Source organism: Streptomyces sp. NPDC030991, from assembly GCF_055571235.1.
In genome coordinates this window covers 1-43,190 of the sequence record NZ_JBVIFR010000038.1, presented here as the reverse complement: position 1 = coordinate 43,190, position 43,190 = coordinate 1, and the positions used below count along the sequence as shown (strand labels likewise).

General features: G+C 70.7%; 35 protein-coding genes and 1 pseudogene. 22 read left to right on the top strand and 14 right to left on the bottom strand.

Going from position 1 to position 43,190, the window contains the following annotated elements; genetic code table 11:
• Nucleotides 1–240: 240 nt before the first annotated feature.
• The 4 genes from ACZ45E_RS38355 to ACZ45E_RS38340 all read left to right on the top strand — a co-directional run bounded on the left by ACZ45E_RS38355 (nucleotide 241) and on the right by ACZ45E_RS38340 (nucleotide 6,022).
• On the top strand, nucleotides 241–1,713 hold the full coding sequence (locus ACZ45E_RS38355; RefSeq protein WP_468230734.1) for an aldehyde dehydrogenase family protein: 1,473 nt from the start codon (nucleotides 241–243) through the stop codon (nucleotides 1,711–1,713).
• Between the two features lie 41 nt (nucleotides 1,714–1,754).
• Nucleotides 1,755–3,323: a GMC family oxidoreductase gene (locus ACZ45E_RS38350; RefSeq protein ID WP_468230731.1), complete on the top strand. Its 1,569-nt coding sequence runs from the start codon at nucleotides 1,755–1,757 to the stop codon at nucleotides 3,321–3,323.
• Nucleotides 3,320–4,768, top strand: a complete 1,449-nt coding sequence (locus ACZ45E_RS38345) for an APC family permease (protein ID WP_468230729.1) — start codon at nucleotides 3,320–3,322, stop codon at nucleotides 4,766–4,768. The genes ACZ45E_RS38350 and ACZ45E_RS38345 overlap by 4 nt, the downstream gene beginning before the upstream one ends.
• Before the next feature lie 138 nt (nucleotides 4,769–4,906).
• Nucleotides 4,907–6,022 carry an acetate/propionate family kinase gene (locus ACZ45E_RS38340; protein ID WP_468230727.1) on the top strand — a complete coding sequence of 372 codons (1,116 nt, stop codon included), beginning with the start codon at nucleotides 4,907–4,909 and terminating at the stop codon, nucleotides 6,020–6,022.
• Between the two features lie 144 nt (nucleotides 6,023–6,166).
• Here ACZ45E_RS38340 and ACZ45E_RS38335 read toward each other — a convergent pair whose 3' ends face one another.
• Nucleotides 6,167–8,818 carry an alpha-L-rhamnosidase-related protein gene (locus tag ACZ45E_RS38335; RefSeq protein WP_468230725.1) on the bottom strand — a complete coding sequence of 884 codons (2,652 nt, stop codon included), beginning with the start codon at nucleotides 8,816–8,818 and terminating at the stop codon, nucleotides 6,167–6,169.
• 346 nt (nucleotides 8,819–9,164) lie between these two features.
• Here ACZ45E_RS38335 and ACZ45E_RS38330 point away from each other — a divergent pair, with 346 nt between their 5' ends.
• Together ACZ45E_RS38330 and ACZ45E_RS38325 are read left to right on the top strand one after the other, a co-directional pair.
• Nucleotides 9,165–10,223: a DUF998 domain-containing protein gene (locus ACZ45E_RS38330; RefSeq protein WP_468230723.1), complete on the top strand. Its 1,059-nt coding sequence runs from the start codon at nucleotides 9,165–9,167 to the stop codon at nucleotides 10,221–10,223.
• A gap of 85 nt (nucleotides 10,224–10,308) precedes the next feature.
• Nucleotides 10,309–11,082 (top strand): trypsin-like serine peptidase, encoded by a 774-nt coding sequence (locus ACZ45E_RS38325; RefSeq protein ID WP_468230721.1) that lies wholly within the window; start codon nucleotides 10,309–10,311, stop codon nucleotides 11,080–11,082.
• A gap of 110 nt (nucleotides 11,083–11,192) precedes the next feature.
• On the opposite strand, the gene recA is transcribed toward ACZ45E_RS38325, so the two are convergent.
• Nucleotides 11,193–12,269, bottom strand: a complete 1,077-nt coding sequence (gene recA, locus ACZ45E_RS38320) for a recombinase RecA (RefSeq protein ID WP_468230718.1) — start codon at nucleotides 12,267–12,269, stop codon at nucleotides 11,193–11,195.
• Between the two features lie 464 nt (nucleotides 12,270–12,733).
• Between recA and ACZ45E_RS38315 the strand changes: the two genes are divergently transcribed.
• The 3 genes from ACZ45E_RS38315 (at nucleotide 12,734) to ACZ45E_RS38305 (ending at nucleotide 14,443) form a co-directional block, all read left to right on the top strand.
• Complete coding sequence (locus ACZ45E_RS38315; RefSeq protein WP_468230716.1) at nucleotides 12,734–13,141, top strand: NUDIX hydrolase; 408 nt, start codon at nucleotides 12,734–12,736, stop codon at nucleotides 13,139–13,141.
• Nucleotides 13,142–13,314: 173 nt separating this feature from the next.
• The gene (locus tag ACZ45E_RS38310; protein WP_468230712.1) at nucleotides 13,315–13,701 is read left to right on the top strand and encodes a DUF6083 domain-containing protein; all 387 of its coding nucleotides are present in this window, start codon (nucleotides 13,315–13,317) and stop codon (nucleotides 13,699–13,701) included.
• A 391-nt stretch (nucleotides 13,702–14,092) separates the two neighbouring features.
• A complete protein-coding gene (locus ACZ45E_RS38305) occupies nucleotides 14,093–14,443 on the top strand; it encodes an HflX-like GTP-binding protein (protein WP_468230709.1) in 351 nt (116 codons plus the stop codon).
• Nucleotides 14,444–15,095: 652 nt separating this feature from the next.
• Here the strand turns inward: ACZ45E_RS38305 and ACZ45E_RS38300 are convergent.
• Complete coding sequence (locus ACZ45E_RS38300; RefSeq protein WP_468230707.1) at nucleotides 15,096–16,358, bottom strand: FAD-dependent monooxygenase; 1,263 nt, start codon at nucleotides 16,356–16,358, stop codon at nucleotides 15,096–15,098.
• A 74-nt stretch (nucleotides 16,359–16,432) separates the two neighbouring features.
• On the opposite strand from ACZ45E_RS38300, the gene ACZ45E_RS38295 reads away from it, so the two are divergent.
• Entirely contained in the window at nucleotides 16,433–17,011 is a 579-nt protein-coding gene (locus ACZ45E_RS38295) for a TetR/AcrR family transcriptional regulator C-terminal domain-containing protein (protein WP_468230740.1), read from the top strand.
• A 119-nt stretch (nucleotides 17,012–17,130) separates the two neighbouring features.
• Here the strand turns inward: ACZ45E_RS38295 and ACZ45E_RS38290 are convergent, their stop codons facing one another.
• The gene (locus ACZ45E_RS38290; protein ID WP_468230705.1) at nucleotides 17,131–17,493 is read right to left on the bottom strand and encodes a winged helix-turn-helix transcriptional regulator; all 363 of its coding nucleotides are present in this window, start codon (nucleotides 17,491–17,493) and stop codon (nucleotides 17,131–17,133) included.
• A 96-nt stretch (nucleotides 17,494–17,589) separates the two neighbouring features.
• Between ACZ45E_RS38290 and ACZ45E_RS38285 the strand changes: the two genes are divergently transcribed.
• Nucleotides 17,590–18,471 carry an NAD(P)-dependent oxidoreductase gene (locus tag ACZ45E_RS38285; RefSeq protein WP_468230702.1) on the top strand — a complete coding sequence of 294 codons (882 nt, stop codon included), beginning with the start codon at nucleotides 17,590–17,592 and terminating at the stop codon, nucleotides 18,469–18,471.
• A gap of 404 nt (nucleotides 18,472–18,875) precedes the next feature.
• On the opposite strand, the gene ACZ45E_RS38280 is transcribed toward ACZ45E_RS38285, so the two are convergent.
• Together ACZ45E_RS38280 and ACZ45E_RS38275 are read right to left on the bottom strand one after the other, a co-directional pair.
• Nucleotides 18,876–19,496 carry a TetR/AcrR family transcriptional regulator gene (locus ACZ45E_RS38280; protein ID WP_468230699.1) on the bottom strand — a complete coding sequence of 207 codons (621 nt, stop codon included), beginning with the start codon at nucleotides 19,494–19,496 and terminating at the stop codon, nucleotides 18,876–18,878.
• A gap of 38 nt (nucleotides 19,497–19,534) precedes the next feature.
• The gene (locus tag ACZ45E_RS38275; RefSeq protein ID WP_468230696.1) at nucleotides 19,535–21,352 is read right to left on the bottom strand and encodes an AMP-dependent synthetase/ligase; all 1,818 of its coding nucleotides are present in this window, start codon (nucleotides 21,350–21,352) and stop codon (nucleotides 19,535–19,537) included.
• Between the two features lie 193 nt (nucleotides 21,353–21,545).
• Between ACZ45E_RS38275 and ACZ45E_RS38270 the strand changes: the two are divergent.
• Nucleotides 21,546–21,761 (top strand): annotated as a pseudogene (locus ACZ45E_RS38270) (hypothetical protein); the annotation flags it as partial.
• Here ACZ45E_RS38270 and ACZ45E_RS38265 read toward each other — a convergent pair.
• Nucleotides 21,752–22,387 carry a TetR/AcrR family transcriptional regulator gene (locus tag ACZ45E_RS38265; RefSeq protein WP_468230693.1) on the bottom strand — a complete coding sequence of 212 codons (636 nt, stop codon included), beginning with the start codon at nucleotides 22,385–22,387 and terminating at the stop codon, nucleotides 21,752–21,754. The pseudogene ACZ45E_RS38270 and the gene ACZ45E_RS38265 overlap by 10 nt on opposite strands.
• 186 nt (nucleotides 22,388–22,573) lie before the next feature.
• Between ACZ45E_RS38265 and ACZ45E_RS38260 the strand changes: the two genes are divergently transcribed.
• The 4 genes from ACZ45E_RS38260 (at nucleotide 22,574) to aroQ (ending at nucleotide 27,113) form a co-directional block, all read left to right on the top strand.
• Entirely contained in the window at nucleotides 22,574–23,803 is a 1,230-nt protein-coding gene (locus tag ACZ45E_RS38260; RefSeq protein ID WP_468230691.1) for an oxygenase MpaB family protein, read from the top strand.
• A gap of 243 nt (nucleotides 23,804–24,046) precedes the next feature.
• On the top strand, nucleotides 24,047–25,270 hold the full coding sequence (locus ACZ45E_RS38255; RefSeq protein ID WP_468230689.1) for an oxygenase MpaB family protein: 1,224 nt from the start codon (nucleotides 24,047–24,049) through the stop codon (nucleotides 25,268–25,270).
• 159 nt (nucleotides 25,271–25,429) lie between these two features.
• A complete protein-coding gene (locus tag ACZ45E_RS38250) occupies nucleotides 25,430–26,530 on the top strand; it encodes a calcium:cation antiporter (RefSeq protein WP_468230686.1) in 1,101 nt (366 codons plus the stop codon).
• A gap of 109 nt (nucleotides 26,531–26,639) precedes the next feature.
• Nucleotides 26,640–27,113 carry a type II 3-dehydroquinate dehydratase gene (gene aroQ / locus ACZ45E_RS38245; protein ID WP_468230683.1) on the top strand — a complete coding sequence of 158 codons (474 nt, stop codon included), beginning with the start codon at nucleotides 26,640–26,642 and terminating at the stop codon, nucleotides 27,111–27,113.
• Between the two features lie 8 nt (nucleotides 27,114–27,121).
• Here the strand turns inward: aroQ and ACZ45E_RS38240 are convergent, their stop codons facing one another.
• The 5 genes from ACZ45E_RS38240 to ACZ45E_RS38220 form a co-directional block, all read right to left on the bottom strand.
• The gene (locus ACZ45E_RS38240) at nucleotides 27,122–27,871 is read right to left on the bottom strand and encodes an amino acid ABC transporter ATP-binding protein (protein WP_468230680.1); all 750 of its coding nucleotides are present in this window, start codon (nucleotides 27,869–27,871) and stop codon (nucleotides 27,122–27,124) included.
• Nucleotides 27,868–28,743 (bottom strand): amino acid ABC transporter permease, encoded by an 876-nt coding sequence (locus ACZ45E_RS38235; RefSeq protein WP_468230737.1) that lies wholly within the window; start codon nucleotides 28,741–28,743, stop codon nucleotides 27,868–27,870. The genes ACZ45E_RS38240 and ACZ45E_RS38235 overlap by 4 nt, the downstream gene beginning before the upstream one ends.
• A gap of 2 nt (nucleotides 28,744–28,745) precedes the next feature.
• The gene (locus ACZ45E_RS38230; protein WP_468230677.1) at nucleotides 28,746–29,618 is read right to left on the bottom strand and encodes an ABC transporter substrate-binding protein; all 873 of its coding nucleotides are present in this window, start codon (nucleotides 29,616–29,618) and stop codon (nucleotides 28,746–28,748) included.
• Nucleotides 29,619–29,748: 130 nt separating this feature from the next.
• The gene (locus ACZ45E_RS38225; protein ID WP_468230675.1) at nucleotides 29,749–30,405 is read right to left on the bottom strand and encodes an MBL fold metallo-hydrolase; all 657 of its coding nucleotides are present in this window, start codon (nucleotides 30,403–30,405) and stop codon (nucleotides 29,749–29,751) included.
• Nucleotides 30,406–30,414: 9 nt separating this feature from the next.
• Entirely contained in the window at nucleotides 30,415–31,152 is a 738-nt protein-coding gene (locus tag ACZ45E_RS38220) for a maleylpyruvate isomerase family mycothiol-dependent enzyme (RefSeq protein ID WP_468230674.1), read from the bottom strand.
• Between the two features lie 227 nt (nucleotides 31,153–31,379).
• Here ACZ45E_RS38220 and uvrA point away from each other — a divergent pair, with 227 nt between their 5' ends.
• Nucleotides 31,380–34,442 (top strand): excinuclease ABC subunit UvrA, encoded by a 3,063-nt coding sequence (uvrA, locus tag ACZ45E_RS38215; protein WP_468230672.1) that lies wholly within the window; start codon nucleotides 31,380–31,382, stop codon nucleotides 34,440–34,442.
• A 344-nt stretch (nucleotides 34,443–34,786) separates the two neighbouring features.
• Here uvrA and ACZ45E_RS38210 read toward each other — a convergent pair whose 3' ends face one another.
• Complete coding sequence (locus tag ACZ45E_RS38210; RefSeq protein WP_468230671.1) at nucleotides 34,787–35,734, bottom strand: carbohydrate kinase family protein; 948 nt, start codon at nucleotides 35,732–35,734, stop codon at nucleotides 34,787–34,789.
• 412 nt (nucleotides 35,735–36,146) lie between these two features.
• Here ACZ45E_RS38210 and ACZ45E_RS38205 point away from each other — a divergent pair, with 412 nt between their 5' ends.
• Complete coding sequence (locus ACZ45E_RS38205; protein ID WP_468230669.1) at nucleotides 36,147–36,575, top strand: Rieske (2Fe-2S) protein; 429 nt, start codon at nucleotides 36,147–36,149, stop codon at nucleotides 36,573–36,575.
• A 105-nt stretch (nucleotides 36,576–36,680) separates the two neighbouring features.
• Here ACZ45E_RS38205 and ACZ45E_RS38200 read toward each other — a convergent pair whose 3' ends face one another.
• Nucleotides 36,681–37,631, bottom strand: a complete 951-nt coding sequence (locus ACZ45E_RS38200; protein WP_468230667.1) for a hypothetical protein — start codon at nucleotides 37,629–37,631, stop codon at nucleotides 36,681–36,683.
• Between the two features lie 106 nt (nucleotides 37,632–37,737).
• Between ACZ45E_RS38200 and uvrC the strand changes: the two genes are divergently transcribed.
• From uvrC to whiA, 4 genes are read left to right on the top strand one after another with little or no spacing between them, the layout of a single operon-like run.
• The gene (gene uvrC / locus ACZ45E_RS38195) at nucleotides 37,738–39,828 is read left to right on the top strand and encodes an excinuclease ABC subunit UvrC (RefSeq protein WP_468230665.1); all 2,091 of its coding nucleotides are present in this window, start codon (nucleotides 37,738–37,740) and stop codon (nucleotides 39,826–39,828) included.
• The gene (gene rapZ, locus ACZ45E_RS38190) at nucleotides 39,825–40,814 is read left to right on the top strand and encodes an RNase adapter RapZ (RefSeq protein ID WP_468230662.1); all 990 of its coding nucleotides are present in this window, start codon (nucleotides 39,825–39,827) and stop codon (nucleotides 40,812–40,814) included. Before uvrC ends, rapZ begins: the two co-directional genes overlap by 4 nt.
• The gene (locus ACZ45E_RS38185) at nucleotides 40,811–41,848 is read left to right on the top strand and encodes a gluconeogenesis factor YvcK family protein (RefSeq protein ID WP_468230659.1); all 1,038 of its coding nucleotides are present in this window, start codon (nucleotides 40,811–40,813) and stop codon (nucleotides 41,846–41,848) included. The genes rapZ and ACZ45E_RS38185 overlap by 4 nt, the downstream gene beginning before the upstream one ends.
• Nucleotides 41,839–42,876, top strand: a complete 1,038-nt coding sequence (gene whiA / locus ACZ45E_RS38180) for a DNA-binding protein WhiA (protein ID WP_468230657.1) — start codon at nucleotides 41,839–41,841, stop codon at nucleotides 42,874–42,876. Before ACZ45E_RS38185 ends, whiA begins: the two co-directional genes overlap by 10 nt.
• The last annotated feature ends 314 nt before the right edge of the window (nucleotides 42,877–43,190 follow it).

Here is a 43,190-nt window from a genome sequence, read left to right as displayed (position 1 = left end):
CTCCACACCTACAATCACCACCGCGGACACACCGCACTCGCAGGCAAACCACCCGCCAGCCGCGTCCCCAACCTCACAGGGCAATACACCTAGCCCAACCAGGTCACATCTCCGCCCAACGTCTGTCCGGCCGGTGCGCCGCATGCCCGCGGCGCGCCGATCGGACGATGTTGGAGACCGGTGTGCGGCCGCCGGTGGGTCACCTCGGCGCCGGCAGGTACGCGAGCGAGGGAGCCCACGATGCCGGAACTGTTCGTCGACGGGGAGTGGACCGGTGCCGTCCAGGGTGCGCGGCGGGACGTGGTCAACCCGTTCGACGCCTCCGTCATCCAGCAGGTCGACGACGCGGACGCGGCCGACGTGGACCTTGCCGTGGCCGCCGCGCGCCGGGCCTTCGACCGCGGCGCGTGGCCGGGGGCACCGACCCGCGAGCGCGCCGACGTCCTGCACACGGTGGCCCGCTTGCTGCTGCGGGACCAGGAGGAGATGGCCCGCATCGAGAGCCTCGACACCGGCAAGACGCTCGCCGAGGCGCGTATCGACATCGAGGACGTCTCGAACGCCTTCCGCTACTTCGCCGAGATCGCCGACAAGGACGGCGGCCGGGTCGTGGACGTCGGCCCCGACGTGCTGAGCCGGGTCACCTACCACCCCGTCGGGGTCTGCGCGCTCATCGCACCCTGGAACTACCCCCTGCTGCAAGCCTCATGGAAGGTCGCGCCCGCGCTGGCCGCGGGCAACACGTTCGTACTCAAACCCAGTGAGACGACCCCGCTCTCCACGATCCACATGATCCGGCTGATCGCGGAGGCGGGCGCGCCCGCCGGGGTCGCCAACCTCGTGCTCGGCCCCGGCGCCACCGTCGGCGCGGCCATGTCGGCCCACCCCGATGTCGACCTGGTCTCCTTCACCGGCGGCCTGGCCACCGGGCGGCGGATCATGGAGGCGTGCGCGCCGGGTGTGAAGAACCTGGCGCTGGAGCTCGGCGGAAAGAACCCCAACGTCGTCTTCGCCGACTGCGACTTCGACGCCGCCGTCGACCACGCCCTCGAAGCCTCGTTCCTCCACTCGGGCCAGGTGTGCTCGGCCGGCTCCCGGCTGCTCGTCGAGGACTCCCTGCACGACCGGTTCGTGGAACGGCTGGCCGCCCGCGCCCGGACCATCCGGCTCGGCAACGGCCTCGACCCGGCGACGGAGAGCGGCCCGCTCAGCTCGGCCGAGCACCGGGCGAAGGTCGAGGGGTACCTGGAGGTCGCCCGGGAGGAGGGTGCCCGCCTGGTGTGCGGCGGGCGCCGGCCGGACGAGCCCGAGCTCTCCCGCGGCTTCTTCCTGCTGCCCACGGTCTACGCCGACTGCGACCGCTCCATGCGCATCGTGCGGGAAGAGGTGTTCGGGCCGGTGGTCACCGTCGAACGTTTCCGCGACGGGGACGAGGAGCAGGCCGTGGATCTGGCCAACGACACCCGCTACGGCCTGGCCGGCGGCGTCTGGACCAGCGACGCGAGCCGCGCCCAGCGCGTCGCGGCCGGACTGCGCCACGGCACCGTCTGGATCAACGACTTCCACCCCTACGTGCCCCAGGCCGAATGGGGCGGCTTCGGCCGCTCCGGGTTCGGCCGCGAGCTCGGCCCCACCGGCCTGCGCGAGTACCAGGAGGCCAAGCACATCTACCAGAACCTGCGGCCGGCCCCCTCCGGCTGGTTCAAGGGCTGACACAGGTTCCGAACGGGGCACGGCGAGAGAACGGGCGAGGCATGGACGACGAGACGACGACGTACGACTACGTGATCATCGGCGGCGGGACCGCCGGATCCGTACTGGCGGCACGGCTGAGCGAGGACCCCGCCTGCCGGGTCTGCGTGGTGGAGGGCGGCCCCAGCGATGTCGGCGACGACCGCATCCTGAAGCTCCGCAACTGGATCAACCTGCTCGGCTCCGAGTTCGACTACGGCTACACCACCGAGGAGCAGCCGCGCGGCAACTCGCACATCCTGCACTCCCGGGCCCGCGTCCTCGGCGGCTGCTCCTCGCACAACACGCTCATCAGCTTCCTGCCGTTCCCGCAGGACCTCGACGAGTGGGTGGAGCGGGGCTGCGCCGGCTGGGGACCGGAGACGATCCTGCCGTACCGGGCGCGGCTGCAGAACACGATCGTGCCGGTGGGCGCCGCCGACCGCAACGCCATCGCCCAGGACTTCGTCACGGCCGCGGCCACCCGGCTCGGCGTCCCCGTCGTCGAGGACTTCAACGCCCGCCCCTTCACCGACGGCGCCGGCTTCTTCTCCCTCGCCTACGACCCCGCCACGAACAACCGCTCCTCCGCCTCGGTCGCGTACCTGCATCCCGTGCTCGACCGGCCCAACCTGACGCTGCGTCTGGAGACGTGGGCCTACAAGCTGTTGCCCGACAGCGAGGGCCGCTTCACCCGCGTCCAGGTCCGCAACCCCGACGGCTCCCTGTCGACGCTGGAGGCCGACGCGGAGGTGCTGCTCTGCGCCGGCGCCATCGACACCCCGCGGCTGCTCATGCTCTCCGGCATCGGCCCCGCCGGCCAACTGCGCGACCTGGGCATCGAGGTCCGCGCGGACCTGCCCGGCATCGGCGAGAACCTCCTCGACCACCCCGAGTCGGTGATCGTGTGGGAGACCCGCGGCCCGCTGCCGCCCAACTCGGCGATGGACTCCGACGCGGGCCTCTTCGTCCGCCGCGACAGCGCGGGCGGCCCGCGCCCCGACCTGATGTTCCACTTCTACCAGGTGCCGTTCACCGTCAACACCGAGCGCCTCGGCTACCCCGTCCCCGAGCACGGCGTCTGTATGACCCCGAACGTGCCGCGCGCCCGTTCCGTCGGGCGCATGTGGCTGCGGAGCGCCGACCCGTCCGTCAAACCGGCCCTGGACTTCCGCTACTTCACCGACCCGGAGGGCCATGACGAGCGCACGATCGTCGACGGCCTGCGGATCGCGCGGGAAGTGGCCGCGACCGCCCCGCTCGACGAGTGGCTGCTGCGCGAGGTCGCGCCCGGCCCGGACGTGACCTCCGACGCCGACCTGTCCGAGTACGGACGCCGCGCCGCCCACACCGTCTACCATCCGGCGGGCACCTGCCGGATGGGAGCGGAGGACGACCCCATGGCGGTCGTCGATCCCGAGCTGCGCCTGCGCGGACACGACGGTCTGCGCATCGTGGACGCCTCGATCTTCCCGACCATGCCGTCCATCAACCCCATGGTCACCGTCCTGCTCGCCGCCGAACGCGCGGCGGATCTCATCACCGCCCGGCCGGCCCCGCGGCCCCCCACGACGGACGGGCAGCTCCGATGACCGTTCCCGCGACCCCGGACGGCACCGCGGAGGCCGACTCCGAGTTCCGCAAGGACATGGGCCCCTGGGCCAACTTCGCCCTCGGCTTCACCTACCTCTCGCCGGTTGTCAGCACCTACACCCTCTTCGGTACCGCCCTCGCCTCGGGCGGCCCCCCGATGATCTGGGCGTTCGTCATGGCGGGCTGCGGGCAGTTCCTCGTCGCCCTGGTCTTCGGCGAGGTCGTCGCGCAGTACCCGGTCGCGGGCGGCGTCTACCCGTGGGCGCGGCGGCTGTGGGGCAAGCGCTGGGCGTGGATGACCGGCTGGATCTACATGTGGGCGCTGCTCGTGACCATCACCAGCGTCGCGTACGGCGCCGGACCCTACATCGCCATGCTGCTGGGCTTTCGCCCCACCGTGCACACCACCGTGTTGTGCACGGTCGCCCTCATCGTCATCGCCGTGCTCATCAACTACGCCGGTACGAAGGCCCTTTCGTGGGCCGCGCTGATCGGCTTCGGCGCGGAGCTGATCGGCGCCCTCGTCGTCGGCGTCATCCTGCTCCTCACCCACCGCTTCCACGGCCTCGGCGTCCTCTTCGACGACTTCGGCACCGCCGGCGACGGCTCCTACCTGCCCGTCTTCCTCGGCGCCGCCATCATCGGCTTCTACCAGTACTACGGGTTCGAGGCCTGCGGGGACGTCGCCGAGGAGGTGAAGCACCCCGGCAAGGTGATCCCCAAGGCGATGCGCCGCACCATCTACGTCGGCGGGGCGGCGGCCACCTTCACCTGTCTCACGCTGCTCCTCGCCGTCACCGACTATCGGGCCGTGATCTCCGGCAAGGACCCCGACCCGGTCGTCAGGATCCTCTTCGACGCACTGGGCGAGGCCGGCGCGCGCATCGTCATGGCCGTCGTCCTCATCTCCTTCCTGTCCTGCACGATCAGTCTGCAGGCCGCCGCGGGCCGGCTCATCTACTCCTACGCCCGCGACGAAATGATCATCGGTCACCGGCTGCTGCGGAAGTTCTCGCCGTCGCGCGCGGTGCCCCAGTACGCGCTGCTGGTCGCCGCCGTCGTCCCGACCCTGATCGCCTTCGGCTCCCTGATCTCGGCGGACGCCCTCACCAAGATCGTCTCCTTCGCGATCCTCGGCATCTACACGGCCTTCCAGATGGTCGTCCTGGCCGCCCTGCGAGCCCGCCTCAAGGGCTGGCGGCCGAGCGGCGAGTACCGCCTCGGCCGGTGGGGCCTGCTGGTCAACGCGGGGGCGCTGGCCTACGGGATCTTCGCCATCGTCAACATCGCCTGGCCCCGCACCCCCGAAGCCGCCTGGTTCGACAACTGGATCGTGCTCCTCAGCGGCGGCGTCGTGGTCGCCGTGGGCCTCCTGTACATGGTCGGCACGCACCACTACGGCCGCGGCGACGCCCCCGCCGACAGCGCGGTGCCCGACCACTAGCGCCGCCCGCGGATCCCGCGCCGGGCCGTTCGTTTCCCGCGCGGCCGCACCGGGTACTCCGGTGCGGCGGCACCCGCGCCCCGCCCACGACGTGACGCCCGGCGCGGTGTGCTTACCGGACCCGCAGGAAGGATCAATGTGCGCGCACAGAGCAACGGCCCGGTCCTGGTGGCCGACGCCGGGTCGTCGAGTCTGCGTCTGACCGTGTTCGGTGACGACGGGGAGACCCTCGCCGAGCACCGCAGCGACGCTCCGCCCGGAGAGGACTCCTCGACTCCGCTGCGGCGGCTGCTGGACGAGGCGCCCGCTCCGGTGGCCGTCGGGCACCGCATCGTCCACGGCGGACCCGAACTGCGCGGCCACGCCCGGGTCGACGACAAGGTCCGGGCCCTGCTGGACGAGGCGGCCGGCCTCGCGCCGTTGCACGTCCCGCCGGCCCTCACCGTTCTGGACGCGGCCAGGGAGCTGCTGCCCGACATCCCGCACGTCGCCTGCTTCGACACCGTCTTCCACAGCGAACTGCCCGCCGCCGCACGGGAGTACGCGGTGCCCGCCGCGTGGCGCGAGGAGTACGGGCTGCGCCGCTACGGCTTCCACGGACTCTCCTACGCGTGGGCGCTGGACCGGGCCGCCGGACTCCTCGGCCGCGGCCCCGGAGAGCTCCACCTGGTGATCGCGCACCTCGGCGGCGGCTGCTCCGCCTGCGCCGTGCGGGACGGGCGCAGCGTCGACACGACGATGGGGTTCACACCGCTGGAGGGGCTGGTGATGAGCCACCGCAGCGGCACCGTCGACCCGGGCGCCCTGACGTGGCTGCAGACCCGGCACGCCCTGACGGCCCACGACATCGAGGACGCGCTGAACCACCGGTCCGGACTGCTCGCCCTCTCCGGCACCTCGGACGACACCCGTGAGCTCGTCCGCAGCCGGGCGGCGGGGGACGAGCGGGCCGCACTCGCCCTGGACGTCTTCACCCACCGCTGCCGGAGCGGCATCGCCGCGATGGCCGCGTCCCTGGACCGCGTCGACGCCCTGGTCTTCACCGGGGAGATCGGCGAGGACCAGCCCGAGGTACGCGAGGAGGTATGCGCCCGGCTGCCCGCACTGGGCCTCACGGGCGGCCTCCGGCCGGTGGTCGCCGAACGCCCCGAGATCGTCAGCGAACCGGGCGCCCGGGTCCCGGTCCTCGTCGTACCCACCGGAGAGGCGGAGCAGATCGACCGGGAGACCCGAGCGGTGCTGCGCCGCGGTTGACCGGCGCACGCGGCCACCGGCCGAGGACGGCCCTCGCGGCACCGCCGCGCGCCAGGCCGTGCGGCGGACCGGCGGCCGAGCCCCGGAAGGACCCGAGCCGCTTCGGGCGGTACGGGACAAGGAGCCCGGCCCCGGCCGCCGCAATCAGCCGATCGGTACGGCCGTGAAGGTGTGGGTCCCCTCGCCGAGGGAGGTCACGGTGGCCCGTCCGGCCTCGATCCGCACGGTGCGGGAGGTCGCACGCCGCCCGTCCCACAGCACGCGCCGGCCCTGCCGCACGACCAGCCGCCCGGGCGCACCGGGCAGGGCCACCGACCCCCGCGTCCCGCCGGGCACCCGCACCGTCAGCGAGAAACCGGAGCCCGAGGCGCGCCACTCCACACCCAACGGGCCGTGCGGCGTGGGCAGTTGTCCCTGGGCCCACTCCACGTCACCGGGGTTCGGCCGCACCTGCCAGGTGGCGTAACCGGGGGAGAGGGGGAGGGCGCCGAGGAGCTGATGGGTGAGCGCGGGCAGCACGCCGGTCGACCAGCCGTGCGCCATGCTCGTGTACGCGTCCTCGTACAGCGAGCCGCCCGGGCCGATGCCCTCCCAGTGCGTGATGCCGGGATCGTGGCGGTCCATCCAGCCGTAGGTGCGCCGGATCTGGTCCAGTGCGGAGTCGGCTCGCCCCGTCTCGAAGCGGGCGACGATCTCCGGGTACGACGTGAAGGCGTACACCCGCTGCGAGGCACCGTCGAAGATCGTGTCGTTGTCCATGAAGGCATTGCCGTACGGCTGTCGCGTGGTGGCGTCGAGGTGGGCGAGGGCCGATGCGGCCCGTTCGGCGCCGGCGACCTGTGCGGTCACGGCGATCGCGTTGCCGTCCTGGGCGTGGCGTACCGGACCCGTCGAGGAGTCCAGGTAGGCGCCCGCCTTCGCGTCCCACAGATGCGTGTCGACCGCGTCGGCGACCTGTCCGGCCCGCTTCTCCCAGCGCTCCGCGTCGTCCGCGTGCCCCAGCCAGCGCGCGAGGCGGGCGGCGTCCCGGAGCGCCTGGACGTAGTTGACGTTGTAGTACGTGATGCGCCCGGTGCGGTTCAGGAAGGCGTAGTCCCCGTACCCGCCCGTGCCGTTCAGGCCCTTGCTCAGCAGCCCCGCGTCGTCCGTGACGCTCGGGTACCAGGTGTCGAGCACCTTCACCAGGTTCGGGTAGTAGCGCGTGGCGTAGGCGCGGTCGCCTGTGTAGAGCACGTAGTCCCAGCTGCACGTCACCCACCACAGCGGATAGTCGAACAGCGGAAGCGTGTACCGGTTGATCGAGGCCGGTGGTATCCAGCCGTCGGCGCGCTGGTGCTCGGCCAGGTCGGCGAGGACGTTGCGGGAGGCGGCCGCCGCGTCGTCGTGCGTGAGGTAGAGGGTGCGCGCCGACACCGCGAGGTCGCCGACGTAGGGGTCGCGGTCGCGCTTCGGGCCGTCGTGCAGGACCAGCCGCCCCTCCAGTGAGGCGCTCCAGGCGTCGCGTGGGTCGACGTCGTCGCGGCGGAAGGTGTCGGTGACGAGCTCATTGGTGTACGAGGCGCCGTACCAGTAGCGGTTGAGGTCGTCGTCGGAGCAGAGGAACCAGCCGCGGTAGGTGCTCGGTGTGCCGAGGTAGGCGGTGAACTCCAGGCTCACGCAGTCCACTTCGACCGTGCCCCAGGGCCGGGCGGCCGGCGCGTCCGACGCCAGCGCGTCCAGCGTGATCTTGAGATAGCGGAAGCCGTGCAGCCCGTCCGCGAAGACCTTCTCCCCGGCCTGGAAACCCTTGTGGTCCAGCCAGTCGGCGCCGCGCGCGGGCACCGCGAACTGGTCCGTGCCCCGACTCGCCCCGCCCGCCTGGTCGTTGCGGGTGAAGTCGCTGCGGTCGGTGAGGAACTGCCTGGTCTCGGAGAACGCGACGCGCACACCGGGGGAGTTGTCCGAGGCGCCGGCGAACCGGATGCGCGGATGGCCGACGACGACCTTGCCGAAGTCGACGGTGACACTGGGCGGTTCGACGGCTTCGACCGCCTCCGGCCACACTTCGTTGATACGGGTGAACGCGCCGCTCGGGGTGTCCTCCACCCCCGTCACCGTGATGCGGACCCTGGAGGCCAGGAGCGGGACGGCGAACGGCACCGCACACTGGATGACATCGTTGTCGGAGCGCGCGGCGGCCCGCTGCCACGCACCGTCGTGCCACACGTCGACCGTGAAGTCGGTCGGTACGCCGTCGCGGTGGGAGACGACGGTGATGCCGGTCAGCTCCCGCGCGGCGGGCAGCGTCACGGTGAGGGTGTCGGGAAAGGCGCCCTGCGTGTCGTCGTTCCAGAACGTGTCCGGGTCCCCGTCCACGGCGTGGGAGGCGTCGTACGTGCGGGGCCGCCCGTCGCTCCCGTTGTTGCCGGGGTGGGTGGAGGACGCCTCGGCCGTCGTTCCCTCGGGCCAGCGGGGAGCGGGATCGGGCTCCGGCCTGCGCAGGACCGTCACGGGACCGCCCGGCTTCAGCAGCGCCTCGGGCCGGGAGACGTCACCGGTGGAGGCGAGGGTGCGGACCGGGCGCACGGTGCGGGAGGCCGGCGCCTGGACGTACCGCTGCCAGCCGGTTCCGGCACGCGGCGGTGCGGCGGCGGGGTGCGAAGGGGCGGCGGGCCCGGCCGTCGTCGTCGCGGACGCGGGGTCCGCGCCGGCGAGTCCGGCCGCGGACAGCGCCACGGCCGCCGATCCGGCGGCGAGGACGGTGCGCCGGGCGGGACCGGTCTCGGGGACGTTCGCGTACGGGTGGCTCGATGTCATGGCGGCTCACTCTTCGGCGGTGTCGGCAAGGGGTGGCCAGGGGCCGAAGCGCTGGGTGAAACGATTCATTCCCGCTGGTCGGGGCGACGTTATCCCCAGGCACCCCTCCTCGTACAGAGGTGAGAACGCCCTTCGTGCGCCCCGGCCTCGACTTCGGTCACGCCACGGAAGCTTTTGGGTGCGCCGCTCCCGCCTTTGGGCGCGCCGCTCCCGCCCCTGGGCGCGCGACTCCAGTCTTTGGGTGCGCCACTCCAACCTTTGGGCGTACCACTCCAGCCTTTGGGTGCGCCGCTCCTGGCCGGTCGGCGGATGCCCGCCGGTGACCTCGTCCGTAGCGTCGGACGGTATGAGACACGCATCGCCCGCCGTGGGGCTGTTCCTCCTCTCTCCGGTCGTCGGAGAGTTGCTGCTCGGCGCGACGTCGAGCGACATGCTGGGGCAGCTACCGATCGTGGCGTTGCTGTACGGGGGCGGCGCCCTGCTGATCCGCGAGACCGTCCGGCGCGCCGGGCGGGGGTGGTGTTCGATCCTCCTGCTGGGCGCGGCGTACGCGCTGGTGGAGGAGGGGCTCCTGGACCAGATGCTGTTCAACGCGGACTACTCCGGCAACTACGACATGGTCTCGGTGACGCATCTGCCGTTCCTCGGCGTCGGTGCGTACGGACTGCTCTCGGTACTGGCCGTGCACGCGGTGTGGAGCGTGACCGTGCCGATCGCACTCATGGAGGCGCTGGTACCGGGCCGGGCGCGAGAGCCGTGGCTGGGCCGCACCGGTCTCACCGTCACCGCGGTGCTCTTCGCCCTCGGGGCCGTGATCGTCGGCTGGGGCAGCTACGACGACTCCCACTTCATGGCCCCCTGGCCGCGTCTGGCCGGCACGGCCGTGGTGGTGGTCCTGCTCGTGGCCGCCGCGTTCCGGATCCGGCGTCCGGCGCCCGGCCGGGCCGCCCGCGGTGCGCCCCGCCCGCTGCTCGCGGGCGCGGCGGCGTTCGTCGTGACCAGCGGGTTCTGGCTGGTGCTTCAGGCGAGCTGGTGGGGTGTGGCGGCGTCGCTCGCCGTCGCCGTCGTCGCTCTGGCCGTCGGGATCTCCTGGTCGCGCGGGCCCGGCTGGGGCCCGCCGCAGGTGTTCGCACTCGCCGCCGGGGCCACGCTCACGTACACGTGGATCGGCTTCGGGCAGACCCCCGACGTCGGCTCCGACGGCACCGTCAACCTGGTCGGCCATGTCGTCCTCGCGGTTGCCGGCGTGGCGCTGCTGTACGTCGCCGGGCGACGGGTGCGCGCGTACGAGTATTCGATCGGGGCGACGGGTCCCGCTCCCGCTCCCGCTCCTGCTCCTGCTCCCGCTCCTGCTCCGCGGGGCGCGGGGCGGCGGCGCCCGGCTCGGGGGTCACACGGCTCGTAGGACGCCCGCAACCGGCCCCGGGGCTCCGGCCGATTCCCGCGACGCCGCTCTTACGTAATCGCACGATCCTCATTAGCATCCGACGATGCGTCGGATCCCCGCAGTTCTCGCCGGACTCTGTCTCGGCCTCGCGGTACTCCAGCCCGCGGCACATGCCGACGGTCCCGAAGTGCCCTCGGCGCACTCGGTGGAGACGGTGCCGGCGACCGGGGCCCTCTTCTACCCGAGTGTCCTGGGTGCGGTTCCCCGGCTCGGCGGACCGCACTTCTGCTCGGCGGGCGTGGTCGACTCGCCGGCGCGCGACCTCCTGGTGACAGCGGCCCACTGCGTCTTCGGCAATGGGGCGACCATCGAGTTCGCGCCCCTGCTGCATGACAGTGAACTCCCCGGCGGCGTCTGGCCGGTGACCGGCATCTACGTCGATCCCGCCTGGAAGAAGTCCTTCGACCCGCGCCACGACGTCGCCTTCCTCCGGGTCGCGCCGCGCGGCGGCAAGAAGATCGAGGACGTGGTGCCGGGCGTACCGCTCGGCACGCCGCGCGCGCAGGAGCCGGTCACGGTCGGCGGCTATCCGATGGGCAGCCGCGGCCGCCCGCTCACCTGTACCGCCCCGCTCGAACAGGTCGACGACTACCCGGCCATCCACTGCACCGGCTTCGGCAACGGGACCAGCGGCGGTCCCTGGGTGCAGAACGACCGGCTGGTCGGGGTGATCGGCGGCCTCGAACAGGGCGGCTGTGCGCCGGACGTGGAGTACAGCACCCCCTTCGGCGACGACGCCCGGGCGCTCCTGGCGCGCGCGGCCGCGGGCGGCAAGAGCGATCTGGCCCCGATCGCCTTCACCGCGAACGCCTGCTGAGCCTCCGGGACGGGACGGCCCGGCCCGGCCGGGGGGTTGGGCGCCGTGTTGTGTGCGGGATGCGCCACACGAAGCCGGAAGCCTGGCTCCGCCCCGGCCGCGCCCGCCGGTCAGGAGGTGTTTCCCGCCGAGCTCCGTGCGGCATCAGGGACCGGGACGGCTCCCGGGTCCTCGGTGACCGCGGCCTTCGCCGGTACTCCGATCCCGAGCTTGTCGAGGATCTTCTTCTCGATCTCGTCGGCCAGGTCGGGGTTGTCCTTGAGGGAGTTGCGCGCGTTCTCCTTGCCCTGGCCGAGCTGGTCGCCCTCGTACGTGTACCAGGCACCGGCCTTGCGGACGAAGCCGTGGTCGACGCCCATGTCGATCAGGCCACCTTCGCGGGAGATGCCCTGGCCGTAGAGGATGTCGAACTCGGCCTGCTTGAAGGGCGGCGCGACCTTGTTCTTGACGACCTTGACGCGGGTGCGGTTGCCGACCGCGTCGGTGCCGTCCTTCAGGGTCTCGATGCGGCGGATGTCGAGCCGCACCGACGCGTAGAACTTCAGGGCCCGGCCACCGGTCGTGGTCTCCGGCGAGCCGAACATCACGCCGATCTTCTCGCGGAGCTGGTTGATGAAGATCACGGTGGTCTTCGTCTGGCTCAGCGCGCTGGTGATCTTGCGGAGGGCCTGGCTCATCAGGCGGGCCTGGAGACCCATGTGGGAGTCGCCCATCTCGCCCTCGATCTCCGCGCGCGGCACCAGGGCCGCGACGGAGTCGATCACGATCAGGTCGATCGCGCCGGAGCGGATCAGGACATCGGCGATCTCCAGAGCCTGCTCGCCGTTGTCCGGCTGGGACAGGATGAGGTTGTCGATGTCGACGCCGAGCTTCTTGGCGTACTCGGGGTCGAGGGCGTGCTCGGCGTCGATGAACGCCACCGAGCCGCCGGCCTTCTGCGCGTTCGCCACCGCGTGCAGCGTCAGCGTCGTCTTGCCGGAGGACTCAGGACCGTACACCTCCACCACGCGGCCGCGGGGCAGACCGCCCACGCCGAGCGCCACGTCCAGCGCGGTGGATCCGGTAGGGATCACCTCGATGGGCTCGTGGGGCCGCTCACCGAGGCGCATGACGGCGCCCCGGCCGAATTTCCGCTCGATCTGTGCGAGCGCGGTGTCCAGCGCCTTTTCGTGGTCGGTTCCTGCCATGAGCTGTCACCCGGTCCGATGGTGTGGCACGCGGCACGTCGGAGGACGTGAGCGTCTACTGCCGACAGCGGACGTCTCGGAGGCCCTAGTAAACGAACACCCGATCGATTTTCGTGTCCCCTGAAAGGTACCAAACCGAGGGGGAGCGGGACGGGTCGCGCGCCGGATCGCTCCGTACGGTTTCGCCGTCGTGGTGTCCGTGCGCTGCCGCAGAGGGACGCTGCATCGGAGAAGCGGCCCCCGGACCGCCGATCCGTGCCCTTCGACCCGGCCGGCCCCGGATCCGGTCCGGGTCGACGGCAAGCGACTCTCCGGTGGGGGTCGGTCCGGAATTGGTGCGGGCCGCGTCGAGGAGTCCAGCCGCGGCGAAGGCTCGACACCCGTCGACCGGCTTGCGGGGGGGTTCATGCCCGGCATGATGGTCCTCGGTAGCCCGTTGCGCGCGGTGAACGGCGTTTCTCGAGATGGAGATTGTGGTGTCGGAGCGGCTGATCGCGGGTGCGGTGGTGGCCGTCGAGGGCCGTGTCCTCCTGATTCGCCGCCGGGTGCCGGAGGGCGCCCTTGTCTGGCAGTTCCCGGCGGGCAAAGTCGACGGGGGCGAGACGCCGTCGGAGGCTGCCGCGCGGGAAGCCCGCGAGGAGGCCGGGGTCGTCGTCGAACCGCTGACGGTGATCGGCGAGCGTGTACATCCGGCGACAGGCAGGCGGGTGGTGTACGTGGCATGCCTGTGGCTCTCGGGTGAGGCGCGGGCGGCATCGCCGCTGGAGGTCGTGGAGGCGGCGTGGGTGCCCTTCGGCGAGCTGCCGGAGTGGATTCCGGGCGGGGTGTATGGGCCGGTGTGGGAGCACCTGACAGGGCTGGCGCTCCCCTGAAACCAGCGGGGCGTTCCGCTGTCCACAGCGCCTGTCCGGCCGCTCCTGCCGCGCCGGGTGGGGCTGTAGGCGTACCGATCCGCCTCCTCTGCCGTGTGGCCGCTGTCGCGCCTCGGGGGTCCCGTCTGATTCGTGCGGTGCCGTCAGGTCCGGTCGGCCTGCACGCTCGCGGTATGGGGTCTGTCGAGGGGGCGCGGCGTCTTGGTCGCGAGCAGTTGTTCACGTGCGTGTATTGCGGGTTGCCGCAGGAGCGGGTGCCGACAGTCGATCACGATTGGGTGATGTTGGAGCCGGAGATGCGTCCGCCGGCGCATCTGGTGCCGGCGCAGCATCGGTGGATCGAGACGTCGGACGGCAAGGTGGCCTTGTACGAGGTGTGCCCGGTGGACGGGGTGCAGCGCTGCCGGGTCGCGCATGTGCTGGCCTGTCCGGCGCAGGAGTTGCCGGATCTGTGGCCGTGGCTGACGACGGTGCGGCTGGAGAACGGGCGGCGGGCGGACCGGCAGCGGGACGTGCCGCCCCTTCCGCCCGGGGATGAGCAGCTGCCGGACGTGGGATAGGTCTACCGCTGCCTCTTGTGCTTGTCGGGGGCCCTGCTGCGTCGCCGGTCGGCCATCCAGTCGCCGAACGCCGTTCTGCGCGCGCCTCTCCAGTGGGGGATGATCCGGCAGGACAGCGTGGCGACTCGCCCCAGTTCGAACCGGTGCTGGAGAGGGTCCGCGTGCCCCGCATCGGAGCGGGCCGGCCACGCGTCCGCCCCCACCGCGTGCGGGCCGACTACGACAGCTCTGAGCTTGCTCGCCAAGCCCGGTCAGAGAGAAACCCGGTATCACTGCAGGCAACAAGGCATCTAGCCTGTGGCGCATGCATCAGTCTCGAAGGCGCGACCGGCGCCTGGCTCGCCGCGTGCCCTCGGAGCCGGCTCGGCGCCGGACGTTCCGACTCACGGCCGTGGGCGCTGATGTAGTCCTGGTGGGTTACTTCTCTGCGAAGCAGAAGGACTTCGAAACGCTCATGGCGTCGGCAGCCAGAGAACTGGCAGCGCGCGGCGCTCGGGTCGTCGTGCAGATTGTGCAACGGCGAGGCGTCTCGGCCGGCGGGGTCCAGAAGATGGGTCTGCCCTACTCCTCGCGGACTCTGCTGAGCCACGGGAAAGTCCGTGAAGTAGCTCAGGCCTGTGACCAGGCCAACGCTGCCGCAGTGATCTTTGTTGCCTCCTTGACCGAGCGCCAGCAGCGCACGCTGACACGCATGCTTGGCCGCCCCGCTGTGAGTCTCTTCAGCGTTCTTGCTGCCAACTGACAGTTCACTCGAAGCGGGCTTTCGATACACGCCCTAACGTCAGTCGCCGTTGAAGACGAGATACCGGTGGGTTTTGCCCTCGACTTGAGCGGTCAGCGCAAGGATCTCGTGCACCGCCTCGGCTTCTTCGGCGGCCGACTCGTTCGCCAAGGCCCGTCTGCTCGACAGTTGGTTCCGCCGAAGCATTTATAGAGGTCAGCGCCATTCGTTGACGGCTGCGATCAGCACGGTTGCTTCGTAGCGGACGGCGAGTTCGCCGTACCGTGTGGCGACGGCCCGGTGGCGCTTGCGCCGGTTGATCCGGCACTCGACGGTGTGCCGCTGCTTGTAGTCGTCCTTGTCGAACGCCGGCGGCCGCCCGCCACGCGGTCCACGCTTGAGACAGTCACGGACCCGGTCCGCCGGGACCGGGATGGTGGCCTTGATCCCGCGTCTGCGCAGGTAACAGTGGAGTCGACGTTCACGTCGGTAGGGACCGCCTCCTCGTGAGCACGGGGTCCTGCGGAGATGGCGTCCTCCGCGCGCGATGAACAGTGCGCGAGGGTACGGATCATGAGCAGCCGGCCGGAGTGGGATGCCATCGGGGGTCGCTCCGCGTAACGCAGGCTCGCAGTGACACGCTCTGGTGCGCCCGGTGATCCAGACGCAGCCGCTAGACGGCGACCGGGACGGGGTGTGCCGGGAGCTGCCAGTCGCCGCCGCGGTCCTCCTTGGAGAACCGTGCGACCAGGTCGGGGATGCGGAAGAAGCAGGCCAGGGCGGTGGCCGTCTGGAAGGCGCTGATCGCGTGCTGGTGCATGGGCATGCCGACGCGGAGCAGGCGGGGGTTGAGCTCGGCCTGGATCTCGTTGACGAAGGGCCGCAGGACGCGGTCGTAGTTCGCCAGGGCGGTGGGGAGATCGTCGGGGTGCCGGTTGATCTCCCCGGCCAGGACGTAGGCGCCGACCAGACCGCCGGCGACGCCCATGCCGCTGTAGGGAGACGCGCAGTGCGCGGCGTCGCCGACCAGGACCACGCGGCCCTTGGACCAGGTATCGGTGCGGACCTGGGCGATCTCCTGGGAGTAGAAGAACGGGCTCCTCTTCATGCCCTCCACGAAGCGCTCGGTCTGCCAGCCCGCGTCAGAGAAGCGGTCGGCCCAGAACTTCTGCTGCTGCTCTACGGGTGCGCGGTGGATCGCGGAGGCTTCCGCCGACTCCTCGCGCATCACGAAGTACACCTGCGTCTCGGTCGCGTTGTGGCTGCGCCGCATGATCTGTCGGCCGCCCGGAACCATGTAGGTGTCGCGGATGTTGCTGTCGGAGGCGATGCGCGGGACGAACCAGTAGGCCATGTGGATGCCGACGCGCCAGTACGGGTCGAAGCCCTCGGGCAGGAGCGTCCGCCGGACGTGTGAGCCCTGTCCGTCCGCGCCGATCAGCAGGTCGTACTCCGCTGAAGTGCCGTCGGAGAAGCGGGCGGTGACGTGGCGCTCGTCCTGGTCGAAACCGTCGACGCTCTTGCCGAAGATGTACTCGGTGTCGTCCTTGGTCGCGTCGTGGAGGATGCGCACCAGGTCGCCGCGCATGATCTCGTACTCCGAGGTGAGGGTCTGCCTTCCTTCGCCGGACGTGTTCGCCATGATCGTCGCCTTCGGCTTTCCGCGGGAATCGACGAACGCGACGCCCGCCTCGTCCACCAGTCGACCGCGCACGGTCTCCAGCAGGCCCATGCGCTCGACCGCCTCGATGCCCTGCCCGCGCAGGTCGACCTGGGCTCCCGAGGCGCGCAGCGTCGAGAAGCGTTCGGCGACCTTCACCTCGTGACCGCCGCGGGTGAGCCAGAAGGCCAGCGCCTGTCCGGCGACACCGCCACCGGCGACAAGAACCCGCAGAGCACGCTTCGTGCTCTTGTTCGGCATGGCATCCACGGGCATCCACCCCAAAATCTATCGGTGATTGATTCCTTTTCAGAGTCTTCTATCACCGATAGAATGTCAACGTGACCAAGATGAACCGCGAGACCGTCGTCACCGAGGCGCTGGACCTGCTCGACGAAGTGGGCCTGGAAAACGTCAGCACCAGGCGGCTGGCGAAGCGGCTCGGCGTCGAGCAGCCGTCGCTCTACTACCACTTCCGGACCAAGAGGGACCTCCTGGCGGCCATGGCGGCGGCCGCCATGGCCCCTCATGCCACCGCACCGCTCCCGACGCCCGAGGACGACTGGCGCGAGTGGTTCCTGGAGAACTCGCGCAGCTTCCGGCGCACCCTGCTGCGCCGCCGCGACGGCGCCCGCCTCCACGCAGGCAGCGCCCCGACCGGTGACCTGGACCGGATCCGGCGCAAGATGCACTTCCTCGTCGCCTCCGGAGTGCCTGAGAAGGACGCGCAGATGGCGATGCTGGCCGCCGGCCGGTACACGGTCGGCTGCGTGCTGGAGGAGCAGGCGGACACGGGCCCGACGGGGGACCTGCCGGCCGATGTCCCGGTCCTCGATCACGAAGCGGCGTTCGAGGCGGGCCTTGAGCTCGTCCTTGGCGGCCTCCTGCGACATACGGATTCCACGCTCCAGCCGGAACCCGAACGCTGATCACGGCAGCGCCACCGGGGGTAGCCACTCGATACGACGAACTCGCCGTCCGCTACGAAGCCACCGTGCTGGTCGCGGCCATCAACGAGCGGCTGGGACCAGCGCGTTCACAACTGACCCTAGCCCGGCTTCTCCTCCAGCCCTTGAATGGTCGGCCGCTCGCGACCCCAGGCGGCCAGCGGCTGGAGTGCGTCGTTGAGGCGCTTACCGTCCTCGGTCAGCGAGTACTCGACGCGGGGCGGCACCTCGTCGTAGGAGACGCGGTGCACGACACCGTCCGCTTCCAGCTCACGCAGGTGAGAGGCAAGCACCTTCTCGGTGATCCCCGGAAGCAGTCGACGCAGCTCGCCGAAGCGACGGCAGGGGTGCTCGTGGAGCGCCCAGAGGATCAGCACTTTCCACTTGCCGCCGATCACCTCCATCGCGGTGTCGATCCCGCAGACGTGTCCCTCTGGTGTGCCCGGCCGGTTCAGCGTTGTCATGCCCCACCCTTGCGACGTGCTCGCTCACCTCGGGGTAACCACCCACTACCAAGTGCGTACTTGATCACCCCCGGACTTGTGACCAGCCTAATCGCCATGGCACACACCACTGTTGAGAAGACTCCCGTCACGCTGCTCGGCCTCGGCGCGATGGGCACCGCGCTGGCCCGCACCTGGCTTGCCGCCGGCCACCCGCTCACCGTCTGGAACCGCACCCCGGCCCGCGCCGCGGCACTCGCCGCCGAGGGTGCGAGAGTCGCGGACACCGCCGCCGAGGCGGTCGCGGCGAACACCCTGGTCGTCGTCTGCCTGCTGAACGACACCTCGGTCGACGAGGTGCTCACCGGCACCGACCTGACCGACAAGGACCTGATCAACCTGACCACCAGCACCCCCGCCCAGGCCCGCGCCCGCGCCGAATGGGCCCGCGAACGCGGCGCCCGCTACCTGGACGGCGGCATCATGGCCGTTCCGCCAATGATCGGAATCCCGGAAGCCGGCGGCTACGTCTTCTACAGCGGCTCCCCAGAGCTGTTCGAGCGGCACCAGCAGACCCTGGGCATCCCGGCCGGCACCACCTACGTCGGCGAGGACGCGGGATTCGCGGCCCTGCACGACGTGGCCCTGCTCAGCGCCATGTACGGAATGTTCGCCGGGGCCGCGCACGCCTTCGCCCTGATCCGCAAGGAGGACATCGACCCCACGGCGCTCGCCCCGCTGCTCGCAGACTGGCTCGTCGCGATGGCCCCGGCAGTTCACCAGACCGCCGACCAGTTGCGGAGCGGCGACTACACGAAGGGGGTCGTCTCCAACCTCGCCATGCAGGTGGCCGGCACACCGACCTTCCTGAGCACCGCCGAGCAGCAGGGGGTCAGCCCGGAACTGCTCAGCCCCTACTTCGAGCTGATGCGGCGCCGCCTGGCCGAGGGCAGCGGCGAGGAGGACCTGACGGGAGTGATCGACCTGCTGGTGCACTGACCGGCCACTTGCAATGGTCCGGAACTTGGTTCGGCGGTGCCGGTCCAGGCCGTGCTGCGGCTGCAGTGTGAGCGAGCGGGACCGGCCGGGGATGGACGGTTGACGGCCCGGACGCTGCTGTCCGGGCAGGCCTCGACGGTGCCACGGCACGGTCCAGTTCGGGGAGGACGCCGGAATCACCGTGGTGGGAGCCGTCCGCGCGGACGACCAGGGCGCGGCCCATGAGGTCCGCGGGGCCGCTGACGGTCCGTGCCACCGCCGTGGCCTCCCCTAGCGCCACGGTGCCGAGCACGTTCGCCAGGACCGGACGGGCGGGGTCGTCCGCCCGCACCGGCTTGATGGGACGTCGATGGTTCCGCCGCAGGGGCATTTCGCCGTAGGGGTGTTCTGCCGCAGAGGTGTTCTCACTCGTCCCGAAGGGCGGGGAAGACCGTCTCGACCAGGTGGAGCACGGTGCGGGTCAGCATCACGTGCAGGTCGCTGCGGCTGAGGGTGCCGCGCACCAGCCATTCGCGGGAGGCGGCCTTCAACATGCTGCTGTGGGCGCGGACCATCGCCCGGAGCTTCTGCCGGCCCTCGGTGACGTCCGCCATCATCGCCGCCTCGAGAACACGGTCGGTGGCGATCTCGTCGGCTTCGAGCATGATCTGGTCGATCTCGGGATCGTTGCCCAGCGCTTCCAGGCCGATCGCGGACAGCCACATCTCCCGGTTGCGTTCCACCACTTCGAGCCAGCGGTCGACGCAGATCGACACACGTTCCTCGGCCGTGGTCAAAGGGAGCCGCTCGGAGACGGAGGCCGGGATGACCATCATCTGCCGGACGACCTCCAGGTAGAGCTGCCGTTTGCTGCCGAAGTAGTGGCTGACAAGGGCACGCGCCACACCGGCCTCGGAGGCGATGTCCGCGATGGACACCGTGGTGTAGCTGTGGGCACCGAACAGTCTTCGTGCGACGGCGAGGATCTCGGCGCGCCGGGCGTCCGGCTCCATTCGGCGTCGCTGAGCCTCGCGCTGAACGCCCATGTGATCATTTCTCCTTCGTGGTCGCGGCCGTGTCTGTCCTACGGGTACATCGACTCGATCGCGGCGGCGTGCAGTTCGTCGATCGCGCGGCGCCGCAAGCTCAGTTTGGGCGTCAGCTCACCGCTCTCGGCGGTCCAGGGGCCGGCCAGGACGAGGTGCTTCTTCACCTGCTCCGCGCGGGAGAGCACCGCGTTGGCCTCGGCGACCGCCTCGTCCAGGGCCGACAGCACCACTGGGTCGCGGGTCAGCGCGTCCAGGTCGCACTCGTCGATACCGTTGGCCTCGGCCCAGATCGGAGCCGTGTGCTCGTCGAGCACCAGGAGGGCGGTGACATAGCGCCGCCGGTCACCGATCGCGACGGCCTGATCGACCAGTGGGTGCGCCCGCAGCAGGCTTTCGATCCTGGTCGGGGCGATGTTCTTGCCGGCGTCGGTGATGATGATTTCTTTCTTGCGGTCGGTGATGGTGACCAGCCCGCGTGAGTCGATCGTTCCGACGTCGCCGGTGGGCAGCCAGCCCTCGGCGTCGGTCGCGCTCTCGATGCGGCCGTCGGCCTGCAGGTAACCGAGGAACACGACAGGGCCGCGGACGAGGAGTTCACCGTCAGCGGCTTCCCGCACCTCGATGCCCGGTCCGGGCCGACCGACCGAGCCGAGCGCGAACACCTCGGGTGTGCTGACCGTCGCCGCGCCGGTGGTCTCGCTCAGTCCCCACACCTCGTACACCGGCAGTCCCACACTTGCCAGGAACTCCAGGACAGCGGTGGAAATCGGGGCCGCGCCGCTGAAGGCTCTGCGGCAGTCCTCGAGTCCGACGGCCTTTCGCAGGGGCCTCATCACCTGCTCGTCGAGCTGCTCCAGCGGCCCGGCGAGCTCGGCCGGTATGTCCTCGCCCTCGGAGCGAAGGCGATACACCTCAAGAGCGATCTTCTGGGCCTGTGCCACCGCCGCCATCTGCTGTTCGTCGAGTGTCGCCAGCCTCGCCCTCAGCCCGGTTGCGAGCTTCTCCCACACCCGGGGCACTCCGAAGAAGTTCTGTGGGCGCACCGTGAGCAGTGCGGGCAGGAGTTGGTCGGGCTCCGGGCAGATCGTGACGTGGCCCGCGTCGCAGATCGGCAGGTAGATCCCGAGCACCCGCTCGGCGATGTGTGCCATCGGCAGGTACGCGACCGACCTCGGATGCTCCGGGACGGGCACGAGGTGGTCATGCATCCGGGACTCGTGGATCACGTTGCGGTGCGAGAGCACCACGCCCTTGGGGTCACCGGTCGTGCCCGAGGTGTACACCAGGGCCAGCGGTTGGTCGGGGGTGACGGCGTCCGTGAGCGCCTCGAAGGCGGTGTCGTCGGGTGGTACCGCGCCGCGCACGGCGGCGTAGCTGACGAAACGCGGGTCGTCCGGCGGCGCGGCGTCCCAGTCGAGGACGACGACGGCGCGCAGATTCGGCTGATCCTCCAGGATCGGCTGCCAACGCTCCAGCTGCTCCTTGCCCTCCAGGACGAGGACGGTGGCCGCGCTGTGCCGGGCCATGGCCCCGATCTGTTCGGTGCTCAGCGTGTCGTACGTGCTGCACGGCAGGGCGCCGACATGGATCGCGGCCAGGTCGGTGACCCAGTGCTCGGCTCGCTTGGACATCGCGACGAGCATGCGGTCGTCCCGCTGGAGTCCCAGGGCCGTGAGACCGCGGGTGAGGGCAGCGACCTCCGCACGCAACTGCGACCACGACAGCGTTCCGGCATCCGGCCCGATGCCGGTGGTCAGCGCCGGACGCTCGCCGAACCGCTGGGCGTTGCGACGCAGCAGTGCCGGGATCGTCAACCCCTCGACGGGCTCGTACGGCTGCTCTGCTGTGGCCACGGCGGGCTCCCTCCATCACATGGGCGGATTCCTGAGCGGTCCTCACAGTGAACCGCTCTTGGCCTTGAGTCAACAGGTGTCACATCAAGGAACCGTGATTGCCAGCCTGGGGTGTCTTACTCCCGTCAACTCGGCATACTCCGTTGCCTTGTTGATGCCTGCACACGCTATTGAGGCAAAGCCAATAGACCCCTTACTTGTCTCCATGCCCGACGCCACCATCGGCTCCCTTCTGGGCATCGGCCTTCCCCCGTGGACCGGCGGGGTCCTGCAGTACATCAACGGCTACCCCGGCGGTCCCCACGGCTTCGTCCTCCGGGCCAGGGAGCTGGCCGAGCTGTACGGAGAGCGGTTCGTGCCGCCGGCATCCCTGGTGACGACGGCGGAGAAGGGCGAACGCTACGAGTGAGGCGAGTGCGGTGGACCGAGCATCGGGACGAGGAACTGCCGCGCCACCGCACGCACCTGCTCCTCGTCGTCGAGGTCGAGCACATGGCTGGGGATGATCAGGAACGACGCGGACACCCGGACCATCATCTCGGCCAGCATGCTCACCTCCACGTCGGCGGAGATGTTGCCGGCCGACTGTTCCTGGCGCAGCCGCGACGCGACGAATTGCTGCACCACACTCAGCGTGCGGCCCTCGTCACTGATCATCGACGGCACGAGGGCGTCCGGTTCGGCGGCGATGAGCCCGCCGATGAGAGCGTTGTGGCGAATGGCCCGCAATGAGCTCGCGAACCCCAGGACCACTCGGTCGGCGACGGTCTCGGCGCCCCGGATGTCCTCGATGAAACGGTCGAAGTAGCGCCGGAACTCGCGCCGTACGACCTGCTCGACCAATTGGTCCTTGGTGGCGAATCGACGGTAGACCGTGATCCGGGAGACACCGGCCAGTCGCGCCACGTCCGTCATGGTCGAGCGTTTGATGCCCATGCGGCAGAACTGCGCGTAGGCGGCGTCGAGCAGACGAGCCGACACCTCGTCGTCCTGGTCGGCACCGTCGACGGCCTCGGTGAACGCGATCTCCAACACGGACGGAGCCTCGGACGGCCGCCTGACAGTCGGCAGGACGGGTTCCATAGGTGCCTCCCTGATTCGGTACAGCCTCTGGTATTCGCATCGCACATGTGCTCCCCTGATGAAACACAGAATCAGGAAGCGTTTCATCGTACCAACCCGGACAGTGGCGTCACGGAACTCAAGGAGGAGTTCGAAGCGATGGACGGACTCAGCAGGCGCAGGATGTTGTTCGCGAGCGGGGCACTGGGGGCGTTCGGAGCGCTGAGCGTGGCGTCGCCGGCCCACGCACGGTCCCTGTGGACGTGGGCGCCGAGCGGTTCGGTGGCGGGCAAGGGAGCGGGGCTCGACCCGGAATGGGTCTGGGACGAGGAGGCCGACCCGCTGGTCGCCGCCGTGATCGGACGCGGGGACACGGCCAAGGTCAACGAGGCGCTGCGCACGTGGACCCGTAACGACCAGCCGCTGCCGCCCGGACTCCCCGCGGACCTGCGCGACTTCATGGAGAAGGCCCGCCAACTCCCGTCCTGGGCGGACCGGAACAAACTGGAGACAGCGGCCGGCTTCAACAAGTCCAGGGGCCTCTACCTGAACCTGCTCAACGGAGTGGGAGGCGGCATGCTGAGCACCGCCATTCCCCGTGAGGCGCGCGCCGTCTACTACTCCAAGGGCGGCGCCGACATGGAGGACCGTGTCGCCAAGACGAGCATGCTCGGCTTCGCCGTCGGGGACCTGAACGCTTTCCGGCCCGACGGCGACGTCATCGTGCAGGCCGTCAAGACCCGCCTGGTCCACGCCGCCGTACGCCACCTGCTGCCGCACTCCCCGGGCTGGGAGCAGACCAGCGCCGACCAGAGGATCCCCATCAGCCAGCAGGACATGCTGGTCACCTGGCACAGCCTGCCCACCTACGCCATGCGGAAGATGCTTGAGTGGAAGGTGCCCATCACATCGGCCGAATCGGTGGCCTATCTGCACGTGTGGCAGGTGACCGCACATCTGCTCGGCATCCGGGACGAGTACATACCCGCCACCTGGGACGCGGCCAACTCGCAGTCCGAGCAGGTGCTCGACCCGGTTCTCGCCTCCACCCGCGAAGGTGTCGAACTCACCGACATCCTGCTGCGCCAGCTCGCCGAGCAGACCAGTCCCGGCGGCATCGACCGTCCCCTGGTCGACGCGCTCGCCCGGTACCTGGTCGGTGACCAGGTCGCCGACTGGGACGGCATCCCTCGCGAGCCCTTCTGGGAGAAGGCGATAGAGACCGCCTGGCCGAAGCTGGTCGCCTTCCGCGAGAAGCTGATCCCCCTGCCGATGGTGCCGCCGCTGGCCTGGACGATCGACGAGGCAGCCCGCAAGTACATCCTGTTCTACCTCACCAAGGGCCAGGGAACGCACATCGAGATCCCCGAGACCAACCGCCCCGGCTGAGGAGAGACAGCCCCCGCGCGCCTGTGACAACCCCGAACCGGCGGGCGGCGGGCGCACACGGCCCGGCACAGGGGCGTTCGAACGGTGCGCAGGAAGTGGCCGCTGGACACCCGGACGCATGACGGCCTGCCGCGGCCCGTACGGACCTCCGGGGCCGGTCCTCCGCGGGAGAAGCACCACAGCTCTCTCACCCCTCTCACCCCATAGCGAGCATCCGCAGGACCAAAGGAGGAGTTCAGAGCAATGGACGAACTCAGCAGGCGCAGAATGTTGATCACAGGCGGAGCGCTCGGAGCGCTCGGAGCACTGGGGGCGGCGTCACCGGCGAGCGCACGGTCCTTGTGGACGTGGGCACCGAGCGGTTCGGTGGCGGGCAAGGGAGCGGGACTCGACCCGGAATGGGTCTGGGACGAGGAAGCCGACCCGGTGCTGGCCGCCGTGATCGAACGCGGGGACACGGCCAAGGCCAACGAGGCGCTGCGCAAATGGACCCGTAACGACCAGCCGCTGCCGGCCGGACTCCCCGCGGACCTGCGCGACTTCATGGAGAAGGCCCGCCAACTCCCGTCCTGGACGGACCGGCGCAAGCTCGACGCCGCGGCCCGGTTCACCAAGAAGAAGGGCATCTACGCGGGCGCTCTGTACGGGCTGGGCAGCGGCCTGATGAGCACCGCCATTCCCCGGGAGGCACGCGCCGTCTACTACTCCAAGGGCGGCGCGGACATGAAGGACCGCATCGCCAAGACCGCCCAGCTCGGGTACGACGTCGGGGACCTGGACGCCTACCAGCCGCAGGGCGGAATGATCGTGACCGCCGTGAAGACCCGGGTGGTGCATGCTGCCGTACGGCACCTGCTGCCCCAGTCTCCGGGCTGGTCCCGGACCAACGGCGGCCAGACGACCCCCATCAGCCAGGCCGACATCATGGTCACCTGGCACAGTCTCTCCACGTTTGTCATGCGCAAGCTGATCGGCTGGAGGGTTCCGGTCAGCTCCGGCGAGTCCGACGGCTTCCTGCACGTGTGGCAGGTCACCGCGCACCTGCTCGGCGTCCAGGACGAGTACATACCCGCCTCCTGGAACGAGGCCAACGCACAGGCCGCACAGGTCCTCGATCCCCGGCTCGCCGCCACGCCCGAGGGCAAGGAACTGACCGACGTCCTCCTCGACATCGTCGCCGAACTCGACGCCGGTCTCACCCGGCCCCTGATCAACGCCTTCGGCAGGTACACGCTCGGCAGCCGGACCGGCGACCTGATCGGGCTGGACAAGGAGCCCTTCTGGCAGCCGCTGATCGCCGCAGCCTGGCCGCTGCTGGTGGCCTTCCGCGAAGGACTCATTCCCCTGCCGCTCGTCCCCGAGGTGGCCTGGACCGTGGAGGAGGCCATCCGCAAGTTCGTCCTGCTCTTCCTCTCCGAAGGACGCGGCATCCACCTCGAGATCCCCGACACCAACCGTCCCTCCTGAGTCACGTCCGGCATGCCCGGCGGGGGGGGGGGGGGGGGGGGGGGGGGGGGGGGGGGGGGGAGAGGAGGGGGGGGGGGGGGGGGGGGGGGGGGGGGGGGGGGGGGGGGCGGGCCCCCCCCCCCCCCCCCCCCCCCCCCCACCGCGGGCACCATCGAAGGCATGATCACCAGACTCCGGGCCCTGGCCGCACAGTGGACCGTCATCGTCCCGGTGCTGGCGATCGTGCTCCTCGCCTGCACCTGGGGGCGCGACCTGCCCGGCGTCCTGGTCGCGGTCGTCTCCGTCGTCCTCGCGGGATCCGTCCTCGCGGCCGTGCACCACGCGGAGGTCATCGCCCACCGCGTCGGCGAACCCTTCGGCTCCCTGGTCCTCGCCGTCGCCGTCACGATCATCGAGGTCGCGCTCATCGTCACCCTGATGGCCGACGGCGGCGCCAAGAGTTCCACCCTCGCCCGGGACACGGTGTTCGCCGCCGTGATGATCACCTGCAACGGCATCGTCGGCATCAGCCTGCTCTCGGCCGCGCTCCGCCACCGCGTGGCGATCTTCCAGTCCGAGGGCACGGGCAGCGCCCTCGCCACGGTCGCCACGCTCGCGACCCTCTGCCTGGTCCTGCCGACCTTCACGACCAGCAAGCCCGGAGCGGAGTTCTCCACCTCGCAGCTGATCTTCTCGGCCGCCGCCGCGATCGTCCTGTACGGCCTCTTCGTCGCCACGCAGACCGTGCGCCACCGCGACTACTTCCTGCCGATCACCAAGCACGGCGACGTCATCGACGCCGACGACCACGCGCGGGTGCCGACCACGCGCACGGCCCTGATCAGCCTCGGACTGCTCGCGCTCGCCCTCATCGCCGTCGTCGGCCTCGCCAAGGGCGTCTCGAAGACGATCGAGCACGGCGTCGAGGCGGCGGGCATGCCGCAGGCCGTCGTCGGCGTGATCATCGCACTGCTCGTGCTGCTCCCGGAGACCATCGCCGCGTTGCGCGCGGCCCGCCGCGACCGCGTACAGACCAGCCTCAACCTCGCCCTCGGCTCCGCGATGGCCAGCATCGGCCTGACGGTGCCCGCGGTCGCCATCGCCTCGTTCTGGCTCACGGGGCCGCTCGTCCTCGGCCTCGGCGCGACCCACATGGTGCTGCTCGCCCTGACCCTGATCGTCAGCACCCTCACCGTCGTCCCCGGCCGGGCCACACCTCTGCAAGGCGGCGTGCATCTGGTGATCCTCGCCGCCTACGTGGAGCTCGCCGTCACGCCGTGAAGGACCGGGGGCGGCCGGGGCGACCTCCAGGGACCGAGACGGATCCCGGCCGCCACAAGCCCCCGTGATAGACCCTCAGGGAGCATCCGCCCGTCGTACGGAGGTCCTTGTGCCGCACACCCTCGCCACCGCGCCGATCCTGGTCCTGAACGGCCCGAACCTGAACCTGCTCGGCAAGCGCCAGCCGGAGATCTACGGCCGCGACACGCTCGCCGACGTCGAGGCCCTGTGCGTCAAGGCCGCCGCCGCGCACGGTGCCACGGTCGACTTCCGGCACTCCAACCACGAGGGCGAACTCGTCGACTGGATCCACGAGGCGCGCGAGAACCACGTCGGCATCGTGATCAACCCGGCCGCCTACTCGCACACCTCCGTGGCGATCCTCGACGCCCTCAACACCTGTGACGGGCTGCCCGTGGTGGAGGTCCACATCTCCAACATCCACCAGCGCGAGGAGTTCCGGCACCACTCCTACGTGTCCCTGCGCGCCGACGGCGTGATCGCCGGATGCGGCGTGCAGGGCTACGCGTTCGGGGTGGAGCGGGTCGCGGCCCTGGCGGCCCCGGGCGCCGCGGAGGCGTGACGCGCGGCCTACAGGCGGCCGGCGTCCACGATCCGGCGCAGGAACTGTCGCGTACGTTCCTGCCGCGGATCCCCGAACACCGCCTCCGGGGTGCCGCGTTCGAGCACCACGCCGCCGTCCAGGAAGCACACCTGGTCGGCGACCTCACGGGCGAAGCCCATCTCATGGGTGGCCAGCACCATGGTCATGCCCTCGCCCTTCACGTCGCGGACCACGTCGAGGACCTCGCCCACCAGCTCCGGGTCGAGGGCCGCGGTGATCTCGTCCAGGAGCAGCAGCCGGGGGCGGACGGCGAGGGCCCGCACGATGGCCGCACGCTGCTGCTGGCCACCGCTGAGCCGGTCCGGGTACTCCCGGGCCTTCGCGTCGAGCCCGAGACGCTTCAGCAGTCCCCTGGCCCGCTCCTCGGCCTCCTCCCGGGAGACGCCGTGCACCCGGCGCGGCGCGAGCATGACGTTCTCCAGGACGGTCAGGTGCGGGAACAGGTTGTACGCCTGGAAGACGACGCCGATCCGCCGCCGCACGGCGTCCGCGTCCGCGCGCGGGTCGGTGATCTCCGCTCCGTCCAGCCAGATCGCCCCGTCGTCGATCTCCTCCAGGAGGTTGGCGCAGCGCAGCAGCGTCGACTTGCCCGAACCGGACGCGCCGATCAGTGCGGTCACCGTGTGCGGCGCGACCTCCAGGTCGACGTCGCGCAGGACCACGGAGTCGCCGAACGTCTTGCGGACGGACTCCATCCGCAGCACGGGCCCGGTCATACGAGACCTCCTTGTGCCCGGCGCCGGTCCATCCGGGCCGTCACCCAGTCGGTGAAGCGGGTCATCGGAATGGTGAGAGCGACGAAGACCAGACCCGCGACCACGTACGGCGTGTAGTTGAAGTCCTTGCCGGCGATGATCTGCGCCGCGTACACGGCGTCCACCGCGCCGCCGATCGACACGAGCCCGGTGTCCTTCTGGAGCGACACCAGGTCGTTCAACAGAGGCGGCACGACTCGGCGCACCGCCTGGGGCAGCACTACGTAGCGCAGCGTCTGACGGCTGTTGAGGCCGAGGGAGCGCGCGGCGGCCCGCTGCGAAGGGTGGACCGACTCGATGCCCGCGCGGAACACCTCGGCGACGTATGCCGCGTACGTGAGGACCAGAGCGACACCGCCCAGGACGATCGGATCGGTGGTCACCCCCTGGAGACGGAGCGCGGGCACCCCGAAGATGACCATCAACAGGCAGATGATGAGCGGCAGTCCACGGAAGAAGTCCGTGTAGGCCGTGGCCAGGGCGCGCAGCGGGAAGAACACCGGCCCGCGCAGGGTCCGCGCGAGCGCGAGCAGCATCCCGAGGACGAGCACGCACGCCCCGCACACGAACAGCAGACGCACATTGAGCCAGAGCCCCTCAAGGACCTGCGGCAACGCCACGCGCGCGTAGTGCGCACTGAAGAACGTCTCCTTCGTCCGCTCCCAGCCGGGGGAGTTGACGAGGACGACGAACAGGACGAGGCCCGTCACCAGCGTGCTCAGCGCCGCCAGCCCGGTCGCCCGGCGCGCACGGGTCCGCTTGTAGCGCTCGCGCGCCACGCGCCGCTCGGAGGGGACGTACGCGTCCTTGGGGGCGGTCGACTGCTTCACCACGGTCACTTGAGCACCGGGGCGTCGACGGCGTCCGACAGCCACTTCTTCTCCAAGGAGGCCAGAGTGCCGTCCTTGCGAAGGGCGTCCACGGCGCCCGTCACGCACGACGTCAGACCGCTCTCCTTGTCGAGGACGAGACCGAACTGCTCGGGGGAGCCGGACGTGTTCTCGAACTGCCCCACCACCTCGGCGTCCGTGACCTCGGCGCCGGTGAAGTAGAAGGCCGTCGGCAGGTCGACGACGATCGCCTCCACCTGCCCGTTGTTCAGGGCGGACTTGGCGAAGTCGTTCTTCTGGTAGACGGCCGGCCGCTGCGCCGGCTTCACCAGGTCGTTGATGTAGTCCAGGCTGGTGGTACCCACCTGGGCGCCCAGCTTCACGCCCTTCAGGTCGGCGAGGCTCCTCGCCTTCGCGGCCTTGGACGACTTCAGCGCGACGACGGCCTGGCGCACGTCGTAGTAGCCGGACGAGAACGCCACGGCCTTCCTGCGGGCGTCGCTGATCGACACCTGGTTGATGTCGAAGTCGAACTTCTTCGCACCCGGGGCGAAGGAACTGTTGAACGGCACGGTCTGCCACGCCACCTGGTCCGTGCCGTAACCGAGCCGCTTCGCCACGGCGTACGCGACGGCCGACTCGAAGCCCTTGCCGCCGGCCGGGTCGTCGTCCTGGAACCAGGGCGCGTAGGCGGGCTTGTCGGTCCCCACGGTCAGCTTTCCCGAGGCCACCGTGGACAGCTTGCCCGGGGCGCAGGAAGCAGCCGTGGCGGGCTTGTCCGCGGCCTTCTTCTCGGGCTCGGGGGCACAGGCCGAGGCGGCGACGAGAACGACGGCGGAGCAGACGGCAAGACGCGCGGCGCGGTGGGCGAGAGGCATGGCGGGAGACTGACAGCGCACAGCCCGCTCTGTCGAGGTCGGACCGGCAACTGTCCGCATAGTGGGAACGGGCGTTGCGTTCTTGTGAACAGCCGCCCCTCGAGACCGCGTCGGCCCCCGAACCTCCAGGTCACCAGCCCCGCGCGCGCCACTGCGCGAGGTGCGGCCGCTCGGCGCCGAGCGACGTGTCGTTCCCGTGCCCGGGGTAGACCCAGGTCTCGTCCGGGAGCGGCGCGAAGATCTTCGTCTCCACGTCGTCGATGAGGCTCGCGAAGGCGACCGGGTCCTTGCGCGTGTTGCCGACGCCGCCCGGGAAGAGGCAGTCGCCGGTGAAGACGTGGGGGTGGCCGTGCGGGTCGTCGTAGATCAGGGCGATGGAGCCGGGGGTGTGGCCGACCAGATGGCGGGCCGTCAGCGTGATGTGGCCGAACTCGATGGTGTCCCCGTCGTCGACGGCGACCCGCGTCGGCACCGGAATGCCCTCGGCGTCCTCGCGCCCCGCGTACGTGCGCGCGCCCGTGGCCTCGACGACCTCCGCGAGGGCCTGCCAGTGGTCCCCGTGCTGGTGCGTGGTGACGACCGCCGAGATGCCGTCGTCACCGATGAGGCGGAGCAGCGTCCTCGGTTCGTTCGCCGCGTCGATCAGCAACTGCTGGTCGGTCGCGCGGCACCGCAGCAGATAGGCGTTGTTGTCCATCGGCCCGACCGCGACCTTGGAGATCATCAGGTCCTGCAGCTCGTGCACGTCCGCCGGGCCGCCGACCTTCACCGTTCCGCTGTACGTCATGCGCTCAGCCTATAGCGGCGGCAGTGCGGGCAGGGAGCCGCCGTCGACGGAGAGGGCGCCGCCGTCGCTGCGGCCCGACAGCCACCCCAGCAGGTCCGCCGGGCGGCCCGTGACGACGGTCCCGATCGGCGCGACGGCGCCGTCCGCGATCTCTTCGGGGGAGGAGGACGACAGCACCGCGCCGGTGGGGATCGTCCGGCCGTCGTCCTGCTGGATCAGCAGCGGCTCCACGTCCGGGTGGCCGAGGAAACGCCGCGCGAGGAAATCGATCTCCCGCCGCGTGAACTCCTCCGACAGGTCCTCCAGCTCATAGCCGATACCGAGATCCACATGGTGCAGCTCGACCTCGACCCAGCGCCGGAACGGCACTCGGGAAGCGATGTCCTTGACGCCGTTGCGCAGCTCCACCGTGCGCGACCAGTCCGTGCCCTCGGCGGTATCGGCCCCAATGTCCTGGAAGCGCTCCGCACTCGCCCGTACGTCGTCGATCTGGGCGCGCAGCTCCCGCGGGGCGTCCCGCTCGATGTCGGCGTCGCGGGCCTCGGCGCTCTCGTACATGGGCCGGCCGGCGAGGACGTTCACGAGGGCGTCCGCGTTCCGGGCGAGGTGGGCGAGCACATGGCCGCGGCTCCAGCCGGGCAGCCGTGACGGCTCGGTCACAGCGGCGTTGTCCAGGGTGCCGACCGCGGCAAGCAGCCGTTCGGTCGCTTCGCGTACAGAGACCAGGTCACGCGCGTGATGGTTCATGGTGCTGACGGTAGTCGTGCCACACGTTCGGGTGAAGGTGGCCGACATCATGCCTGAATCGAATGTACGTGCTATATGGTCGAGGGCGGCATCGGGCATTCTTGAAGGACCGGGATTGTTACCCGATACGGGAAGCCGACCGCGTTGTCAGTGGCTCCCCCTAGTCTTCGAAACGACAGGCTTTTCAGGGCTCCCTGTCACCTCTCCCAAGAAAGGTACGGACCGGCGTGGCCGACCGTCTCATCGTCCGTGGCGCGCGCGAGCACAATCTCCGGAATGTCTCGCTCGACCTCCCGCGTGACTCCCTCATCGTCTTCACCGGTCTGTCCGGCTCCGGCAAGTCCTCCCTCGCGTTCGACACGATCTTCGCCGAGGGACAGCGGCGCTATGTCGAGTCGCTCTCCTCGTACGCCCGTCAGTTCCTCGGCCAGATGGACAAGCCGGACGTCGACTTCATCGAGGGCCTCTCCCCGGCCGTCTCGATCGACCAGAAGTCGACCTCGCGCAACCCGCGCTCCACGGTCGGCACCATCACCGAGGTCTACGACTACCTGCGACTGCTCTTCGCGCGCATCGGCAAGCCGCACTGTCCCGAGTGCGGCCGCCCCATCGCGCGCCAGTCGCCGCAGGCCATCGTCGACAAGGTCCTGGAGCTGCCCGAGGGCAGCCGCTTCCAGGTCCTCTCGCCGCTCGTGCGTGAGCGCAAGGGCGAATTCGTCGACCTCTTCAGCGACCTGCAGACCAAGGGCTACTCCCGCGCGCGTGTGGACGGCGTGACGATCCAGCTGTCCGAGCCGCCGACCCTGAAGAAGCAGGAGAAGCACACGATCGAGGTGGTCATCGACCGCCTCACCGTGAAGGACTCCGCCAAGCGGCGCCTGACCGACTCCGTGGAGACCGCGCTCGGCCTCGCCGGCGGCATGGTCGTGCTCGACTTCGTCGACCTCCCCGAGGACGACCCGGAGCGCGAGCGCATGTACTCGGAGCACCTGTACTGCGCGCACGACGACCTGTCCTTCGAGGAGCTGGAGCCCCGCTCCTTCTCCTTCAACTCGCCCTTCGGCGCCTGCCCCGACTGCTCGGGCATCGGCACGCGCATGGAGGTCGACCCCGAGCTGATCGTCCCCGACGAGGAGAAGTCGCTCGACGAGGGCGCCATCCACCCGTGGTCGCACGGCCACACCAAGGACTACTTCGCCCGCCTCGTCGGGGCACTCGCCGACGCCCTCGGCTTCCGTACGGACATCCCGTTCGCCGGGCTGCCGCAGCGCGCCAAGAAGGCGCTGATCCACGGCCACAAGACACAGATCGAGGTCCGCTACCGCAACCGGTACGGGCGGGAGCGCAGGTACACGACGCCCTTCGAAGGCGCCGTGCCGTTCGTGAAGCGCCGCCACAGCGAGGCCGAGTCGGACTCGAGCCGCGAGCGCTTCGAGGGCTACATGCGCGAGGTGCCCTGCCCCACCTGTGAGGGCACCCGCCTCAAGCCGATCGTCCTTGCCGTCACGGTCATGGAGAAGTCCATCGCCGAGGTCTCGGCCATGTCCATCAGCGACTGCGCCGACTTCCTGGGCAAGCTCCGGCTGAACGCGCGCGACAAGAAGATCGCCGAGCGCGTCCTGAAGGAGGTCAACGAGCGGCTCCGCTTCCTCGTCGACGTGGGCCTCGACTACCTCTCGCTGAACCGGGCGGCCGGCACCCTCTCCGGCGGCGAGGCCCAGCGCATCCGGCTCGCCACCCAGATCGGCTCCGGCCTCGTCGGTGTGCTGTACGTGCTCGACGAGCCGTCCATCGGCCTCCACCAGCGCGACAACCACCGCCTGATCGAGACGCTCGTCCGGCTGCGTGACATGGGCAACACGCTCATCGTGGTCGAGCACGACGAGGACACCATCAAGGTCGCCGACTGGGTCGTCGACATCGGCCCCGGCGCGGGTGAGCACGGCGGCAAGGTCGTGCACAGCGGCCCGTTGAAGGAGCTGCTGAGCAACACCGAGTCGATGACCGGCCAGTACCTGTCGGGCAAGAAGGCCATCCCCGTCCCGGACCTCAGGCGGCCCGTGGACCCGGCGCGCCACCTCACCGTGCAGGGCGCCAAGGAGAACAACCTGCGGGACATCGACGTGTCCTTCCCGCTCGGTGTCCTCACGGCCGTCACCGGTGTCTCCGGATCCGGTAAGTCCACGCTGGTCAACGACATCCTCTACACGCACCTGGCGCGGGAGCTGAACGGCGCACGTTCCGTCCCCGGTCGGCACACGCGCGTGGAGGGTGACGACCTCGTCGACAAGGTCGTGCACGTCGACCAGTCGCCCATCGGCCGTACTCCGCGGTCGAACCCGGCGACGTACACCGGAGTCTTCGACCACGTCCGCCGGCTCTTCGCCGAGACCACCGAGGCGAAGGTCCGCGGCTACCTGCCGGGCCGCTTCTCCTTCAACGTCAAGGGCGGCCGCTGCGAGAACTGCTCGGGCGACGGCACGATCAAGATCGAGATGAACTTCCTGCCGGACGTGTACGTCCCGTGCGAGGTCTGTCACGGCGCGCGGTACAACCGGGAGACCCTGGACGTCCACTACAAGGGCAAGTCCATCGCCGAGGTCCTGGACATGCCGATCGAGGAGGGCCTCGCCTTCTTCGAGGCCGTCCCCGCGATCGCCCGTCACCTCAGGACACTGAACGACGTGGGCCTCGGCTACGTCCGACTCGGTCAGTCCGCGCCGACCCTGTCGGGCGGTGAGGCCCAGCGCGTGAAGCTCGCCAGCGAGCTGCAGAAGCGCTCCACGGGACGCACGGTCTACGTGCTCGACGAGCCGACGACCGGTCTGCACTTCGAGGACATCAGCAAGCTCATCACGGTGCTGTCCGGCCTCGTCGACAAGGGCAACTCGGTCATCGTCATCGAGCACAACCTCGACGTCATCAAGACCGCGGACTGGGTCATCGACATGGGCCCCGAGGGTGGCAACGGAGGCGGCATCGTCGTCGCCGAGGGCACCCCGGAGCAGGTCGCGTCCGAACCGGCCAGCCACACCGGCAAGTTCCTGCGCGACGTCCTCGGTGCCGACCGGGTCAGCGACGCGTCGGCCCCCGCGGCCAAGTCCCGCAGGAGCACGGCGAAGAAGACCGTGGCAGCCACCAAGGCCCCGGCCAAGAAGACGGCCACGGCCAAGACGGCCGCCACCAAGCCGGCCACGAAGAAAGCCACTTCGGCCACGAAGAAGACCTCTTCGACCGCGAAGAAGGCGACGCCCGCCAAGAAGACGGCGACCCGGGCCCGCAAGGCCTGACGGACCGGCACCGGAACGGACCGGCCGGTCACGCTCCGTGAGAAAACGGCGCCCTGTGGGAACTCCCCGCGGGGCGCCGTACGTTCAACGAGCAGCCGGCCTGATCCTGCGGTTCACGAACCTCCACGAACTGCATGTCCAGTTGAAGCTTGACAACATCACCCAGCAGGCCCCGCCGAAATCGAGCCCGAAGTCGCTGCGCCGGATCCCCCCCGTCGCCTCGGACCGGGCGCCCGGCAGGGAAGGCCGGGGCCGTCCGACACGGCACGGGGCGGGGCGGGGCCATCCAGTGGGCACGGGCGGAGCCGTCCGGTGGGACACGGGCGGGGTCGTGGCAAGGGCGGTTACAGCGCGCCGACCTCGGAGGCGTACGGAGGCTCGGCGCCCGCACGTGAACAGGTGATCGCGGCCGCGCGGGCCGCGAAGCGCAGCAGCCGTGCCCAGTCGTCGCCGGACAGGCCGCCGACCGTCGCGGGGGAGAGGGCCCCCGCCCCCTCAAGGGAAAGGCCGTGGAGCAGCGCCGCGTTGACGGTGTCACCGGCGCCGATCGTGTCCACCACGTCGACCCGCTCGCCCGGCACCGTCAGCTCACCGCCGTCCCGGGTGAAGACGGTGAGTCCGTCGCCGCCACGGGTGATCACGACGGCGGCCGGCCCGGCGGACAGCCACTCCGCGGGCGTACCCCCGAGCCACCGCGCGTCCTCCTCCGAGAGCTTGAGGAGCGTGGTGGACGGCAGCCAGCTCCTGAAGCGGGCACGGTAGGCGTCCGCGTCGGGGATCAGCCCCGCCCGGATGTTCGGGTCGAGCGCAGTGACCAGGCCCTGCGCGGCGGCCGAGCGCATTAGTTCCTCGTAGGCGGTCGCTCCCGGTTCCAGGACCAGGGAGCAGGTACCGAACGACACCGCGCGCGTGCCGGCGGGCAGCGCGTCCGGCACCGCAAAGAGCCGGTCGGCGGTCCCCTCCACGTAGAAGGAGTAGCCGGCCGAGCCGTCCGCGCCGATGGAGGCGACGGCCAGCGTCGTCGGCTCGTCGCCCCGCTGCACCGGGGACACGTCCACGCCCGCTGCCCGCAACCCGCCGAGCAGGGCGTCACCGAACGCGTCCCGGGACACCCGCGAGCAGAAGGCCACGGCGGAGCCGAGCCGGCCGAGCGCCACGGCCGTGTTGTACGGCCCGCCCCCGAGCCGGGGCGCGAGCGCGGGCAGCGCGACGGCGCCGGCGGCCGGGCCGCCGTCGGGACCCGCGCCCAGCGGGACGAGGTCGATCAGGGCCTCTCCGGCGACGACGATCACAGTGGTTCCTCTCGGACGGGGACGGAAGCGGGGGTGAGCAGGGCAAGCGGGAACGAGCGGGGCTAGCGGGGGCGAGCGGGGACGGCGGAGGCAGTCGGGGACGGACGGGACGGGTCGTGCGGGCGGGACGGGACGGACGGGACGGGTGGTGCGGACAGCGCGGGGTTCCGCGCCGGGCGCCGACGGCAGGCTAGAGCTTCCCGGCGCTCCGGGCAGCACGCGTCCCCGATACGGGCACGTCGAGCCCCGGAGACGGGCACATCGCCCCGGGACACGGGCACGTACGCCCCGGACGCGAGGCGGGGGCGAGAACAGGGGCCTCGGCAGGTGTCCGTCTCCCCGCCGGTATCGTCGGATCTGTCACCCCTGCCCCGTTCCTGTTCCCCCGAACAGCGCCTCTCCAGGAGTCCAGATGTCCGGCACGGCCGCCTCTCGCATCTCCCGCCGCACCGCCCTGCGCGGCGCCGCCGTCGCGGGGACGGCCGGTATCGGCCTGACCGCCTGTTCCGGCGGGTCCGGGGGCGGCGCGGCCGCGGCGCCCACCGCGCCGGTCGACCTGGGCAAGGCCGACGAGGTGCCCGAGGGCGGCGCGAAGCTCTACAAGGACGAGCACGTCGTCGTCAGCCGCACCGACGGCCGGTACAAGGCGTTCAGCACGATCTGCACGCACGCGGGCTGCCCGATCGGGATGCTGGAGGGCACGGAGCTGACCTGCAACTGTCACGGCAGCAAGTTCGACGCCACCACCGGCAAGGTGCTGCACGCCCCGGCGACCACGGCGCTGGAGGAGCTCTCGGTGCAGGTCGAGGGCGGCAAGATCGTCGCTGGCCCCCAGAAGTAACCGCCAGGGACCGCTCTCTGCGAGTGAGCGCTCACTGCGAATGAGCGCTCACTGCGAAAGAGTGCACACTGCGAATGAGCGCTCACTCCGTGGCTCACTCCGCGCTCACTCCCAGTCCCAACCGATCCCGAGCAGCCCCGCCCGCACCTGCGGCTCCACCAGATGCACCGAACGGTGGCTGCCGCTCAGCGTCAGCTCCTGGCGGCCACCGCGCGGCGCCGCGGTCGACTGCTGGGCGAAGCGGTGGCAGCGTACGGGCAGTGCGTCGTCCATGAAGCGGACCTGGAGCGCGTACTGCCCGCTCGCGAAGCCGAAACCGCGGACGTACTCGGTGGAGGCGCCGGCGGTGCCGTCCTCGAAGCCGTAGCGGAACAGATGGGTGTCACCGGCCCGCAGCCGCGCGTCGAAGAGCAGTTCCGCCACCAGGACCCCCGTCCCGGGGTCCCAGCGCACACGCCCCGTACGGCAGTTCTCCATGGCGTGCACGGCCACGTCGCCCGGCGAGCACCCGGGGTCGCCCTGGTGGACGGCCACGTACCGGTCCACCCCCTCGCGGTGGGCGCGCACGATGTGCTGGGAGTCCCGGCCGAGCAGTTCCCTGCGGGGCCCGATCCGCACCCGCTCGTGCTGGCCCACGGTGTGCAGGCCGTCGTCGAGCGGTGACTGCAACTCCCCGAGCAGCCGTTCGAGGACGCCGGACGCCTCGACGAGCGAGCGGTACGAGCGGACCGCGGGCCGCCTCGGCGCGACCGGCGCCCCGGTCGGGCCGAGCAGCCGGATCAGGGATTCCTCGGGCAGTTCGAGGATCTCCTCCAGCGCGCGTACGGCCCGCATGGACTCGGGGCGCTGCGGTCGCCGCGCACCTTGTTGCCAGTAACTCAGACTGGTCACGCCGACCTTGATGCCCTGCCGCGACAGATGGTGCTGGACCCGGTGCAGCGGCAGCCGTCGCGCGGCGATCGCGGCCCGCAGGGCGAGGTGGAACGGGCCGGTGCGCAGGGCCGAGTCCAGGGTGGGGAGCTGTGCCGCTTCCATGTGCCGTTCGACGAGCCGCATCCGGGCCTCCTTCACCCGGCATTGAAGCGTGTTGACCTGAACTCGACAACCCTCGACGCCTGCCGGGCGCCCCGGACTGTCACACCCCGCCAGTAGGGTGTCTGACATGGCCGACCCCTCCAGCTACCGCCCCAAGCCGGGACAGATCCCCGACTCGCCAGGGGTGTACAGGTTCCGCGACGAGCACCGCCGGGTGATCTACGTCGGAAAGGCGAAGAGCCTGCGCCAGCGCCTGGCGAGCTACTTCCAGGACCTGGCGAACCTGCACCCCCGCACGCGCACCATGGTCACCACGGCCGCCTCCGTGGAGTGGACGGTGGTGGCCACGGAGGTCGAGGCGCTGCAGCTGGAGTACTCCTGGATCAAGGAGTACGACCCGCGGTTCAACGTGAAGTACCGCGACGACAAGAGCTACCCGTACCTCGCGGTGACGATGAACGAGCAGTTCCCGCGCGTCCAGGTGATGCGTGGTCAGAAGAAGAAGGGCGTGCGCTACTTCGGGCCGTACGGGCACGCCTGGGCGATCCGTGACACCGTCGACCTGCTCCTGCGCGTCTTCCCGGTCCGCACCTGCTCCGCGGGCGTGTTCAAGAACGCGACCCGTACCGGCCGCCCCTGCCTCCTCGGGTACATCGGCAAGTGCTCGGCCCCCTGTGTGGGCCGCGTCACCCCCGAGGAACACCGTGAGCTGGCGGAGGAGTTCAGCGACTTCATGGCGGGCCGCACCGGCACGTACATCCGCCGCCTGGAGAAGGACATGGCCGCGGCCGCCGAGGACATGGAGTACGAGCGGGCGGCCCGCCTCCGGGACGACATCGAGGCCCTGCGGAAGGCCATGGAGAAGAGTGCCGTCGTCCTCGCCGACGCCACCGACGCCGATCTCATCGCCCTCGCGGAGGACGAGCTGGAGGCCGCGGTCCAGATCTTCCACGTACGCGGCGGACGCGTCCGCGGCCAGCGCGGCTGGGTCACCGACAAGGTCGAGGCGGTCACCAGCGGCGACCTCGTCGAGCACGCGCTGCAGCAGCTCTACGGCGAGGAGACGGGGGACTCCGTCCCCAAGGAGGTGCTCGTCCCGGCGCTGCCCGACCCCGTGGAGCCCGTCCAGGCCTGGCTCACCGAGCGCCGCGGATCGGGCGTGTCGCTGCGCATCCCGCAGCGCGGCGACAAGAAGGCCCTCATGGAGACGGTGCACAGGAACGCGCTGCACGCGCTCGCCCTGCACAAGACCAAGCGCGCCTCCGACCTCACGACGCGCTCCCGCGCCCTGGAGGAGATCGCCGAGGCCCTCGACCTGGACAGCGCCCCGCTCAGGATCGAGTGCTACGACATCTCGCACCTCCAGGGCGACGACGTCGTGGCGTCCATGGTCGTCCTGGAGGACGGCCTCGCCCGAAAGAGCGAATACCGCCGCTTCCAGATCAAGGGCTTCGAGGGACAGGACGACGTCCGCTCCATGCACGAGGTCATCACGCGGCGCTTCAAGCGCTACCTCGCCGCGCAGGAGAAGTCGGGCGAGTGGTCCGACACGGGGTCCGGCGCGGAGCTGACGGAGTACGACGGGCCGGACGATTCCACGCTCACGGAGGACGACGGACGGCCCAAGAGGTTCGCCTACCCGCCGCAGCTCGTCGTGGTCGACGGCGGTCAGCCGCAGGTCGCGGCGGCCAAGCGGGCCCTGGACGAGCTGGGCATCGAGGACATCGCGGTCTGCGGCCTGGCCAAGCGCCTCGAAGAGGTCTGGGTGCCGGACGAGGACGACCCGGTGATCCTGCCCCGCACCAGCGAGGGGCTCTACCTCCTCCAGCGCGTGCGCGACGAGGCGCACCGCTTCGCGATCACCTACCAGCGCACCAAGCGGGCCAAGCGCTTCAGGGCCGGCCCGCTGGACGAGGTGCCGGGCCTCGGCGACGCGCGTAAACAGGCGCTCATCAAGCACTTCGGTTCGGTGAAGCGGCTCCGGTCCGCCACAATCGACCAGATCTGCGAGGTTCCCGGCATAGGCCGCAAGACGGCCGAGACGATTGTGGCGGCCTTCGCGCAGGCGGCACCGGCGGCGCCCGCGGTGAACATGGCCACCGGAGAGATCATGGAAGACGAAGAGGACACCACCACGGAGCACGCGACGGACGCGCGCTCCGCAGAGGAGCCCGTCAGCACGGGAGCCTCGGAAGAACGACGGGGGCAGGAGCCATGAGCGAGCACGACCACGAGAGCAGCGACACCGGCACCGCGGCGGACAGCCCCGCACAGCCGGACCAGGAAGCACAGGCGAGCACCGGCACCGGCTCGAGCGCCGACACCCCGAGCGTCCCGGACGCCGTCATCCCCGAGCTGGTGATCATCTCCGGGATGTCCGGGGCGGGCCGCTCCACCGCGGCGAAGTGCCTGGAGGACCTCGGCTGGTTCGTCGTCGACAACCTGCCGCCCGCCCTGATCCCCACCATGGTGGAGCTCGGCGCCCGCTCGCAGGGCAATGTGGCCCGGATCGCGGTCGTCGTCGACGTACGGGGACGGCGCTTCTTCGACAACCTCCGGGAGTCCCTGGCGGACCTGGAGGCCAAGCACGTCACCCGGCGCATCGTCTTCCTGGAGTCCTCCGACGAGGCCCTGGTGCGCCGTTTCGAATCGGTGCGGCGACCGCACCCCCTCCAGGGCGACGGCCGCATCGTCGACGGCATCGCGGCCGAGCGCGAGCTCCTGCGCGAGCTGCGCGGCGACGCCGACCTCGTCATCGACACCTCCAGCCTCAACGTGCACGAGCTGCGCGCCAAGATGGACGCCCAGTTCGCCGGTGAGGAGGAGCCCGAGCTGCGGGCCACCGTCATGTCGTTCGGCTTCAAGTACGGCCTGCCCGTCGACGCCGACCTCGTCGTCGACATGCGCTTCCTGCCGAACCCGCACTGGGTCCCGGAGCTGCGCCCCTTCACCGGCCTCAACGAGGAGGTGTCGAACTACGTCTTCGCGCAGCCCGGCGCCAAGGAGTTCCTCGACCGCTACACCGAGCTGCTCCAGCTGATCGCGGCCGGCTACCGCCGCGAGGGCAAGCGCTACGTGACCATCGCCGTCGGCTGTACCGGAGGCAAGCACCGCTCCGTCGCCACGTCGGAGAAGCTCGCGGCCCGACTCGCCGCGCAGGGCGTGGAGACCGTGCTCGTCCACCGCGACATGGGCCGCGAATGACCGGACGGACGCTGCGGCTCACCAGCAGGCTGAGCCGCAGGAACGTACCGGGGACGCGGCGCAGGGGCGCGACGCCCAAGGTCGTCGCGCTCGGCGGCGGCATGGGCCTGTCCGCGTCCCTGGCGGCGCTGCGGCGCATCACCGGCGACCTCACGGCCGTCGTCACCGTCGCCGACGACGGGGGCTCCAGCGGACGCCTCCGGGACGAGCTGGGCGTGCTGCCGCCCGGGGACCTGCGCAAGGCCCTGGCGGCGCTCTGTGGCGACGACGACTGGGGCCAGACCTGGGCCCGGGTCATCCAGCACCGTTTCCAGTCACCGGGCGAGATGAACGGGCACGCGGTCGGCAATCTGCTGATCGTCGCCCTGTGGGAGCAGCTCGGCGACCACGTCAAGGCGCTCGACCTGGTCGCCGAGCTGCTCGGCGCCCACGGGCGCGTGCTGCCCATGTCCGCGGTGCCGCTGGAGCTCCAGGCCCTGGTCAAGGGGCACGACCCGGAGCGGCCCGAGGACGTGGACACGGTCCGCGGGCAGGCCACGGTGGCGCTCACCCCGGGCGAGGTGCAGTCCGTGCACCTGGTGCCGCACGACCCGCCGGCCGTGCCCGAGGCGGTCGCGGCCGTGCTCGACGCGGACTGGGTGGTGCTCGGCCCGGGCTCCTGGTTCTCGTCCGTCATCCCCCATCTGCTCGTCCCCGAACTGCTGGACGCGCTCGTCGAGACGAAGGCCCGCCGGGTCCTCTCGCTCAACCTCGCTCCGCAACCTGGAGAAACCGAAGGGTTCTCACCGCAGCGTCATTTGGAGGTTTTGGGACGACACGCCCCTAAACTCGCCCTGGACGTGGTGCTGGCCGACGAGGCCGCCGTGCCCGACCGCGAGTCTTTGACCGACGCCGCCAAGGAGCGTTTCGGTGCCGCGGTCGAGCTGGCGCCGGTAGCCAGGCCCGACGGGACTCCGAGGCACGATCCGGAGCTGTTGGCCGCCGCGTACGACCGTATTTTTCGGATGCATGGAAGGATCGGCCCATGGCGATGACGGCAGCGGTGAAGGACGAAATCTCCCGGCTCCCCGTCACCCGGACCTGCTGCAGAAAGGCCGAGGTCTCGGCCATTCTGCGGTTCGCGGGCGGCCTTCACCTGGTGAGCGGCCGCATCGTGATCGAGGCGGAGCTGGACACCGCGATGGCCGCACGGCGGCTCAAGCGGGACATTCTCGAGATCTTCGGGCACAGCTCGGAGCTGATCGTGATGGCGCCCGGCGGACTCCGCCGCGGCTCGCGTTTTGTCGTACGAGTGGTGGCGGGCGGCGACCAGCTGGCCCGCCAGACGGGACTGGTGGACGGCCGGGGACGCCCGATCAGGGGACTTCCGCCGCAGGTGGTCTCGGGGGCCACCTGCGACGCCGAGGCGGCCTGGCGCGGCGCGTTCCTGGCGCACGGCTCGCTCACCGAGCCCGGGCGCTCCAGCTCGCTCGAGGTGACCTGCCCGGGCCCGGAGGCCGCCCTCGCCCTGGTGGGCGCCGCCCGGCGGCTGTCCATCGCGGCGAAGGCCCGTGAGGTGCGCGGTGTGGACCGGGTGGTCGTCCGGGACGGCGACGCGATCGGCGCGCTGCTCACCCGGATGGGTGCCCACGAGTCGGTGCTGGCCTGGGAGGAGCGGCGGATGCGCCGCGAGGTCCGCGCCACCGCGAACCGCCTCGCCAACTTCGACGACGCGAACCTGCGCCGCTCGGCCCGCGCGGCCGTCGCCGCAGGCGCCCGGGTGCAGCGCGCCCTGGAGATCCTCGCCGACGAGGTGCCCGAGCACCTCGCGGCCGCGGGGCGCCTGCGCATGGAGCACAAGCAGGCCTCCCTGGAGGAGCTGGGCGCCCTCGCCGACCCGCCGCTGACCAAGGACGCCGTCGCGGGCCGCATCCGGCGGCTGCTCGCCATGGCGGACAAGCGGGCGCAGGACCTCGGCATCCCCGGCACGGAGTCGAACCTCACGGAGGAGCTGGCCGAGGAGATGGTGGAGGAGATGGCGGGCGAGATGGCGAGCGAGCTGGCCCACAACATGGCGGGCTGACCCGCTGGACGGACACCACACGCGTCACATACGTAGGCAGGCCGGTGGGGGGGGGAGGGGGGGGGGGGGTCGCCCCGCGCCTCCCTTCCCCCCCCAGGGTCCCCCCCTCCCCCCTCCCTTTCCCCCTGCCCTCCCCCACCCCTCCGATTTTTCTTCTTCTTTTTCTTTTTGTCAAAAGGATGCGGCGCCCACGTGGAGACCCAAGACAAAAATCGTCCCTCGTGGGCTGTGTTTGGCATGCTGGGTGGGGGGGTTGGTTCCTCTCCCCTCCCCCCCTCTCCGGCCCATGACCTGTCCGTACGCGCCACGACGGC

Bases quoted from the DNA above. Each gene is read 5' to 3' on its own strand.
- ACZ45E_RS38355 (WP_468230734.1), top strand. From the start codon at position 241: ATGCCGGAACTGTTCGTCGACGGGGAGTGGACCGGTGCCGTCCAGGGT.
- ACZ45E_RS38350 (WP_468230731.1), top strand. From the start codon at position 1,755: ATGGACGACGAGACGACGACGTACGACTACGTGATCATCGGCGGCGGG.
- ACZ45E_RS38345 (WP_468230729.1), top strand. From the start codon at position 3,320: ATGACCGTTCCCGCGACCCCGGACGGCACCGCGGAGGCCGACTCCGAG.
- ACZ45E_RS38335 (WP_468230725.1), bottom strand. From the start codon at position 8,818: ATGACATCGAGCCACCCGTACGCGAACGTCCCCGAGACCGGTCCCGCC.
- ACZ45E_RS38330 (WP_468230723.1), top strand. From the start codon at position 9,165: ATGAGACACGCATCGCCCGCCGTGGGGCTGTTCCTCCTCTCTCCGGTC.
- ACZ45E_RS38325 (WP_468230721.1), top strand. From the start codon at position 10,309: ATGCGTCGGATCCCCGCAGTTCTCGCCGGACTCTGTCTCGGCCTCGCG.
- recA (WP_468230718.1), bottom strand. From the start codon at position 12,269: ATGGCAGGAACCGACCACGAAAAGGCGCTGGACACCGCGCTCGCACAG.
- ACZ45E_RS38315 (WP_468230716.1), top strand. From the start codon at position 12,734: ATGGAGATTGTGGTGTCGGAGCGGCTGATCGCGGGTGCGGTGGTGGCC.
- ACZ45E_RS38310 (WP_468230712.1), top strand. From the start codon at position 13,315: ATGGGGTCTGTCGAGGGGGCGCGGCGTCTTGGTCGCGAGCAGTTGTTC.
- ACZ45E_RS38300 (WP_468230707.1), bottom strand. From the start codon at position 16,358: ATGCCCGTGGATGCCATGCCGAACAAGAGCACGAAGCGTGCTCTGCGG.
- ACZ45E_RS38295 (WP_468230740.1), top strand. From the start codon at position 16,433: ATGAACCGCGAGACCGTCGTCACCGAGGCGCTGGACCTGCTCGACGAA.
- ACZ45E_RS38290 (WP_468230705.1), bottom strand. From the start codon at position 17,493: ATGACAACGCTGAACCGGCCGGGCACACCAGAGGGACACGTCTGCGGG.
- ACZ45E_RS38285 (WP_468230702.1), top strand. From the start codon at position 17,590: ATGGCACACACCACTGTTGAGAAGACTCCCGTCACGCTGCTCGGCCTC.
- ACZ45E_RS38280 (WP_468230699.1), bottom strand. From the start codon at position 19,496: ATGGGCGTTCAGCGCGAGGCTCAGCGACGCCGAATGGAGCCGGACGCC.
- ACZ45E_RS38260 (WP_468230691.1), top strand. From the start codon at position 22,574: ATGGACGGACTCAGCAGGCGCAGGATGTTGTTCGCGAGCGGGGCACTG.
- ACZ45E_RS38255 (WP_468230689.1), top strand. From the start codon at position 24,047: ATGGACGAACTCAGCAGGCGCAGAATGTTGATCACAGGCGGAGCGCTC.
- ACZ45E_RS38250 (WP_468230686.1), top strand. From the start codon at position 25,430: ATGATCACCAGACTCCGGGCCCTGGCCGCACAGTGGACCGTCATCGTC.
- ACZ45E_RS38240 (WP_468230680.1), bottom strand. From the start codon at position 27,871: ATGACCGGGCCCGTGCTGCGGATGGAGTCCGTCCGCAAGACGTTCGGC.
- ACZ45E_RS38230 (WP_468230677.1), bottom strand. From the start codon at position 29,618: ATGCCTCTCGCCCACCGCGCCGCGCGTCTTGCCGTCTGCTCCGCCGTC.
- ACZ45E_RS38225 (WP_468230675.1), bottom strand. From the start codon at position 30,405: ATGACGTACAGCGGAACGGTGAAGGTCGGCGGCCCGGCGGACGTGCAC.
- ACZ45E_RS38220 (WP_468230674.1), bottom strand. From the start codon at position 31,152: ATGAACCATCACGCGCGTGACCTGGTCTCTGTACGCGAAGCGACCGAA.
- ACZ45E_RS38205 (WP_468230669.1), top strand. From the start codon at position 36,147: ATGTCCGGCACGGCCGCCTCTCGCATCTCCCGCCGCACCGCCCTGCGC.
- ACZ45E_RS38200 (WP_468230667.1), bottom strand. From the start codon at position 37,631: ATGCGGCTCGTCGAACGGCACATGGAAGCGGCACAGCTCCCCACCCTG.
- uvrC (WP_468230665.1), top strand. From the start codon at position 37,738: ATGGCCGACCCCTCCAGCTACCGCCCCAAGCCGGGACAGATCCCCGAC.
- rapZ (WP_468230662.1), top strand. From the start codon at position 39,825: ATGAGCGAGCACGACCACGAGAGCAGCGACACCGGCACCGCGGCGGAC.
- ACZ45E_RS38185 (WP_468230659.1), top strand. From the start codon at position 40,811: ATGACCGGACGGACGCTGCGGCTCACCAGCAGGCTGAGCCGCAGGAAC.
- whiA (WP_468230657.1), top strand. From the start codon at position 41,839: ATGGCGATGACGGCAGCGGTGAAGGACGAAATCTCCCGGCTCCCCGTC.